General features: G+C 71.1%; 56 protein-coding genes (1 of these 56 cut by a window edge). 19 read left to right on the top strand and 37 right to left on the bottom strand.

The window, feature by feature from the left end; genetic code table 11:
- Positions 1–382: 382 nt before the first annotated feature.
- Positions 383–2614 (top strand): hypothetical protein, encoded by a 2232-nt coding sequence (locus tag CLT71_RS36635; RefSeq protein WP_143743622.1) that lies wholly within the window; start codon positions 383–385, stop codon positions 2612–2614.
- Between the two features lie 171 nt (positions 2615–2785).
- Here CLT71_RS36635 and CLT71_RS25960 read toward each other — a convergent pair whose 3' ends face one another.
- Both CLT71_RS25960 and CLT71_RS25955 read right to left on the bottom strand, forming a co-directional pair.
- Positions 2786–3556, bottom strand: a complete 771-nt coding sequence (locus CLT71_RS25960) for a DUF1963 domain-containing protein (protein ID WP_143743621.1) — start codon at positions 3554–3556, stop codon at positions 2786–2788.
- A 97-nt stretch (positions 3557–3653) separates the two neighbouring features.
- Complete coding sequence (locus CLT71_RS25955) at positions 3654–4574, bottom strand: proline dehydrogenase family protein (protein WP_101369416.1); 921 nt, start codon at positions 4572–4574, stop codon at positions 3654–3656.
- Between the two features lie 331 nt (positions 4575–4905).
- Here CLT71_RS25955 and CLT71_RS25950 point away from each other — a divergent pair, with 331 nt between their 5' ends.
- Positions 4906–5493: a CGNR zinc finger domain-containing protein gene (locus CLT71_RS25950; protein ID WP_101369415.1), complete on the top strand. Its 588-nt coding sequence runs from the start codon at positions 4906–4908 to the stop codon at positions 5491–5493.
- 46 nt (positions 5494–5539) lie between these two features.
- Here CLT71_RS25950 and rpmG read toward each other — a convergent pair whose 3' ends face one another.
- The 9 genes from rpmG to CLT71_RS36630 form a co-directional block, all read right to left on the bottom strand.
- On the bottom strand, positions 5540–5707 hold the full coding sequence (gene rpmG, locus CLT71_RS25945) for a 50S ribosomal protein L33 (RefSeq protein ID WP_101369414.1): 168 nt from the start codon (positions 5705–5707) through the stop codon (positions 5540–5542).
- Between the two features lie 355 nt (positions 5708–6062).
- On the bottom strand, positions 6063–6590 hold the full coding sequence (locus CLT71_RS25940; RefSeq protein WP_486483448.1) for a GNAT family N-acetyltransferase: 528 nt from the start codon (positions 6588–6590) through the stop codon (positions 6063–6065).
- Positions 6591–6626: 36 nt separating this feature from the next.
- Positions 6627–6860: a hypothetical protein gene (locus tag CLT71_RS25935; RefSeq protein WP_101369412.1), complete on the bottom strand. Its 234-nt coding sequence runs from the start codon at positions 6858–6860 to the stop codon at positions 6627–6629.
- A 67-nt stretch (positions 6861–6927) separates the two neighbouring features.
- Positions 6928–8781: a LamG-like jellyroll fold domain-containing protein gene (locus CLT71_RS25930; RefSeq protein ID WP_101369411.1), complete on the bottom strand. Its 1854-nt coding sequence runs from the start codon at positions 8779–8781 to the stop codon at positions 6928–6930.
- Positions 8782–8936: 155 nt separating this feature from the next.
- Positions 8937–9536, bottom strand: coding sequence for a hypothetical protein (locus tag CLT71_RS25925; RefSeq protein ID WP_101369410.1), 600 nt, complete (start codon positions 9534–9536; stop codon positions 8937–8939).
- A gap of 170 nt (positions 9537–9706) precedes the next feature.
- Entirely contained in the window at positions 9707–10165 is a 459-nt protein-coding gene (locus tag CLT71_RS25920; RefSeq protein WP_143743620.1) for a SitI3 family protein, read from the bottom strand.
- A 14-nt stretch (positions 10166–10179) separates the two neighbouring features.
- The gene (locus CLT71_RS25915; RefSeq protein ID WP_101369408.1) at positions 10180–10437 is read right to left on the bottom strand and encodes a hypothetical protein; all 258 of its coding nucleotides are present in this window, start codon (positions 10435–10437) and stop codon (positions 10180–10182) included.
- A gap of 170 nt (positions 10438–10607) precedes the next feature.
- Positions 10608–10868: a hypothetical protein gene (locus tag CLT71_RS25910; protein ID WP_486483447.1), complete on the bottom strand. Its 261-nt coding sequence runs from the start codon at positions 10866–10868 to the stop codon at positions 10608–10610.
- A complete protein-coding gene (locus CLT71_RS36630; protein WP_143743619.1) occupies positions 10865–11212 on the bottom strand; it encodes a DivIVA domain-containing protein in 348 nt (115 codons plus the stop codon). Before CLT71_RS36630 ends, CLT71_RS25910 begins: the two co-directional genes overlap by 4 nt.
- 244 nt (positions 11213–11456) lie before the next feature.
- On the opposite strand from CLT71_RS36630, the gene CLT71_RS25900 reads away from it, so the two are divergent.
- Genes CLT71_RS25900 through CLT71_RS25890 form a run of 3 tightly spaced genes read left to right on the top strand, consistent with a single transcriptional unit; the run spans position 11457 to position 16436 of the window.
- On the top strand, positions 11457–12710 hold the full coding sequence (locus CLT71_RS25900; RefSeq protein WP_158242310.1) for a helix-turn-helix domain-containing protein: 1254 nt from the start codon (positions 11457–11459) through the stop codon (positions 12708–12710).
- The gene (locus tag CLT71_RS25895) at positions 12707–13255 is read left to right on the top strand and encodes a flavoprotein (RefSeq protein WP_101369405.1); all 549 of its coding nucleotides are present in this window, start codon (positions 12707–12709) and stop codon (positions 13253–13255) included. The genes CLT71_RS25900 and CLT71_RS25895 overlap by 4 nt, the downstream gene beginning before the upstream one ends.
- Positions 13256–13310: 55 nt before the next feature.
- Entirely contained in the window at positions 13311–16436 is a 3126-nt protein-coding gene (locus CLT71_RS25890) for a DUF3427 domain-containing protein (protein WP_101369404.1), read from the top strand.
- A 9-nt stretch (positions 16437–16445) separates the two neighbouring features.
- On the opposite strand, the gene CLT71_RS25885 is transcribed toward CLT71_RS25890, so the two are convergent.
- From CLT71_RS25885 to CLT71_RS25870, 4 genes are all read right to left on the bottom strand, one after another.
- Complete coding sequence (locus tag CLT71_RS25885) at positions 16446–17822, bottom strand: AAA domain-containing protein (RefSeq protein ID WP_101369403.1); 1377 nt, start codon at positions 17820–17822, stop codon at positions 16446–16448.
- Entirely contained in the window at positions 17819–19342 is a 1524-nt protein-coding gene (locus tag CLT71_RS25880) for a hypothetical protein (RefSeq protein WP_101369402.1), read from the bottom strand. Before CLT71_RS25880 ends, CLT71_RS25885 begins: the two co-directional genes overlap by 4 nt.
- Positions 19343–19448: 106 nt before the next feature.
- Positions 19449–20615, bottom strand: a complete 1167-nt coding sequence (locus CLT71_RS25875; RefSeq protein WP_486483446.1) for a hypothetical protein — start codon at positions 20613–20615, stop codon at positions 19449–19451.
- Positions 20612–21448, bottom strand: a complete 837-nt coding sequence (locus CLT71_RS25870) for a hypothetical protein (protein ID WP_101369401.1) — start codon at positions 21446–21448, stop codon at positions 20612–20614. Before CLT71_RS25870 ends, CLT71_RS25875 begins: the two co-directional genes overlap by 4 nt.
- A 286-nt stretch (positions 21449–21734) precedes the next feature.
- On the opposite strand from CLT71_RS25870, the gene CLT71_RS25865 reads away from it, so the two are divergent.
- Entirely contained in the window at positions 21735–24356 is a 2622-nt protein-coding gene (locus CLT71_RS25865) for a glycosyl hydrolase family 28 protein (protein WP_158242309.1), read from the top strand.
- A gap of 40 nt (positions 24357–24396) precedes the next feature.
- Here CLT71_RS25865 and CLT71_RS25860 read toward each other — a convergent pair whose 3' ends face one another.
- A complete protein-coding gene (locus tag CLT71_RS25860; RefSeq protein WP_101369399.1) occupies positions 24397–24738 on the bottom strand; it encodes an MmcQ/YjbR family DNA-binding protein in 342 nt (113 codons plus the stop codon).
- A 94-nt stretch (positions 24739–24832) separates the two neighbouring features.
- On the opposite strand from CLT71_RS25860, the gene CLT71_RS25855 reads away from it, so the two are divergent.
- The 3 genes from CLT71_RS25855 (at position 24833) to CLT71_RS25845 (ending at position 26862) form a co-directional block, all read left to right on the top strand.
- Positions 24833–25042, top strand: a complete 210-nt coding sequence (locus CLT71_RS25855; RefSeq protein ID WP_101369398.1) for a hypothetical protein — start codon at positions 24833–24835, stop codon at positions 25040–25042.
- A gap of 114 nt (positions 25043–25156) precedes the next feature.
- Positions 25157–25690, top strand: coding sequence for a SigE family RNA polymerase sigma factor (locus CLT71_RS25850; RefSeq protein WP_101369397.1), 534 nt, complete (start codon positions 25157–25159; stop codon positions 25688–25690).
- Positions 25687–26862 (top strand): hypothetical protein, encoded by a 1176-nt coding sequence (locus CLT71_RS25845; protein WP_101369396.1) that lies wholly within the window; start codon positions 25687–25689, stop codon positions 26860–26862. The genes CLT71_RS25850 and CLT71_RS25845 overlap by 4 nt, the downstream gene beginning before the upstream one ends.
- Positions 26863–26947: 85 nt before the next feature.
- Here the strand turns inward: CLT71_RS25845 and CLT71_RS25840 are convergent, their stop codons facing one another.
- Positions 26948–27685 carry a sugar phosphate isomerase/epimerase family protein gene (locus tag CLT71_RS25840; protein ID WP_101371781.1) on the bottom strand — a complete coding sequence of 246 codons (738 nt, stop codon included), beginning with the start codon at positions 27683–27685 and terminating at the stop codon, positions 26948–26950.
- Between the two features lie 147 nt (positions 27686–27832).
- Entirely contained in the window at positions 27833–28798 is a 966-nt protein-coding gene (locus CLT71_RS25835; protein WP_101369395.1) for a Ppx/GppA phosphatase family protein, read from the bottom strand.
- Positions 28799–28878: 80 nt separating this feature from the next.
- Here CLT71_RS25835 and CLT71_RS25830 point away from each other — a divergent pair, with 80 nt between their 5' ends.
- The gene (locus tag CLT71_RS25830) at positions 28879–29778 is read left to right on the top strand and encodes a DUF3109 family protein (protein ID WP_101371780.1); all 900 of its coding nucleotides are present in this window, start codon (positions 28879–28881) and stop codon (positions 29776–29778) included.
- 35 nt (positions 29779–29813) lie between these two features.
- Here the strand turns inward: CLT71_RS25830 and CLT71_RS25825 are convergent, their stop codons facing one another.
- Complete coding sequence (locus CLT71_RS25825; protein ID WP_101369394.1) at positions 29814–30497, bottom strand: response regulator; 684 nt, start codon at positions 30495–30497, stop codon at positions 29814–29816.
- 34 nt (positions 30498–30531) lie between these two features.
- The gene (locus tag CLT71_RS25820; protein ID WP_101371779.1) at positions 30532–31731 is read right to left on the bottom strand and encodes an ATP-binding protein; all 1200 of its coding nucleotides are present in this window, start codon (positions 31729–31731) and stop codon (positions 30532–30534) included.
- 453 nt (positions 31732–32184) lie between these two features.
- Here CLT71_RS25820 and phoU point away from each other — a divergent pair, with 453 nt between their 5' ends.
- Positions 32185–32829 carry a phosphate signaling complex protein PhoU gene (phoU, locus tag CLT71_RS25815; protein WP_101371778.1) on the top strand — a complete coding sequence of 215 codons (645 nt, stop codon included), beginning with the start codon at positions 32185–32187 and terminating at the stop codon, positions 32827–32829.
- A gap of 53 nt (positions 32830–32882) precedes the next feature.
- Here phoU and CLT71_RS25810 read toward each other — a convergent pair whose 3' ends face one another.
- Complete coding sequence (locus CLT71_RS25810) at positions 32883–33686, bottom strand: phosphoglyceromutase (protein ID WP_101369393.1); 804 nt, start codon at positions 33684–33686, stop codon at positions 32883–32885.
- 178 nt (positions 33687–33864) lie between these two features.
- Here CLT71_RS25810 and CLT71_RS25805 point away from each other — a divergent pair, with 178 nt between their 5' ends.
- The 3 genes from CLT71_RS25805 to CLT71_RS25795 all read left to right on the top strand — a co-directional run bounded on the left by CLT71_RS25805 (position 33865) and on the right by CLT71_RS25795 (position 36759).
- A complete protein-coding gene (locus CLT71_RS25805; RefSeq protein WP_101369392.1) occupies positions 33865–35160 on the top strand; it encodes an MDR family MFS transporter in 1296 nt (431 codons plus the stop codon).
- A gap of 174 nt (positions 35161–35334) precedes the next feature.
- Positions 35335–35919 carry a helix-turn-helix domain-containing protein gene (locus CLT71_RS25800; protein ID WP_101369391.1) on the top strand — a complete coding sequence of 195 codons (585 nt, stop codon included), beginning with the start codon at positions 35335–35337 and terminating at the stop codon, positions 35917–35919.
- Positions 35920–35955: 36 nt separating this feature from the next.
- Positions 35956–36759, top strand: a complete 804-nt coding sequence (locus tag CLT71_RS25795) for a M23 family metallopeptidase (RefSeq protein WP_101369390.1) — start codon at positions 35956–35958, stop codon at positions 36757–36759.
- A gap of 365 nt (positions 36760–37124) precedes the next feature.
- On the opposite strand, the gene CLT71_RS25790 is transcribed toward CLT71_RS25795, so the two are convergent.
- From CLT71_RS25790 to mshA, 3 genes are all read right to left on the bottom strand, one after another.
- The gene (locus CLT71_RS25790) at positions 37125–38321 is read right to left on the bottom strand and encodes a hypothetical protein (protein WP_101369389.1); all 1197 of its coding nucleotides are present in this window, start codon (positions 38319–38321) and stop codon (positions 37125–37127) included.
- A 189-nt stretch (positions 38322–38510) separates the two neighbouring features.
- Positions 38511–39035: a type III secretion system chaperone family protein gene (locus CLT71_RS25785; protein ID WP_101369388.1), complete on the bottom strand. Its 525-nt coding sequence runs from the start codon at positions 39033–39035 to the stop codon at positions 38511–38513.
- A gap of 97 nt (positions 39036–39132) precedes the next feature.
- Positions 39133–40506, bottom strand: a complete 1374-nt coding sequence (mshA, locus tag CLT71_RS25780; RefSeq protein ID WP_101369387.1) for a D-inositol-3-phosphate glycosyltransferase — start codon at positions 40504–40506, stop codon at positions 39133–39135.
- Between the two features lie 184 nt (positions 40507–40690).
- Here mshA and CLT71_RS25775 point away from each other — a divergent pair, with 184 nt between their 5' ends.
- Both CLT71_RS25775 and CLT71_RS25770 read left to right on the top strand, forming a co-directional pair.
- Complete coding sequence (locus CLT71_RS25775) at positions 40691–41470, top strand: SDR family oxidoreductase (RefSeq protein ID WP_101369386.1); 780 nt, start codon at positions 40691–40693, stop codon at positions 41468–41470.
- A gap of 89 nt (positions 41471–41559) precedes the next feature.
- Positions 41560–42348, top strand: coding sequence for an SAM-dependent methyltransferase (locus tag CLT71_RS25770; protein ID WP_101371777.1), 789 nt, complete (start codon positions 41560–41562; stop codon positions 42346–42348).
- Positions 42349–42379: 31 nt separating this feature from the next.
- On the opposite strand, the gene CLT71_RS25765 is transcribed toward CLT71_RS25770, so the two are convergent.
- The 3 genes from CLT71_RS25765 to CLT71_RS25755 all read right to left on the bottom strand — a co-directional run bounded on the left by CLT71_RS25765 (position 42380) and on the right by CLT71_RS25755 (position 44548).
- On the bottom strand, positions 42380–42997 hold the full coding sequence (locus CLT71_RS25765) for an HAAS signaling domain-containing protein (protein WP_101369385.1): 618 nt from the start codon (positions 42995–42997) through the stop codon (positions 42380–42382).
- On the bottom strand, positions 42994–43344 hold the full coding sequence (locus CLT71_RS25760) for a PadR family transcriptional regulator (RefSeq protein ID WP_101369384.1): 351 nt from the start codon (positions 43342–43344) through the stop codon (positions 42994–42996). Before CLT71_RS25760 ends, CLT71_RS25765 begins: the two co-directional genes overlap by 4 nt.
- Before the next feature lie 115 nt (positions 43345–43459).
- A complete protein-coding gene (locus CLT71_RS25755; protein ID WP_101369383.1) occupies positions 43460–44548 on the bottom strand; it encodes a UDP-N-acetylmuramate dehydrogenase in 1089 nt (362 codons plus the stop codon).
- Between the two features lie 64 nt (positions 44549–44612).
- Here CLT71_RS25755 and CLT71_RS25750 point away from each other — a divergent pair, with 64 nt between their 5' ends.
- Positions 44613–45374 (top strand): maleylpyruvate isomerase family mycothiol-dependent enzyme, encoded by a 762-nt coding sequence (locus tag CLT71_RS25750; protein ID WP_101369382.1) that lies wholly within the window; start codon positions 44613–44615, stop codon positions 45372–45374.
- Between the two features lie 116 nt (positions 45375–45490).
- Complete coding sequence (locus CLT71_RS25745; protein ID WP_101369381.1) at positions 45491–46507, top strand: LacI family DNA-binding transcriptional regulator; 1017 nt, start codon at positions 45491–45493, stop codon at positions 46505–46507.
- 18 nt (positions 46508–46525) lie between these two features.
- Here CLT71_RS25745 and CLT71_RS25740 read toward each other — a convergent pair whose 3' ends face one another.
- Positions 46526–47362, bottom strand: a complete 837-nt coding sequence (locus CLT71_RS25740; protein WP_101369380.1) for an EI24 domain-containing protein — start codon at positions 47360–47362, stop codon at positions 46526–46528.
- A 118-nt stretch (positions 47363–47480) separates the two neighbouring features.
- Here CLT71_RS25740 and CLT71_RS25735 point away from each other — a divergent pair, with 118 nt between their 5' ends.
- Positions 47481–48485: a helix-turn-helix transcriptional regulator gene (locus CLT71_RS25735; RefSeq protein WP_101371776.1), complete on the top strand. Its 1005-nt coding sequence runs from the start codon at positions 47481–47483 to the stop codon at positions 48483–48485.
- A gap of 63 nt (positions 48486–48548) precedes the next feature.
- Here CLT71_RS25735 and CLT71_RS25730 read toward each other — a convergent pair whose 3' ends face one another.
- The 9 genes from CLT71_RS25730 to ygfZ all read right to left on the bottom strand — a co-directional run.
- A complete protein-coding gene (locus CLT71_RS25730) occupies positions 48549–49463 on the bottom strand; it encodes an SDR family oxidoreductase (RefSeq protein ID WP_101369379.1) in 915 nt (304 codons plus the stop codon).
- Positions 49464–49523: 60 nt separating this feature from the next.
- Positions 49524–50261, bottom strand: a complete 738-nt coding sequence (locus CLT71_RS25725) for an alanyl-tRNA editing protein (protein WP_101369378.1) — start codon at positions 50259–50261, stop codon at positions 49524–49526.
- A gap of 162 nt (positions 50262–50423) precedes the next feature.
- Positions 50424–51308: an alpha/beta fold hydrolase gene (locus tag CLT71_RS25720; protein WP_101369377.1), complete on the bottom strand. Its 885-nt coding sequence runs from the start codon at positions 51306–51308 to the stop codon at positions 50424–50426.
- Positions 51305–51619, bottom strand: a complete 315-nt coding sequence (locus CLT71_RS25715; protein ID WP_101369376.1) for a DUF2516 family protein — start codon at positions 51617–51619, stop codon at positions 51305–51307. Before CLT71_RS25715 ends, CLT71_RS25720 begins: the two co-directional genes overlap by 4 nt.
- A gap of 101 nt (positions 51620–51720) precedes the next feature.
- A complete protein-coding gene (locus CLT71_RS25710) occupies positions 51721–52398 on the bottom strand; it encodes a hypothetical protein (protein ID WP_101369375.1) in 678 nt (225 codons plus the stop codon).
- Positions 52395–53087, bottom strand: coding sequence for a helix-turn-helix transcriptional regulator (locus CLT71_RS25705; protein ID WP_101369374.1), 693 nt, complete (start codon positions 53085–53087; stop codon positions 52395–52397). Before CLT71_RS25705 ends, CLT71_RS25710 begins: the two co-directional genes overlap by 4 nt.
- A 178-nt stretch (positions 53088–53265) precedes the next feature.
- Positions 53266–54228, bottom strand: coding sequence for an asparaginase (locus CLT71_RS25700; RefSeq protein ID WP_101369373.1), 963 nt, complete (start codon positions 54226–54228; stop codon positions 53266–53268).
- A 46-nt stretch (positions 54229–54274) separates the two neighbouring features.
- Positions 54275–55111: a beta-keto acid cleavage family enzyme gene (locus CLT71_RS25695; RefSeq protein WP_101369372.1), complete on the bottom strand. Its 837-nt coding sequence runs from the start codon at positions 55109–55111 to the stop codon at positions 54275–54277.
- A gap of 117 nt (positions 55112–55228) precedes the next feature.
- On the bottom strand, positions 55229–55413 hold the final stretch of the coding sequence (gene ygfZ / locus CLT71_RS25690) for a CAF17-like 4Fe-4S cluster assembly/insertion protein YgfZ (protein ID WP_101369371.1). Its footprint extends 928 nt past the window's final position; 185 of the gene's 1113 nt are visible here — the last part of the coding sequence; its start codon lies beyond the right edge, outside the window — the gene reads right to left on this strand; its stop codon occupies positions 55229–55231.

Here is a 55413-nt window from a genome sequence, read left to right as displayed (position 1 = left end):
CCGATGAAGTCACTCTCTGCTTTTTCTGCCCGAAATTTGAATGCCAGGATCTGGCCCGCATCTATCCCGATTCGCGCTTTTCGGGCGCTGTGCTGCCTTAATTACACTGGTTCGTGGGTTTTCTTCATATAGGCCCGCGATGGACTGAAGAGAGCCCTACGGTGACCTTAAGTGGCTACAACCTATTTGTGGCCCTCCGCGCCCAGACGGTGCGGCCGTGTCTTGTATTCGAAAGGCAGGGAGCTTGATGTCCGAATTCCAAGGGAGCCACGTGGATCCCCGTCAGCCCACGACTCGGCCGAAAAGGCGTCGGTCCCGGTGGTTCTTAGCCGGGGGCATCGTCGCGGGCAGCCTGGTAGCCGGCGCGGCCGGCCTGGCCGGCGTGGCCACGTTGGCCAGCGACAAGGGCCTGGCAGACGTGGACCTGGGGCAGTTGTCCATCGTCGCCGCCAGCAACAACCAGGATGACGAGGGCAAGGACCGGGGCAGTCACGAAGGTCCCAAGGACGCGAACGGCAAGCACGACGGTGGCCAGGACTCCGAGAGTGGCAACTGGCAGGACTACTGCAAGCCCGGTGGTGGCTGGCAGGGCCACGAGGACAAGAAGGGCGAGGAGTCCGACCAGAAGGGCGAGGAGTCCAAGGCCGCGCCCAGCGACAGCAAGGACTCGAAGGCGAAGCCGGAGGAGTCGAAGGACCCGAAGGCGGGCCCGACGGCGACCAAGGACCCGAAGGCCGGACCGGCCGCCGAGTCCAAGGACGCCAAGGAGAAGCACGAGGGCGCCAAGGACAGCAAGGACGCCACGGCCAAGCCGGAGGAGTCGAAGGACCCGAAGGCCGGACCGACGGCGACCAAGGACCCCAAGGCTGGCCCGACGGCGACCAAGGACCCCAAGGCTGGCCCGACGGCGACCAAGGACCCGAAGGCCGGACCGGCCGCCGAGTCCAAGGACGCCAAGGAGAAGCACGAGGGCGCCAAGGACGGCAAGGACGCCAAGGAGAAGTCCGAGGACGCCAAGGGCTCCGAGGGCTCCCAGGGCTCCCAGGGCTCCGGCTGGCAGGGTGGGTCGCAGGGCGGCTCCGGCTGGCAGGGTGGCTCCCAGGGTGGCTCGCAGGGCGGCTCCGGTTGGCAGGGCGGCTCGCAGGGCGGCTCTGAGGGCAGCTCCGGCTGGCAGGGTGGCTCGCAGGGCGGGTCGCAGGGTGGCGACGAGAAGGCTTCGTCCGGGGAGACCCCCGGCTCCGACAGCTCTCGTTGGCACGGCGGCTCGCAGGGCGGCGACGAGAACGGCTCGGGCTGGAACGGCGGGTCGCAGGAGGGCCGCGAGGGTTGCGGCTCGGACGAGCGCGAGGACGAGAAGGTGACGTCCGTACCGTGTGACCCGGACAGGCTCATCGCCGCGCTGGTGCACGCCAACGCCGAGGGTGGCGGCAGCCTCAAGCTCGCCCCGAAGTGCACCTACGTGCTCAGCGCGTACGACGACAGCGGGGAGAAGCACAACGGCAAGGGCCAGCCGGACTACGGCCAGGCGCCGTCCGACGCCGTCAACGGTCCTTCCGGCGCTCCGGCGGCCGCGGGTGGCCAGAGCGCCCAGAAGGGCGCGAAGAAGAACGAGAAGAAGAACGACCGTTCCGGCCTGCCGGTGATCAAGGCCCCGATCAAGATCAAGGGTGAGGGCGCGACCATCACCCGGGACAGCTACGCCAAGGACTTCCGCTTCTTCACCGTCCGCGACGGTGGGGAGCTGGAGTTGAGCAACGTCTTCCTGGAGAACGGGCGGGCGGACACCGGCGGCGCGATCTCGATCGACCACGGCGCGAGCGCCACGGTCAAGCGGGTCACCATCTCGGACAGCACCGCACTCGCCAAGGACGGCGGCGGCGGCGCGATCTTCAACGACGGCCACCTGGCGGTCAAGGAGAGCAAGTTCGAGGAGAACAACTCCGCCGGCAACGGTGGCGGGATCCTCAACGGTGGTGTCCTCACCGTCGAGAAGTCCGAGTTCTTCAGCAACAGCGCCGACAAGGCCGGCGGCGGGCTCGCCAACCACCAGGGGGCGGCCGACATCACCAAGAGCGCCTTCGAGTACAACAACGCCGAAGAGGGCGGCGGCATCGCCAGCGTCTCGGCCCGGACCAAGGTCTGGGACGGCGAGGTCAACGGCAACACCGCCAAGGTCGGCGGCGGCCTCTTCAACAAGGACGCCACCCTCACGGTCCGGGGGCTGCACGTCAGCAAGAACCTCGGCACCAAGGACGGCGGCGGCATCGCCACCATCAAGGGCCTGCTCACGGTGGACGACAGCAAGATCACCAAGAACACCACGCGGGGCGACGGCGGCGGCATCTTCGCCGAGAAGTCCGAGGTGATCGTGCGGAACACCGAGGTCAGCAAGAACAGCGCCGTAGGTGCTCGTTCGGTCGGTGGCGGTATCGCGATCGAGGGCGGTTCGCTCGATCTGAAGAAGAGCAAGATCGTCGAAAACGACGCGACCAAGAAGGGCGGCGGGCTCTTCGCCGAGCACGCCAAGGTCAAGGTGGACGACGAGACCGTGATCAGCCGGAACCGGCCTGACAACTGCGCCGGCAAGTCAACGGTCGACAACTGCTTCGCCTGATCCTCGACACTTGAGGCGCAGGTGACCGGGAACGGTAGCCGGTAACGGAGACCAGGACCGGTGACGGGGCGGACGCATCCGGTCCGTCGGGGGCAACGATCAGCAGATCGGAACCCTCGGCGGGCCGGATGCGCCTCTTCGCGTACCGGGGAGGAGGGGTGGTCGGGTGGATCAGGCCACGTCGAGGACCCGGCGTACCCGGGAGAACCGGCCGGCCGCCAGGTCGGCGCCGTCGATCCAGAACGAGACACCGACCAGCTCGCCCCAGGCGGTCCCCTGCTCGGCCTGGAGCGCGAGCAGCGGCCGGTGACCGGGCAGTTCCGGCACCGGGCTGTCCGGCCAGCCCAGCAGCCGGTGCCGCACCGTGGGCAGCCGGTCGCGGATCTCGGTGACCAGGCCCATCACCCGGGGCGGGTCGCTCCGGAAGACTGCCGTGAGTTCCGGCTCGGCGTAGTCGGGTGCGGCCGGGACCGGAGCGCCGACCAGCGGCAGCGCCGGGATCACCACCGCGTCCGGCGGGGCGGCCCGCTCCGGCAGCCCGACGGGTACGTGCAGCACGGCGCAACCGTCGTCGGCCGGGCCCGCCCCGAAGTCGGCGTGGTGCCACTCGTCGGCGAAGAAGAGCAGCGTCCCGCCCCGGGGCAGTGTCCACTCCGGACCGAGCAGCGGCGCCAGCCCGGCACAGTCGAGCTGGGCCAGCAGCGTCATCGATCGACCCTGGTGCTCCGGCCAGGGCACGCCGTCCGGCAGGCCGGGCAGTCCGCCGTACCAGCCGGCGACCGGGCCGGGGTTCCCCCCGTTGCGGCACCGGGCCGGTACCACGAGGCCGACCGAGGGGCGGAGCAGGCCGAGGATCTGTTCGACCAGCTCGGGATCGGCAGATGCCCGGGGCGAGTCGGCGAGGGCGGCACGCAACGCCGCCACCGCGCGAGGGAAGTCCATGGGATCCGAGGATGCCAGACCGGGCGGGTCGACCCCGGTCAGGTCGAGGACCACAGGGGGAGGACCGCAGGGGGAGGACCGCAGGGGTGGCCCGGCGCTACCTCCGGGTCGCCACGGCGCGGGCGAAGAACGCCAGGTTGGCGGGACGCTCGGCCAGGCGGCGCATCAGGTAGCCGTACCAGTCGGTGCCGTACGGCAGGTAGACCCGTACGGTGTGGCCGGCCTCGACCAGCCGGGTCTGCTCGTCCGGGCGTACCCCGTAGAGGAGCTGGAACTCGAACTCCTCGGGCGTACGGTCGAACCACCGGGACCGGTCCTCGGCGATGGCGATCAGTCGCGGGTCGTGGGTGGCGATCATCGGGTACCCCTGACCGGCGAGCAGGACGTTCAGGCACCGGACGTACGATTTGTCCACTTCCCGCGCGGACTGGTACGCCACCGACTCCGGCTCCTTGTAGGCCCCCTTGCAGAGTCGCACCCGCGAGCCCGGGGTGGCCAGCTCCCGACAGTCCGCCTCGGTACGCCGCAGGTACGCCTGGAGCACCGCCCCCGTACCCGGAAAGTCCTTGCGCAGCTCGGCCAGGATGTCGAGGGTCGAGTCGGTGGTGGTGTGGTCCTCCATGTCCAGGGTGACAGTGGTGCCGGCCGACGCGGCGGCGGCGCAGATCGCGTGCGCGTGCTCCCGGGCCAGCCGCTCGTCGAACTTCTGCCCGAGCGCGGAGAGCTTGACGCTGACCTCGGCCGGCGGGGTGAGCCCGGCCCCGGCGAGTCCACCGAGCAGCGCCAGGTACTCGTCCCGGACGGCGATCGCCTGGTCAGCACTGACGGTGTCCTCGCCCAGGTGGTCGATGGAGACCGCGAGACCGTCCGCGACGAGCTGGCGGGTGGCGCGCAGCGCGTCGTCGGTGGTGGTTCCGGCGACGAACCGGCGTACGACGTCCCGGGTGAACGGGGCCGTCTCGACGAGCCGCTCGATCCGGGTTGACCGGGAGGCGGCGAGGATGACCGATCGGAGCATGAGCCGAGCGTAACGCCAGCCGCTTGCCCGTACGCGGGGACCGCTGGCCGGGATCCCGGCCAGCCACTCACCCTCACCCGCCCTCCACCGCCACCCTCGCCCGCCCGCTCCCTCGCTGCACCGCCCACCCTCGCCCGCCGCCCTTCCGCTCGCGGCACCGCCGGGCGCCCGCCCCGCTCAGCGGGGATTTACGTGACGAAGGATGGTGTTGGTAGTCATTCCGGCTGCTACCGTCGTTTTCGGCACGCGCCGGAGCGTCGACGGCTACGCGCGGTTCCTTCCCCGCTACATGGGCGCGCCACCGGAGCCTCAAGTCGTCTACGGTTGTCGGGTGAACTTCGACGCGTACGCCCGGACCGGGGTCGATCTCGTCAACGCGCGACTCGACGACCTCGACGGCCTGCGGGCCGTTTTCACCGACGAGCACGGCTGGATGCGCGACGAGGTGACCGAACGGGACGTCGCCGTCTTCCGCCGCGCGCAGAAGCGCCTCCGGGACGTCTTCGAATTCGGCTCCTCGGGGCGGGACGCCGACGCGGTGACCGAACTGAATTCGCTTCTGGAGAGTTATCCCGTCCAACCACGCATCTCCGGGCACGACGCCAAGGACTGGCACATGCACGTGACCAGCCGGGGCGCCTCGGTCAGCGCCGAGTTCCTCGCCGGCGCGGTCTGGGGCCTCTCGGTCTGGCTGTGCGAGTACGGCAGTTCCCGGTTCGGCGTCTGCGCCGACGACCGGTGCGGCAACGTCTATCTGGACACCTCGTCCAACTGCTGCCGCCGGTTCTGCTCGGAACGCTGTGCCACCCGGTCGCACGTGGCGGCGCACCGGGCCCGGAAGCGGGCCGCGGTGGAGGCGGAGGCGCAGGCACCTGTCACGACCGGGGCCGAGGAGAAGACGCCGACTCCGGTCGGCTGACCGTCTGACGGCGGTGCCGCCCCTGCCCGGGTGCAGGGGCGGGCCGTCAACGCTCCTCGCGGAAATCCACGTGCCGGCGGAGCACCGGGTCGTACTTGCGCACCACCAGCCGCTCCGGGTCGTTGCGGCGGTTCTTCCTGGTCACGTACGTGTAGCCGCTGCCACCGGTGCTGCGCAGCTTGACGATCGGGCGTACGTCGTTGCGTCGGGCCATCAGCGCGCCACCTCCCGCCGCACCGGAACCCGCTCGATGCCGTCGCTCGGTTGGGCGGCGGTGCGGGCGATTCGTCTGGACATCTGGTTCCTCCTCGACCGCGAAGTACCGCGGTGACCGGTTTCGTCCCGGCCGGGACCGTCCCCGGCCCTGCCCGCCGAGTTCCACCGGGCGGGCGACTCTAACCTCGCCGACCCGGCCCCGTTCCCCCGACCGCTCCCCCGCGCCCGCCGCCCCCGCTACCTGTCCGCCCGCCGCCGCCCCTGCTCACGCAGTGACCACGGCTGCGGCTGCGGCCTCGACGCGTCCACTTCGGACTCGGGCCCGGCCAGGTGCGGGCTCGTGGCACCGAGACTCAGTCCGGGCCGGCGGCGGTCAGGTCGAGCCGCCAGTCGTTGGAGCGCATCGGCCGCCCCTTCGGGTACTCGAACTCGGTCTCGCCGCGCAGCTCGAACCCGGCCTTGCGGCAGACCGCGTTGGAGGCGGCGTTGTCGACCGAGGGATAGGCGTGCGCGTACCGGTGGGTCCGCTGTGCCCGGGCCTCGTCGACGGCGGCCAGCAGCGCGGCGGTGGCCAGCCCTCTGCCCTGGTACTCCGGGAGGATGCTCCAGCCCATCTCGTAGACCGCCTCGCCGTGCCAGTCCCGTCCCCAGTAACCGACGGTGCCGACCGGTACCCCGTCCGGCAGGGCGACCACCCGGAACATGCACCCCTGCCCGCCACCGCCGAACCGGACGTAACGCTCGTGCCGGGCAAGGAGCTGCTCCTCGGTCTCCGGACCGCCCAGGTGCCGCTTCATCTCCGGAATGTTGATCCGGCGGAGCAGGTCGAGGTCGCCCTCGCTCCACGGCTCGATCCGGACCCGATCCGCCGATCCGGCCACGCACCCCACCCCCTCCGGTTCACCACTGCACGTCATTCAAGCCGATCGGGCCGACATTCGCGTCGGTTCACCGGCCGGGGCCCGGGCCAGGTGCGGCGCGTCGAGGGTCGAGATGCGGTGCCGATCCAGCGGAGCGCCCAGTCCAGCGGCTCCCTGGACCAGCGACATGCCGAGGCCGGTACCCCGGATCGACCACTCGCCGGGCAGCTCGGGCCGCAACTCGAAGAGGATCTCCCGCCACCGTCGGGCCCGCTGGGCAGGCAACGTCACGCGAACCTTCCAGCAGGTACGAGAGGTGGGTCGACGGGCCACTCTACCCAGCGCACCCGCGCGCTGATCAGGTGCGGAGGAACCGGTCGACCGGCAGCGGGCGGTCGGCGATCCTGATGTCGCCGATCCATCCGTAGAAGCCGGGTCGCGGGACACGATCGTGGTGGTACACCCCGACCAGCCATGGCTCGCCCGTGGTGGCCAGCCCGGACGCCGCGACCGAGGGGTTGCGGAGCAGCCGTGCGCCGTCGACGTAGAGGGTGCTGAGCCGGCCGTCGTTCACCACCGCGACGTGGAACCACTCCCCGGCCGCCAGCTCGTGCCCCCAGTTGGCGACGATGCCGTCGAGTTCGACCGGGAAGACGGCCCACTTCAGCGCCATCCCGGGGGAGAGTCCCAACAGCGCGGTCGGCTCCGCCGGGTCGGAACCGGTCTTGCCGGCGTCCCGGCCGGTGCCGTACCGGCTCAGGATGCCCATCCCGCCCGAGCCGATCTCCCGGACGTCGGCCGGCAGCTTCACGAACGCCTCGACCGTGTAGCCGTGCCGCAACGTCGCCGCGTTCAGCGGCGCACCGTCGACAGTACGCAGGTAGCCGCCCGGTGCCGCCGGCCCGCCGCCGGAGAAGAAGAGGCTGGCGTGCGCCGGCTGGTCGTCGTGGTGCTCGGTCGACCAGCGCAACGTCTCCGGCCGGGCACCTGGCAGGCTGAGCCGGGTCAGGTGGTTGCCCCGGCCGGAGAGATCCTCGACCCGGAAGCCGTCCGGTACCGCCTCGCCGTCCCGCCCCCGGTCGAACCGCCAGTACGCCACGACGCCGTCACCGACCACGGCCGTCGATCCGCGCGGCGCTCGGCGGGCGGCCGGGGCGAAGCCGGCGAACCGGTCGGCGAAGTCGATCGCCAGGCTGAACCGGTTGGCCGGGTCGGTCAGCTCGACCTCCCGCCGGGCCAGCGCGTTGCGCCGCTGCGCCGGCTGGCCGAGAATCCACGGCGAGAGCGTCTCGACGTCGATGGTGTTCCGGGCCAGGTCGAACGAGTAGAGCCGGAGCATCCCGCCACCGCCGTAGTAGCGGTCCTGGTAGTTGGTGATGTGCACCTGCACGTCCCGGCCGGTGTCGTTGCGCAACACGGTGCGTCCGGGCGGCCAGTAGTGCCCGTTGAGGGTGAGGAAGATCTGGTCGCTGTCCCTGACGAGCCGGTCCCAGAGCCGCTGGCCGTGCCCGGAGAGCCAGGTGGCACCGGCGTGGTCGGCGTCGGCCAGGTCGTGGGTGGTCAGGATGGCCGGGCTGGTCGGATGCGCCGCCAGCACCGACCTCGCCCAGTCGAGGGTGCCGTCCGAGGGCCGCCAGTCCAGCGCCAGCAGCAGCCACTTGCGCCCAGCGGCGGAGAAGACGTGGTACGAGTTGTAGCCGTCCGGCGTGGCGCCGCCGTACGTCGGCTGCCGGCGCAGCCGGTGCGGACCGAAGACCTCCAGGTACGCGCTCGGTCCACGCTGGTCGGTGGTGGAGGCGTCGATGTCGTGGTTGCCGGCCAGCACGCTGTACGGCATCAGGTGCCGGTCGAGGATCTCGAAGACCCGGCCCGCCTCGGCCAGCTCGGCGGGGGCACCGTTCTCGACGACGTCCCCGAGGTGGGCGGTGTGCACGATGTTCCGCTCCGAGCGGTGCGCCACGATCCAGCGCAGTGTCGCGGCCAGCGGCGCGCTGTCGCCCCGCTCACCGTCGAAGAGATACTGGGTGTCCGGGACGACGGCGAGGGTGAACCGGGGCGAGGCGGTGTCCGGGGCGTAGCCGTCGGCGCCGGCCCGCTGCCAGGCGAGCGTGGCGGCCGGCAGCCCCGCACCGGCGGTGACACCGCTCACCAGCCCGGCCCCGACCAGCCCGGCGCCCTGGAGGAACCCGCGTCGGCTCGGGTTCTGTCCCATCTCGTGCTCCTCTGATCGCCGTTCCGCCGCTCGGCATGCGGATGGTGCCGATTCTGTCGAGGTTGGGGCAGGTTCGTGGGCGGACGGGTTCGTGGCTGGGACGGTTTCGTGGTGGGGTCGTTCGCTGGGTGGCTGCGGTGCTGGCCGCTACCGGGTCAGGTCGACCCTGACCCGGTGGGACGCTCGTCGGTGTGCTGGTGGTGGATCGAGGAGCTGGCCCGGCCGGTGCGGGCCAGCGGCTTGCTGCCGAGGTGCGGGTCGAACATCGCCAGGTGGGAGCCGCCCGGTACCGGCCCGCCACGCCACATCCGGGGCGACCGGACGCCGTACTCGAACATGGCGGCGTAGCCGAGGAATCCGAGGGCGAGCACGATCAGGGCGATCTCGGCTCCGGCAAGGAGCAGCGGCCAGAGCGGGCCGGTGGCGACGACCACGGCGTCGATGCCGATCCCGTAGACCACGGCGGCGACGGCCAGCAGGGCGGTGCCGATGCCGTAGGCGAAGAAGCGGTGCCGCCGGGTCAGGGTGGCGGAGAAGACGGTGAAGACAACCGTCTGTCCACAGTGTCCGCACTGGATCCGCTGCTCGGCCTTGCCGTACGCCGGGCGTTTGGCGGTGCGGGCCGTCTCGCAGTACTGGATGCCGAAGCCGCCACCGTCCGAGGCCAGATCCAGGACATGCCCCGCTTCGAGGCGTATCCGATCTCGGACGTGCCAGAACGCCACCCGATCCTCCCGCCGAAGCCAGACATCCATGTACGGCTATCCTGACACATTTCGGCATGGATGCCCTGTGGCGTCTGACACGGGCGAATTGGCGGCATGTGGTAGGCCTCGGTCGGTTCGATGTGGTGAGGCGAGCCCTCAGCACCCCTTCCAGCTCAGCCGGCCTGCTCGACCGGCCCGTGACCGGTTACCGCGCGGAGCTACAGCAAGGGCTGCGGCAGGTGGCGACTATCGAGACCCGCCACCAACTGCCGCATGCCTGGCACCTCCGCCCAGTCCTCCCAGGAACTGTCGATCACGACCGGCCCGTTGACCCGCTGCAGGATGACGCGTTCGCCGTTGAACAGCAGCACCCCGTACGCCGGATAGTCGTTGAAGAACGCCAGTACCACTCGGATCATCGTCCGGGTGGCCTCGTCGCGCGCCTCTTCGGTTGCCCGGTTCGACAGCCGAAACGTCGCGGTCACCCGATGGTCGAAGCCGAGGATGCCGGCGATCGGCGACACCTCGTCCGGATCTTCCTCGCGGGCGGTCACGTCAAGCGCGTCACATCGGACGAAGTTGCCCAGCACCTCGCCGCCGGTGGCATTCGCGACGAAGGTGCTGAACTTTTCGGTCGTCAGGTCGGCGGAGGCGTAGAGCACGTATTCCATTGCCATGAGCAGTGCCTATCTCACGAGGTGAACGGATAGAAGGGGATGACCTGGCCGTCCTTGACAATCTTGATTTCCTGCAGCGCATCAATCGGTTTGCGGCGCAGGATCTCGGTGACGGCAACCTCCACCAGGCCGTCACTGCTGCGCCCCGTCGCGGTCAACTCCGAGACCCGTTGCGACAGCTCACGGGCCTGCCGAAGCCGTTCCTCGATCTGCGTCTCCCACGAATCGACCCACCGCTCGGTCTCATCGAGGTACCGCTCGTCACCCAGCATGCGTTGCTCCCCTCCCCGGACCAACTGAGGCCGGCAACCCGTCGAATTCATCGACACGTGCAGCAACGCTGATGCTATTTATCGGACACGCCCACCCATCTCCCATTTGGCCGAGCCATGTGCGCCGACGACCCGACTGCCGCAGCCGGCGCAGCGGCCGTCGCTCGCCGTCAGTCGGCGCAGGATCCGGGGTGGTTGACGAACCGGTTGCAGCGTCGGCTGCCGGGGCCAGCGCGGCGTCCGCCGATCGCGGCGTCACACCATATTCGGGTACGCGTCGACTGCTCGTCCTCTTCCGAGATGCTCGCCTCACCAAAGTCGAGTACGGGTACGTGCGCGAGCGAGGTACGCAGCGTGGTGACCAGGTCGACGGCCGCCTCCTGGCTCGTAAGGGTGGTGGGCAGATGGATCACCCAGTGTGGGGCGCTCACCATTGACCCCGGTTGCGGGGCTGCTGGTCCTGGTCGGTGCCGTTGACCGCTCGGCGGCCGGTGACCGGTCGGGGATCTGCTCCGGCTGGGGAGGCGGGGTCAGCGGGCGGGTCGGCGAACTTGCAGCCGATGTGTCGGGCCTGCCACTGGCGTAGGCCCTGGCGAACGCGTTCAAGCTGGCTGCGGGCGGTAGTGGCGTCGCGTTCGAGGCGTTCGACCTCGGCGGCGACCAGGCGGAGGAACTCGTAGACCTCATCGGGGTCGAGGCCACGCCATCGGCGGCGCATCACCGCGGACGCGACGCGGATGACGGCGGGGCGCAGACGCTCACCGGCCTGGCTCATGTCCCTCCTCGGTTCGTTCGGTTGACGGGTCGGCGCCGAGGCGGGCGGGGACGACCGGTACGACCGCGCGTGCCCGTACCGACCGGAGCCCAGCACCCGCCCCGGGCCACCACTTCACCTTCTCGATGCGCGTGAGCAGGGACTACAGCGATTCGGGAGCCTGATAGGCGCAAAACTGAGGCATCTGAGTGTCCAGTGAGTCGACGGAGTGTCATTACAGTTGCGGCATGAGAAGGGAGTTGCCGTGCCCTTGAAACGACAGCGGCTCTGCCAGCGCCGCAAGGCGCTCGGGTACAGCCAGGAGCGGTTGGCCGAGCTCCTCGGGGTGGAGCGGTCGACCGTCGTACGGTGGGAAAGCGCCGAGACCGACCCACAGCCCTGGCACCGGCGGCGGATTGCCGAGGTGCTACAGGTCACGCTGGACCAGCTCGACGACATGCTCTGCGATGTGACCGCACCGATTCGACGGGGGCAGACCATGGGAGACGACTCGCGTCACGCCTCCTCGGCGGCTGTCCGAGCCGAGTTGCTCAGTGGCCTTCGCACCTTCCTCACCGACTACCTGCCCGAGTCGGAGCCGGATCGGCCCACTCGCACCCTCACCGAAATACGACGTGACGTGACCCGCGTGCACGCCCTCTATCACCGGGCGAGCTACAGCAGCGTTGCCCGCCTTCTGCCTGAACTGCTCCGACATTCCACCGAGCTGACAAACAAGGGCTCGTGGCCGCACCGCAGCAGCGCGTTTCGGCTGCTGGCTGCCGCCTATCTCGCGGCCTCGAAGGTCGCCGTGAAGATTGGCGATGGGGACACTGCGCTGATGGCGGCTGACCGAGCAGCCACCGCCGCAAGAGTCGCGGACGACCTGGGGCTGATGTCGATCGCCGCATATCAGGCCGCTTGCGCGCTTCTTCGGCTACCCGGCCGACTGGACGAGGCGGAGCGGGTGACACACGCCAGCATCGAGCAGTTGGCGCGGAACAGGCCCACCACCGACCTCAACCTGCTCTCCGCGTACGGTGCCCTGCTGCTTCTGGCCGCACTCATCGCCGCACATCAAGGGCAGACACCGGTAGCAAACGCTCGGTTGGCCGAGGGCCAGAGCCTGGCCGCAGGACTCAGGACGGACCAGAACCGGCTGTGGACCGGCTTCGGTCCGACCAACGTCGTCATCCACGGTGTTTCGGCTGCGGTGCAGGCCGGCAACGGCAGCCGAGCCATCGATATCGGCGCAAGGCTCGACGCCTCACGTCTGCCACCCGCGCTGGTCGGTCGACGGGCGCAGGTACATCTCGACCTGGCGACGGCCACCGCCATGGCGTCCGACGGCGGCTCGCTCGCGGTACTGCACCTGCTGGAGGCGGAACGAGTCGCCCCCGAGTCCGTACGTGTCAACGTGCAGGCCCGGGCACTACTGCTCGATCTGATGTCGAAGGAACGCCGGTCGGCCACTCCCGGTCTTCGCCCACTGGCTGAGCGAGCAGGCTTGCTGACGTGAGCAAGCGACCTGTCCTGTACCTCGTGGTCTGCGCCGCGCCGCCGGTACTCCAGATCGGCGAACTCATCGAGCTGCTGATGGAGGACGGCTGGGCGGTTTGGGTGATCGCAACACCAACGGCGGCGAGCTGGATCGACCTGGAGACACTGGCGCAGCAGACGGGCAACCGCGTCCGCCACGAGCGCCGCAAGCCTGACGAGCCCGACCAACTGCCGAAGGCGGACGCCGTGCTGGTCGCTCCCGCCACCTTCAACACGATCAACAAGTGGGCCCTCGGCATCAACGACACCCTCGCCCTGGGCATCCTCAACGAGGTACTCGGCCTCGGCCTACCCATCCTCGTCTCCCCGTACGCCAAGAAGGCCCTGACCACCCACCCGGCGTACCAGCCTCATGTGCGGATGCTCAATGACTCTGGGGTCACCTTCACCGAACCGGATTCCATCCGGCCATCGACGCCAGGTAACCCGTTCGAGTGGTCACGGTTGGCGGCTGAGTTGGCAAAGCTAGCCAGAAGCTCGGCAACTCGACTAGACAGGTCATGAGCCTCCGGACCCAGACCTGGTTCGAAGCAGCCGACGAGCCGCTAGCCTCTCCGGGGTGACGGAGCTGGCACGGGGCATCTACGAACACCTCATCACCAACGAGATTGCCGGCAAGCTCGAACGCCTCGATCCCGAACTGATCGAACGAGCCGCCCTTGACCCGGCTGATGCCCACGTCGTGCTGGCACGGCATATCACCGGGCTGGCTCAACGGGCACTGCGCTCCATCGGCGGCAACGACAACGAGCGACTCGCTCGACAGATCGCGATGGCCAACAGCATCGCGCAGCGCATCGCGGACATTGAGCCACGTGCAGTCGGCGATGAGGACCAACTAGCCGAGGCGCACAGGCAGCTCCTCACCGCCATCGCTCACCCACCGATGCCACCGGCCGCCCCGCACTTTCCGGTCCGGCCCAGCACTCCGCTGTCTACCGGTGCCCTCCTGGTCAACGGGCGACACCAGCCCCGCATCGGGCACGAGGTCAACACCGAGATGGCCTCGGCGGATCGAGTCGATCTGCTCTGCGCCTTCATCACCTGGTACGGCGTGCGCATGCTGGAGGGTTCCATCCAAGAGCTGATTGCTCGCGGTGGCCGCCTCCGAGTCATCACCACGACCTACCTTGGCGCGACGGACCACCGTGCCGTGAATCGGCTCGCCGAGCTGGGGGCCGAGATCAGGATTTCCTATGAAACCAAGACCACTCGGCTGCATGCCAAGGCTTGGCGCTTTTACCGGAACAGCGGGGTCGTCACCGCCTACGTCGGCTCCTCGAACCTGTCCCGGGCAGCCCTGGTCGACGGCCTGGAGTGGAACGTCCGGGTCTCCAACCTGGAGCAGCCTCACGTACTAGACACCTTCGATGCAACGTTTACCGACTACTGGAACGATCCGGCCTTTGAATCGTACGACCCAGCCCTGCACGGCGATCGCCTCCGGCGAGCTCTTCAGCACGAGCGCCGGTCGCGGCTCCCGCGTGGTCAACGCCTGGTGGAGCCCACCGAGACCGACATCGAGATCACTAACATCGATGTCCGCCCCTACGGCTATCAGCGGGAAATCCTCTCCGACCTCGAGGCCGAACGCCTGGTGCACGGTCGCCACCGCAACCTGGTGGTGATGGCGACCGGCACCGGCAAGACGGTGGTCGCTGCCCTCGATTACCGTCGCCTCTGGAACGACCGCAAGGTCGATAGCCTGCTCTTCATCGCGCATCAGGAGCAGATCCTTCGGCAGAGCCGCTCGGTCTTTCGGCAAGTGCTGCATCAGGGCAGCTTCGGCGAAGTCCTGGTCGGCGGCGAAAAGCCACGCGACTGGCGGTACGTCTTCGCCTCGATTCAATCCCTGCATCGGCTCGGCGAGGAGGATCTACCGCCCGACCGATTCGACATGGTGATCGTTGACGAATTCCATCACGCCGAGGCGCCCACGTATGCACGCGTGCTGACGCGACTCAAACCCCGCGTACTCCTCGGCTTGACCGCGACTCCGGATCGGACGGACGGCGGCGACGTGCGCCGCTGGTTCGACGGACGGGCAGCAGTCGAACTGCACCTGTGGGAAGCGCTCGAACGACAACTTCTCGCGCCGTTCCAATACTTCGGCCTACACGACGACGTCGATCTGTCGACGCTGCGCTGGCGGCGCAGCCAGGGCTACGACCCGAGCGAGTTGAGCAAGCTCTACACCGGCAACCGGGCGCGCGTCTCGAAAATCTTGCGAGCGGTACGTGACAAGGTCGATGTCGCGCAAATGCGGGCGCTGGGCTTCTGTGTGAGTGTCGATCATGCCAAGTACATGGCGGAGTCGTTCAGTTGGTCAGGGGTGCCGTCCGCAGCCGTGACCTCGCGCCTTGACGCCGATCAGCGCAGGCGGTTACTCGACAGCTTTCGACGTGGCGAGTTGCGGGTCCTCTTCACCGTGGACCTGTTCAACGAGGGCGTCGACCTGCCGATGGTCGACACGATCCTGATGCTTCGTCCCACCGAGAGCGCCACGGTCTTCCTTCAGCAGCTCGGCCGGGGACTGCGCCTTGACGAGGGCAAAGCCTGCTTGACTGTGCTCGATTTCATCGGTGGCCAACACGCCAACTTCCGTTTCGACCTTCGATGGCGAGCGCTGACCGGAGTCAGCCGCCGAGCGCTGACTAACGCTGTCGCTGACGATTTTCCGCACCTGCCCAGCGGCTGTCACATTGAGCTCGATCGGGTAGCGAAGGACATCGTCCTGGCCAACCTCAAGGCAGCGCTGCCCAACTCGACGGCCAACCTCACCGCTGAGTTACGAGAGCTCGGAGACGTCAGCCTCGCCGATTTCCTCCGTGAAACCGGCCTGGAGCTGGACGACATCTACCGTCGCAAGAGCCTCGGCGGCTGGACCGGGCTCCGCCGTCGAGCCGGCCTGAGCCAGGGTCCTATCGGGCCGGATGACGCCACACTTGGCGCCGCCATCGGTCGGATGCTGCACCTGGACGACCCGGACCGGCTCGCTCTGCTTCGCCAGGTCGCCGCCGAGCGGCGCCCCGGCGCTGACCGACTCGCAGACCTCCTACACATCGTGCTCTGGGGTAACAGAATTCCGCTTGACCGCAAGGAGGAAGGACTACGGCGGCTCTGGGGTCATCCAGACCGGTGCGATGAACTCGTCCAGCTTGCTGGGGTGCTGGAGGACCGCATCCACCGGATCACAACCGGACCGGTCTCGGCAACCGTCCCACTACGGGTGCACGCCCGGTACAGCCGCGATGAGGCCTGTGCCGGCTTCGGCGTGTCGGATCCAACGCAGCTTCGTGAAGGCGTGAAGTGGGTGCCGGAAGAGCAAGCCGACCTCTTCTTCGTCACGCTACTCAAGAGTGAGCGCCACTACTCCCCCACCACCATGTACGCCGACCGCGCCATCACCGACGAGCTCTTCCAATGGGAGTCGCAGAGTACTACCTCGGCAGCTTCACCGACCGGGCAGCGCTACATCCGCCATGCCAAGGGCGGATCGACTGTGCATCTCTTCGTCCGTGAGGCCAAAATCCGTGATGGAGACCTCGGCGCTCCGCCGTATCTGTATGCCGGCCCGATGACCTATGACTCGCACACCGGCAGCCGGCCAATGCGAGTACTGTGGCGGCTCGACAAACCTCTCCCACCCGACGTCTATTCAGCTGCCCGGAACATCGCAGCCTGAGGACGCCCCTCAGCCGTGCTGGAGTCGAGCGAGTGCTCGGTGGCTCGCGACATGTGCCATCACCGCCTGGTTCGCTTCCCAGCCGTCCGGGAACTTGACCGGTACGTTCAGGTGCACCGGCTCGGTCGACGGATGGGCGTCCAACAACTCCCCGATTCCGGCCCGGGCCACCACCACACAGGCGTGCCGATGCCGTGATACCAGTACGCACAACCGTCCCGCCTCCAGGTGGAACGCGGTCGCGTCGCGTCGCCCCGACAACGGGTGCAGCACGATCACCACGTCGTACTCGCGCCCCTGCAACCGGTTCGCCGTGTCGACGGTGATTCCCGCCCCGGCCGCCCCGAGTCGTGCCCGGATCGCCGTCACCTGGTCCCGGTGCGCCGCCCCGACCGCGATCCGGTCGGCGGTCACGGGCGCGCCCTCGGGGAAGCGTTCCGACACCGCCACCGCGCCCCGCTCCAGCACCCGCAACGCCAAGCGCGCACAGGCCGCCGCCGCCTCCGAATCGGTCCGCAACGTGTGCCGGGCCGGCAGCTCATACAGCGCCCATCCGGTGGACGCCGCCATCTCCAGCGCCTCGTCCACCGCCCCACCACCGAGCCCGGCGGTGGTGAACGAAAGCGCCCGCTGGTCAGCCGTGGTCCCCGCCGAAAACCCGGTGAACGGATAGAACGCCTCCGCCACCACCGGAGCCGCCGACGCCGGCAGGCGCCACGACACCGGCAACCGGTGTACCGGCAGATCCGGGTTGTGCCGCAGCAGCGCCGCCACCGCCGACTGCATCGGATCCCAGGTCAGCCCGGTCCAGCGTTCCGTCTCCACGGTCGAGAACGGATCCAACTGTCCCGGATCACCCACGAACAACGCCCGGTCGAACCGTCCCGCCACCCTCAGCAGCGCATCCGAGCGCATCTGGTACGCCTCGTCCACGATCGCCCACGGCCAGCGCCCCTCCGGAACCAGCGCCCACTTGGCGGCCGTACCAATGATCACGGACGACGTTTCCAGATCCGCGACCTTCGCCGCGACCCGGACCGTCGAATAGTTCTTGATCCGGTCCGTCGCCGTGTAGTCGTTCGCCGACAGCCGCCCGATCGCCAGCTCCGGCCGCGCCTGCGCCAACCGGTCGATCAGGTCGTCGACCTGCTCGTTCGTCTGGGCGATCACGATCAGCGGCTCGCCCGCCTCGGCCAGTTCCCCCGCCGCCCGCACCACGAGCGTCGACTTCCCCGCGCCCGGCGGCGAGTCGACCACCACCCCACGGTGGTCCCCGCCGCGCAGGTCGGCCAGCACCTCCCCGACCACCCGCCGCGCCGCCTCACCCGGCGGCAACACCGGCCGCCCGGACCCGCCGGCTGGCCTCAGCAGACCGGAAGAGGTCATGACCACTCCTCCCGAGCGTCGTCGACACTCGGCTCCACCGGTTCCTCGTACGCCTGCGGCGGCCCGCCGTGCGTCCACGGCGTCTCCTCCCGGCTCGGGAACTCACCCGGCGGCATGAACGAGTCGGACAGCGTCGTGTAGCAGAGCCGGTCCCCCACCTCCGGCACACTCCCTGGCGCCGGGCTCAGCGACCGCCCCAACCCGCCCGACAGCTCCAACACCACGTCCGTCCGGCCCGTCGCCCGGTCCGGCGTAACGAAAACCACCCGCGCCTTCTGCCCCGGCCGGCTCGGCGAGTGCAGCACCGCCCCGACAGGTACGAGCACCGGATCTCCAGTCGTCACCTGGATCCGGGGCCGCAGCACCCGCCGCTTGCCGCTGTCGTCGATCCGGTTCGCGTCCGCCAACGTCACCTCGCCGACGAAAGCCTCCCCGGTCAGCCGGTGGTCGGCCATCACCAGCGGGTCGTCGTAGGCGCGCTGGACGGCGTACGACTGCAACGCCCGTTCGAGCCGGTGCAGCCGTTGCGCCGCGTTGACCGCCCCGTCCCGGCGCGGCTGCGGATAACCGCCCCCGTCGACATAGAGGACGAAGTTGCTGAACACGTCCCGGTCCTCGGCCCAGCGCTGGGCCACCCGCGACCCGACCGGCAGTTCCCGGAGCAGCGTCACGCCCCGCCACATCAGCTCCCAGGTCGGCGTGAGCTGCGACCGCACGGCTTCTTCGAGTACGCCCCGAGCCCGCCCCCGCCGCACCTCGTCGCCGCTCGCCACCGCCTCCTCGTACGCGACCATCGCCGGTGCCAGTACCTCGTTGTCGAAGGTCGGATCCGTTGCCGGTCCGGCCGGCGGCCAGCGCAGCGGGTCCTCGGCCAGCACCGCCGCGTCGGCACCGGTCAGCCCTTCCGTCGGCTCGATCCAGGCCAGCAGCGCCGCCAGGTGGGCGTCCTCCAGCGCGGACTGCCCGGTCGCCCAGTGCAACCCGAGCGCCTCGGTCATCGCCAGCAGCATCCCGGAGCCGGGATGTTCGGCCCGGTCCGCCAGGAACGTCAACCACTGCCCGAGCAGCGGCACCGACGGGTGCACCGGATAGTCTCCGTCGGTACGCCGGAACCGCGTCGACCGCCCGAACAGCCGCACGAACCCGATCCCCGCGGAGTTGGGTACGAGCATCTGCGGCGCGTCCACGAACCGGTAACGAATCTCCTTGCCCCGGTTCACCGGTACCGGCTCCGCGACACCTCGGAAGCTGTCCAGGTAGCGCAGCAGTATCTCGGCCAGTTCGGCGGCGAAGTCGAAACGCTGGTCCCGGTTGCGTGGCTGCGGCACCACCAGCAGCCTCGGCTCGGCCGGGTCGGTGCCGACCAGCGCGGCCAGTGGCGCGTTCGCCTCGCCGGCCATGCTCAGCGGGATGAAGACCAGCGGCCGGTCCGCGACGTGCAGGTGGCGTACCGTCGTGATCCGCTGGGCGCGCCCGGCCGCCACCGCCTCGGCCCGGGCCAGCGCGGTCAGGGTGCTCACGCCACCGTCCCGGCTCCCGGCACGCCACCGGCACCCGCCCCGACCGCCACCAGCACCAGCACCGGCACCGGTTCGGGCACGGGCACGGAAACCGGCTCGGGCAGGATCATCCCGCCGTCCCGGCCGTCGCCAGCAGTTCGGCGCGGAGCCGGGCCGCGTTCCGGAGCAGCGCCGCCGCCTCCTCCTGCTCCTCGGCGGGCGTCAGCTCGCCCTTCGCCAGCCCGAGCGCGGTCTCGACCCGTTCGATCCCACCCAGCTCCTCCCGGGCCGAGGTGCCGAGCGCGGCGGTGCAGCCACGCGCCTCCGCCCGGCAGAAGTAGGCCAGCTCGCAGACCGACAGGCAGTCCGGGGCGTACCGCGCATCGACCGTCCGCAACGCCTCGACAAGTGCCTCCGGCGCCCGGGTCGGCACCCCGTCGGCGTCCGGTGCCAGGTCGAAGCTGAGGTCCGGCGGCAGGGCGGCAAGCATCGCCTCGATCCTCGTCATCCGGCCGAGCTGCCGCCGCAACACGGCCAACTGCCGGCGTACGTCGACGAGTACCGCCGTCGGCTGGTTGGAGAAGTCACGCGGGCAGACGAGTACCACGTCGTGCGCCACGATCTCCGGGTCGTACCCGGCCTCGGCCAGCATCTGGCGCATCGCCAGCACGTAGACGGCCGCCTGGATCGCCGCCGCCGACACCTTGCCCGGGTCGGCCTGCCCGTCTACCACCGCGAACGACTTGATCTCGACGACGTGGAACCGTCCCTGGTGCTGGAAGGCGATCAGGTCCGGTTCGAGGTAGACCCGCTGGCCGGCCACCTCCAGCCCGAGCAGCGGGTGGTCGAAGAGCGTGCCGGCGTCCTCCTCCCCGGCGGCGGCCCGCAGCAGCAGGGTTCGGGAGCGGGCGTACCGGACCTCGGGGGTTTCCTTCTCCCGCCCGGTCACCGTCTCCAGGTCGTCGTAGGCCACCTCGGGGATCGGCAGTCCGAGCCGTTCCCGGAGCAGTTTCACCAGTTCGGCGGCGCCGCTCGCCTTCACCTGCGCCTCGAACGCGTTGCCCCGGGCGATGGCGAACCCCGACTGGCCGAACCGGGCCGGAAAGTCGACGTACGCCGCCAGCCGCTGCTTGTCCACCCCGGCCGTGTCGAGTACGGCCCGCCGGGCGCAGCCCGGGTTCCGGGTCAGCGCGGCGATCGTGCGCGCGTTGTGCCGTTTCGGCTTCACCCCGCCCCGGATCGCGGCCAGCCGCTCGGCGGTACTCCTGCTGGTGCCCATGCTGATGCTCGTCATGCCGTCTTCCCCTGGAGCGTCCGCAGCGAACTGCCGAAGAGTTGTTGCACGTCGTCGAGCTGCCGGCGGGCCCGCTCGGCCGCCGCCTTCCGCTGTGCCCGGTCGGCCTCGGCGTGCACCGCGTGCTCGGCCTCGGCCGCCCGGATCACCGTCTGCGGATCCACTGTGTCATGGCGATCAAGTGGCTCCGGTGATCCGCCCGCCCCGGGAACGTTCGTGGCGCCGGGGATGTTCGTGGCGAATCGCCACAGCAGCTTGTGCACCGACGCCCTGCCCTCCGGAACGGTGCCGGCCCGCTGCGCCACCCGGACGGCGGCGGTCAGGAAGTCGACCCGAGGGCTGAGCGGGCCGACGATCCGCCGCTCCAGCGACCAGGTGGAGACCGCGATCAGGCCGCGCGCCGGTGCCAGGTGTGCGGCGGTCAGCGCCGCGCAGAGATGGTACGGCCGGGCGTACGGCGCGGTTTCGAACGAGCGCTTCTCGTCCCGCCGCAGGTGGGTGAGCCGGTTCGCGGCCAGGCTCGGTGCCGACGGGCCGAAGAACGCCGCGTGCACCTCGGCGATCAGTCTCGGCGCCGCCGGTACGGAGAGCAGGGTCAGCGCGTGGTGCACCTGCTCACGTACCGGCACCAGCGCCCCGCCCGACCCGGTGAGGTCGGCGAGATCGGCGACATCAGCGAGGTCGGCGACCGCCTGCTCCCAGTCACGTTCGGCGGCTCGCAGCTCGGCCCGGAGTGCCCGGGTCCGGCTGGCGTCCCGGATCGCCACCGCGCGCCGGATCTCCGCACGCAGGGCGTCGATCCGGTGCTCGATCGCGTCCACCGACTCGGCCACGCTGGCAGAGTACGAGTTCCACTCTTTTCCAGCAATTACCAGCGTCGCGGCGCGCCGGGCTTGGTGGCGATCTCGGTGCTCCAGACGGCCATCCTCCCCCGGCCGCCGCTAGGCTTTCCTGGCCGTGGCAGGGACACCACGGCGAAACGGGGGTCGGACAGTGTCGTGGTCGTCGTCCGGGTGGCGTAGCCGGCTGCCCCGGCCAGCCCGCTCTGCCAGCTCGCCCACCCGCTCCACCAGCCGGCCCACCCGCTCCGCCAGGTCGCTCCTGGTCGCGGCGTGCTGCGTGGCCACCAGCCTCCCCCTCGCCGTCGCCACCCCCGCCCCCGGCGCAACAGCCGGCCACATCCAGGCCGGCACCAGCACCCAGGCCGGCAGCAGCGCCGAGGCCGCTCGGCCGGCGGTGGGCGCGGCGGTCAGCGAGCACTTCAACAACACCGCCGCCGGTGCCGTACCGGCCGGCTGGGGCACCGACACCTCCGGCGGCAGCGTCGGTGTCGCCGCGCTGCCCGACGCCGTGGACCGCAGCCTGCGGATAGCCAAAACGGGTACGCCGTCGAGCGCGCTCGCCGAACGCACCGCCCCGCAGCCGCTCACCGGTACCGTGCACGCCGAGGCACGGATCCGGGTCGACCGGACCACCGGTTGGTTCAACGTGCTCTACGTCGCCGGCTCCACCGGAGTTCCGACCGCCAGTGTCGCCGTCCGGGACGGCCGGTTCCATCTCGCCGGCCCCGGCACGGTCCTCACCCCGGCCACGGCCCAGCGCTGGTACGTGCTCCGCGTGGTGCTGCGTACCGGGACGCAGCGGTTCGACCTGTTCGTGGACGGGCAGCGGGTGATCGGTGACGTGCCGTTCCGGCAGGCCGCCACCGATGTCGGCCGACTCACCTTCGGTATCGGCGCCGGCTACTCCGGCACCCTGCACGTCGACAACGTCTCGCTGCGCCGGGTGCCTGAGCCGACCGTGCACTACCAGGCGTTCGACCTCTTCGACGAGGTGCCGGTCGGGTCACCGGCACCCGGTTACGCACCGACCGGCACCGGCGGCACCCCGACCGTCGCCGCCGTTCCCAGTGCGGAGGACCGCAGCCTACGGCTGGCCAAGGACACCACCAGCGGCGAGAACGGCACGGTCCGGAGTTTCCCGGGCCAGGGTGGCACGGTCAACGTACTGGCGAACCTGCGTACCGAGGAAACCACCGGGGTCAAGGTCGCGCTCTACGCACAGAGCACGAGTGGGCGTACGGCGGCGGCGCTCCAGTTCAGTGACGGGCATCTGCAACTCGCCACCGGCGGGGTCAGCCACGTGCTGGTCTCCGGCGTCCGGCCGGGCGAGTGGTACACGGTGCGGCTGGTGCTGGACGTGCCGGCCCGACAGTTCACCGTGTACGTCGACGGCCGCCGCCATCCCGCCGTCGGCCCGGCGGCCGCACCCACCCGGTACCCGTTCCGCGACCCGGCCGCCACCGACATCGGCCGGCTGTGGTTCGCCGTTGGTGAGGGACAGCGCGGCACCCTGCTCGTCGACCGGGTACTCGTGCACCGCAACCCGGCCCCGGCCCCGCCCGGCACCGTCGTGGACGTACGCGACCACGGCGCCGTCGGGGACGGCGTCACCGACGACGGCCCGGCGATCCGGCGGGCGGTCGAGGCCGTACCGGCCGGCGGCACGGTACTGCTGGCCGGCGGCGTCTTCCGGTCCGGCACCATCCGGCTGAAGTCCGACCTGACGTTCTTCGTCGCCCCGGACGCGATGCTGCTCGGCAGTCGCACCGAGAGCGCCTATCCGCCGCTGCGGGGCGGCACCGACAATCCACCGTTCGTCGGCGGGCTGGTGCAGCGGGCACTGCTCTACGCGCACCGGGCCGACAACCTGGTGATCACCGGCGGCGGGGTGATCGACGGCGACGGCCGGAACCCGCCGTGGACCGGCCTGCAACCCGAACGGCCCGGCCCGGCCGCCGTCTACCTGGCCCGTGGCCGGAACGTCACGATCCGCGACATCCACCTCAAGGACTCCGGCGCCTGGGGGCTGGTGCCGACCGAGATCGACGGACTGACCATCTCGGACGTCGACATCGACAGCAGCATCGTCGGCGGCCGGGACGGCATCGACATCGTCGACAGCCACGACGTACTCGTCGAGCGGGTGGCGGTCTTCGCCGACGACGACGCGATCTGCTTCAAGACCCACCCGACGAACAGCTCCCAGGTGGAGCCGGGCTCGCCGAGTCACGGGGTGCGGGGTGCCGTCGTCCGGCTTTCCACGGTCGGCGCCTCCACCCGGGCCAACGGGATCAAGCTCGGTACCGCCAGCCACGGCACCTTCCAGGACATCGTGGTCGAGGACGTACTGGTCAAGAACATCAGCATCGGAGCGCTGGTGATCACCGCCGTGGACGGTGGCGCGGTGCAGAACGTCACCTTCCGGCGGATCACCGTGGACCGGACCCGCCGGGCGGTGTTCGTGCTGATCGGCCGTCGGGTCTGGGTCGACGGTTCCGGGGTGCCGCGTCCGGCGCTCGACCCGACCTGGGTCAGTGGGCTGCGCTTCGAGGACATCGTCGCCACCCGGGTCGCCGACGGCCGCCCGGCCAACCACCTCGGCAACGCCGCACTGATCACCGGTACCCGCGAGTCCACCGGCACCGCCAAGATCTACGACGTGCTGCTGGACGACATCCGGTTCGACCTGGTCTCCGGCGGCAGCGCCGGCCCGGTGGAGCCGGACGAGTATGACGGGCGCTACCCGGAAGCCTGGCACTGGACCGCTCCCCCGGCGTACGGGACGTATCTGCGGCACGTCGACGGAGTCACCCTGCGGGCTGTGACCGCCACCGTGCCTGACCCGAACGGGCGCCCCGGCACCCTCCTCCGGGACGTGCTGAACGCCTCCGACCGGTAGCGCAGGCCGGTAACCCTGGCCAGCAGCGGCGGTCAGGCGGTCAGGCGCGCAGCCGCTGCCGGGCCAGGAACTTCGGCACCACCATCCGCCACGCCTCGCTGACCAGCTCGGTCATCTGGGCGTGGTCGAGTCGGCCGAGACGGCAGCAGACCCAGTTGAACCGCAGGTCGGACTGGCCGGGCAGGAAGAACAGCTCGGGGTCGGCGGCGATCAGGGCGTCGCGTTCGTCCCTGGGGAAGGCGAAGCCCATCGTCGTCTCGTCCCGGGAGAACGCGACGTAGACGATGGCGCCGACCCGGAACTTCACCCGGTCGCGGATCAGGTGCTCGCTGCTGCGCGGCAGCGTCCGGGCCAGGGCCCGTACGTCGGCTACGGTCACCATCCGCGGATGGTACTGACCAGCTACGACACTCCACACGCAACCGATCCACCGCTCCGCACCGATAACGGGGTAGCCGAGTGCAAGGGGAGATCGCGTGGTGGTGGCGGAAGAGGAGTACGTCGGGTACCTCCCGACCTGGGGTGAAGTGACTGTGACCAACAACCGCGACACAGGCCCGTTCTGCGAGTGCAGCCGACTTGACCAGCCGCACCCGTACTGCGTACACACCGACGAGGGCTGCACCGAGTACGACCCGTACGGGCTGCCGTGTGCCTGCACCGGCTTCACGCCGTTCAGGGGCTGACCAGCCCGGACCGGACCGGACCGGACCGGACCGGACCGGAAAATCCTCCGGGCAACCTACAACCGATCCACCGTCGCACTCCGATAAGGAGTAGACGCATGGAGAGGAGTCTGGGTGACGACGAGGAAAGAGGACGAGGACTACGTCGAGTACGTCTCGACGTCACTGGACCGATTACGGCGTACCGCGTACCTGCTCTGCGGCGACGCCAGCCGGGCCGACGACATCGTGCAGTCGACACTCGTCTCGGTCTACCTGCGCTGGTCGAAGATCCGCGATGTCGAGAACCTCGACGGCTACGTGCACCGCATCCTGGTACGCCGCTACGTCGACGAGAGCCGCCGCTCCTGGGCTCGGGTACTGCTCTCCTGGCGGTTACCGGACCAGGCGGCGAAGCCCGCCGCGAGCAGCGAGGACGCCGACGCCGTACAGGCCGCGCTCGGCAAGCTGACCCGCAACCAGCGCAGCGTACTGGTGCTGCGGTTCTTCTGCGACATGTCGGTGGCCGAGACGGCGGCCGTCCTGAACTGCTCCACCGGCAACGTCAAGAGCCAGACCTCCCGGGGCCTCGCCGCGATGCGCACGCTGCTGCGTGACCAGTGGCCGGCGAGCGCGACGGGCCAACTACAGGAAGTGGGAACGAAGTGACAGCTAACGATGACGACGCGGTCGCCCTGCTGCACGACCGGATGTCCGTCGTGCCACTTCCACCGAGCCGGCTCACCGCGACCGGCCTGGTCACGGAGGGCAGGCGGGTTCGGCGTCGCAGGCGGTCGATCGGGGTTTCCGCCGGCGCGCTGGGGGTGTCCGCGCTGCTCGCCCTGGGAGTAGCCGGATATCTGCCCGTCCCGGACACCGACCTCGCCGCCGACACCGCCGGGACACCGAACGGCACCGCGAACGCGGCCGCCGAGTGCGTCGCCAAGCGCCTGCCGCTGCCGTCCGGAGTGAACTCGGCCGGGGTCAGCGCGGGTTCGCCGAACGGCCGTTACCTGGCCGGCTACCGCAACGCCGATGGCCAGCCGTTCGTGGCGCTCAGCTGGGACGGTGAGAAGGTCCGGCAGATCCCGGTCCGCGGCGAAGCCACCGCCAACGGTGTCAACGACAGCGGCATGGTGGTGGGTGACGCTTTCAACGGGGATGTCAGATCCGCCTGGGCCTTGGTCGACGGCAAGGTGATCACGCTACCGACTCCAGCGGGTTACAGCGCCGCCTCCGCGCTCGCGGTGAACAAGCGTGGCGACGTCGCCGGGCTGGTGTGGCGTGGCAAGATGCAGTTTCCCGCCGTCTGGCGCGGCGCCGGGGCCTCGGTCAAGGCCGACGTACTGTCGACACCGAACGGCGCCGGGGGGAGTGCCCGAAGCATCTCCGACTCCGGTGTGGTGGTCGGCGACTACCACCCCGAAAGCCAGCGCCTCCCCTACCGGTGGGACGCGGCTGGCCGGGGCAGCGCACTGCCGATGCCGGCCGAGATGAGCAACGGCGCTGCCCTGCAGATCCGGGGTGACTGGGTCCTCGGCATGGGTGTGGTGGCCGCCCCGAGCCGCAGCAACGCGGTCCTCTGGAACCTCCGCACCGGTGCGGCCACCTACCTGGGCGACAACACGTCGACAGGCGCGGTGAACAGCCGAGGCCAGGTGGTGCTGGTCGAGCGGGCGGGCCCGGCGCTGCTCCGCGACCCGGACGGTTCGCAGCGACAGGTGGCGCCCAAGAGCCCGTCGAAGCGGATCGTGGCGCTCAGCGAGGACGGTACCCGGATCGCCGGCGACCAGGAGGAGCAGGCCATCTCCACGCCGACCTGGTGGACCTGCAAGCGCTGAGCTGCCGGAACTGAGCCGACCGGGCCGGCGGGTCCGGCGGCCCGGCACTGATCCCGGCCTGGACCCACCTCGGGACGGGCCGGGATCAGCGGGCGTCGACCGGGGCCTGCGCCGCCAGGTGCTGGCGGGCGAACTCCAGCGCCGCCCGCAGGTCGCTCTCCCGGTCGGCGCGGCTGCGTGCCCGCCGGGTGGAGACCTCCACCGCGACCGAGCCGGTGAAGCCACGCCCGGCCAGCGAGGTCAGCAGCTCCGCGCAGGGCTGGGTGCCCCGGCCGGGCACCAGGTGCTCGTCCCGGCCCTCGCCGGTGCCGTCCCCGAGGTGTACGTGCGCCAGCCCGGCGCCCATCCGGTCGGCGATCTCCAGCGCGTCGATGTGCGAGGCGGCACAGTGCGACACGTCCAGGGTGTAGGCGGCATAGCCGGTGTCGGTCGGGTTCCACCCCGGCGTGTAGGGCACGAACTCCCGGCCGGCCATCCGGACCGGGAACATGTTCTCCACGGCGAACCGGATCCCCGAGTGCTGGGCGCCGAGCTTGTCGAGGCCGTCGACGAAGGTGCGGGAGTATTCCCGTTGCCAACTGAACGGCGGGTGCACCACGACAGTTGGCGCCTCCAGGGTCTCGGCCAGTTCCGCCGAACGACGCAGCCGCTCCCACGGGTCCGAACTCCAGACCCGCTGGGTGACCAGCAGGCAGGGCGAGTGCACCGAGAGCACCGGTACGCCGTAGTGCCGGGCCAGCCCCTGTAGCGCTCCGGCGTCCTGGCTGACCGCATCGGTCCAGACCATCACCTCGACGCCGTCGTAGCCGAGGGCCGCCGCCATCTCGAAGGCAGCCGCGGTCGGCTCGGGGAAGACCGAGGAACTGGACAGCAGTACGCGGGTGGTCACCGTCTCAGGGTAGCCCGATCCGGCACGTCCCACCCGTTCGCGGATCGGGCGCAAAGCCGCAGAGACGGACGAAAAGCCAGGTCAGACCGGCTCTCGGAGCCCCTGTGCCGGCTCCAGTAGATCGAGTCGGCGCAGAATCACTCCCTCTCGGAGCGCCCACGGGCAGATGTTCAGGCGCTCCACTCCGAGCCGGCGCATCACCGCCTCGGCCACGATCGCCCCGGCCAGCAACTGGTGGGCCCGGCGGGCGCTGACCCCTTCGAGTTCGGCGAGCTTGCTCGGCGGGATGTGCCGGATGAAGCCGATCACCTGCCGCAGCCCGGTCCGGGAGAGGCTGCGCGGCGCCCAGAGCCCGGCCGAGGAAGGCGCCGCCCCGGCCAGCCGGGCCAGGCTCCGGAACGTCTTGCTGGTGGCGGCGACCCGGTCCCAGCCGACCTCGACGGTGCCGTCGACCACGGTGTCGAGCATCTCCTCGACGTACGCCTCCAGCCTGGTCACCGCCGCCGCCGACGGGGAGTGGCTGCTCTCCGGCCCCACCTCCAGCCACTCCCGGGTGAGCCGACCGGCGCCGAGCGGCAGCGACTGGGCGAACTCGGGCTCCTCGTCGATCCCGGCCGCCACCTCCAGCGAACCACCACCGATGTCCAGTACCAGCAGCCGGCCGGCGGACCAGCCGAACCAGCGGCGTACGGCGAGGAAGGTCATCCGGGCCTCGTCGGCACCGGAGAGCACCTGGAGGAGTACCCCGGTCTCGCTCCTGACCCGGGCCAGCACCTCCGGCGCGTTCGTGGCGTCCCGAACGGCGGAGGTCGCGAAGGCCAGCAGGTCGTCGGCGGTCAGCCGTGCCGCGGCCATCTTCGCCTCGTTCACCGCCGTGACCAGGGCGTCCGCGCCCGCGACAGTCAACTCGCCGTCCCGGCCGATCTGCTCGGCGAGCCGGATCATCGCCTTCTCGGAGTGCGCCGGCCAGGGATGGGCGCCGTGGTGCGCGTCCACGACCAGAAGGTGCACGGTGTTCGAACCGACATCAAGCACGCCGAGCCGCATGGCAAAGACACTAGACGCAGGTCGCGGGCGGATAGCGGGCGTAGGCTGACCGGGTGGCAGCAGCACGCGACCAACTCCGGATCCTGGTGGACGACCCCGCCGACCCGCGCGCCCGGGAGGTCCCGCTCGACTTCCCCCGGGAGTGGCTCGAATTCACCGACCCGGCCGACCCCGAACACCTGATCCGGGCCGACCTGACCTGGCTGCTCTCCCGCTGGACCTGCGTCTTCGGCCAGACCTGCCACGGCATCATCGCCGGCCGGGCCGCCGACGGCTGCTGCTCGCACGGCGCGTTCTTCACCGACGCCGACGACGAGAAGCGGGTCCGGTCGGCTGTCAAGCGGCTCACCCCGCAGACCTGGCAGCACTACCGGCGGGGCTTCAAGAACTACACCGAACTGGATTCGGTGGACGGCGAGACCCCGGCCCGGCGTACGGCGACCCGGAGCGAGGAGGCGCCCTGCGTCTTCCTCAACGACGCCGACTTTCCCGGCGGGGGCGGCTGTGCGCTGCACGCCCAGGCGCTGCGCGACGGCGTACATCCGCTGGAATACAAGCCGGACGTCTGCTGGCAACTGCCGGTGCGCCGCGACCAGGACTGGGTCAAGCGGCCGGACGAGACAAAGGTGCTGGTCAGCACGCTGGGCGAGTTCGACCGGCGGGGCTGGGGCGCGGGCGGGCACGACCTCGACTGGTGGTGCACCTCGTCGCCGGAGGCACACGTCGGCACCGAGGCGATGTACCTGTCGTACTCCCCGGAGCTGATCGCGCTGATCGGCAAGCCGGCGTACGCGAAACTGGCCGAGCTCTGCGCGGAGCGGGAGCGGCGCGGACTGGTGGCGACGCATCCGGCGACCGCCGGGGCCGACCCGGTGCTCGACCGTGCCGAGGAGGCCGGCCGGGAGCCGGCCAGCCCGAAGGCCGCCGCCGCGGGCCGGCGTCCGGCGGCGCAGCGCAGGCCGCGCGGCCCGGTCCGCTGACCCGGCAGAGCCGCTGACCCGAGGGAGCCGCCGGCCTACGGCTCGAACTTGTAGCCGAGGCCCCGGACGGTGACGATGAAGCGCGGCGCGGAGGGCTCCGGCTCGACCTTCGACCGCAGCCGCTTCACGTGTACGTCGAGGGTCTTGGTGTCGCCCACGTAGTCCGCGCCCCAGACCCGGTCGATCAACTGTCCCCGGGTGAGCACCCGCCCGGCGTTGCGGAGCAGCAGCTCCAGCAGCTCGAACTCCTTGAGCGGAAGCTGCACCGGGGAGCCGTCGACGGTGACCACGTGCCGCTCGATGTCCATCCGGACCGGTCCGGCGGTGAGCGTCGGGGTGCCCGGTTCGACTGTCTCGTTGCCGCGCCGCCGCAGTACCGCCCGGACCCGGGCGACCAGCTCGCGGGGTGAGTACGGCTTGGTCACGTAGTCGTCGGCGCCGATCTCCAGCCCGACCACCTTGTCGATCTCGCTGTCCCGGGCGGTGACCATGATGATCGGCACCTGGGAGCGTTGCCGGAGCTGCCGGCACACCTCGGTACCGGACATCTCCGGCAGCATCAGGTCGAGCAGCACGATGTCCGCGCCGGTACGGTCGAACTCGGTCAGCGCCGCCGTGCCGGTCGCCGCGGCCGAGACCTCGAATCCTTCCTTGCGCAGCAGGTAGGAGAGGGCGTCGGAGAACGACTCCTCATCCTCGACCACGAGTACGCGGGCCACGGACTTTCCTCTCTGGTCTCGGTCTCGCTCGGAACTATCCGAGCGAACCGGTCTCGATCTCAACTGACGGGGCTGGCGGCAGGAAGGCGTCCGGAGGACGCGCGGGAAGCCTGAGGGTGAACGTCGAGCCGCCGCCAAGGGTGCTCGACACCTCGACCCGACCGCCGTGGTTGGTGGCGATGTGCTTGACGATCGCCAGGCCGAGGCCGGTTCCGCCGGTCTGCCGGGACCGGGCCTGGTCCGCCCGGTAGAAGCGTTCGAAGATCCGGCCCACGTCGTCCGGGGCGATCCCGATGCCCTGGTCGGTGACGGCGATCTCGATGTGTTCGCCGGTACTCCGGATCGCCACCGTCACCTCGGTCCGCTCCGCCGAGTACGCGATCGCGTTCTCCACCAGGTTGCTGACCGCCGTGGCGATCTGGCTGTCGCTGCCGTAGACGGTCAGGTCCCGTTGGCCCTCGATCACGACGGTGATCTGCCGGGCGGTGGCGGCGGTGCGGGTCCGGTCGACCACCTCGGCGGTGACCCAGTCCAGGGCGACCGGTTCCGGCGCGGGCAGCGGCTCCGCGCCCTGCAACCGGGTGAGTTCGAGCAGTTCGTTGACGAGCTTGCCGAGCCGGGTGGACTCGTGCTGGATCCGCTCGGCGAACCGGCGGGCCGCCGCCATGTCCTCACCCGGGTCCAGCGTCCCGTTTCCGGTGGTCTGGTCGGTGGCGTCCAGCAGTGCCTCGGCGAGCAGTTGCAGCGCGCCGATCGGGGTCTTCAGCTCGTGGCTGACGTTCGCCACGAAGTCCCGGCGGACCCGCGCGACCCGGTGTGCCTCGGTCACGTCGGCCGCCTCGACGGCGACGTGCCCGGAGCCGAGCCCCATCGCCCGCAGGTGCACGCCGAGCGGGTCGGAGATGCCGCCCTCGCGGCCCCGGGGCAGGTCGAGCTCGACCTCGCGGCGCACTCCGGTGCGCCGCACCTGGCCGGCCAGGGTACGGATGATCGGGTGCGCGGCGACCGTGCCCGGGGTACTGCCGACCCGGAGCAGCCCCATCGCCCTGGCTGCCGGGTTCACCAGCACCGGTACGTCGTGCGCGTCCAGGACGACCACCCCGACCCGGAGCGAGTCGAGGCTCTTGCGGCCGAGTCCCGGCAGCCCGCCGGCCCGTTCGTCACTGCCTATCGCCGGCCTCCTGTTGCCGCGTGTCCCGGCTGCCCCGGTCACTGTCCCGGCTCGCCCGGTCACTGTGCGCCCGGCCGAGGGCCGTCCGGCAGCCGCGAGCCGTCCGACGACCGGGAGCCATCCGACGACCGGGAGCCGTCCGAGGGCCGGGAGCCATCGGGCGACCGGGAGCCATCGGGTGACCCGGTGGCGGAGCGGACCGAGGGACAGGCCGAGGCCCAGCCCGACGAGCACACCAGCGACCACCCCCCACTCCACGCGGCGATCGTAGGGTCATCGTTAACCTGTCGACCAGGCAAAATCGGGCGAATCACGTGCGCATCCGAGAATGTTCACCCGCCGGCCCGGTGCCGTTCACCGATGTTCACCTCAGCGCCGCCGGATCCCCCTACCGTTGTCCGGACCGACACCTCATCGCCGGCCGCGAATCCCGACACGGCCGGCGAAACCGTCACCTCGAACCGCCATTTCGAAACCGCCACCTTGAAACCGCCCACCTCCGAGCAGGACGTGATCATGCGCGACGAATTCCGGATCGACCTGAACATCGTGAGCCAGTTGCTCGTCGACATGGCCGAGGCGATCCGGGTCGCCATGCGGCAGGCCACCCGGGCACTGCTCACCGCCGACCGGACCGCCGCCGAGGGCGTGATCGAGCGGGACGCGGAGATCGACTCCCTCTACCGGCAGGTCGAGGAGCGGGTCTGCGACCTGCTGGCCCGGCAGGCACCTGTCGCCTCCGACCTGCGGGCCCTGATCACCGCCCTGCACGTCGCCGCCGACCTGGAGCGGATGGGCGACCTCGCCGACCACGTGGCCAAGACGGCCGTACGCCGACACCCGTCTCCGGCCGTACCCGCCGAACTGCGCCCGGTCTTCACCGAGATGGCCGGGGTGGCGGACCGGATTGCCGACAAGATCGCGAACGTCCTCTCCAAGCCCGACGCCACCGTCGCCGCCGAACTGGACTCCGACGACGACGCCATGGACGAGCTGCACCGGCAACTCTTCGCGGTGCTGCTCGCCGACGACTGGCCGTACGGGGTGGAGACCGCGATCGATGCCACCCTGCTCGGCCGCTTCTACGAGCGGTACGCCGACCACGCGGTGAACGCCGGCCGCCGCGTCATCTACCTCGTCACCGGCGAAACCCAGGTGTAAGGAAGGGCCCCTTCTTATACAAAAAACGATAAGAAGGGGCCCTTCCTTACACCTCAGCGGCCCTGGTTGGCGACTGCGGCGGCGGCTTCCTTGGCTGCCTCGGGGTCGAGGTAGGCCCCGCCGGTCACCAGCGGGCGCATCGACCGGTCGAGGTCGTAGCGCAGCGGGATTCCGGTCGGGATGTTGAGTTTGGCGATCGCCTCGTCGGAGATGCCGTCCAGGTGCTTGACCAGGCCTCGCAGCGAGTTGCCGTGCGCGGCGACCAGCACCGTACGGCCGGCGAGGATGTCCGGCACGATCGAGTCGAACCAGTACGGCAGCATCCGGTCGACGACGTCCTTCAGGCACTCCGTCTTCGGCATCAGCTCGGGCGGCAGCAGGGCGTAGCGCGGGTCGCCGGCCTGGGACCACTCGTCGCCGTCGGCGATCGGCGGCGGCGGGGTGTCGTACGACCGGCGCCAGAGCATGAACTGCTCCTCGCCGTACTCGGCCAGGGTCTGCTTCTTGTCCTTGCCCTGGAGTGCCCCGTAGTGCCGCTCGTTGAGCCGCCACGAGCGGCGTACCGCGATCCACTGCCGGTCGGCGGCGTTCAGCGCCAGCTCGGCGGTGCGGATCGCCCGACGGAGCACGCTGGTGTGCAGCACGTCGGGCAGCAGGTTGTGCTCGCGCAGCAGCTCGCCGCCGCGCCGGGCCTGGCTCTCACCCTTGGCCGTGAGGTCCACGTCGACCCAGCCGGTGAAGAGGTTCTTGGCGTTCCAGTCGCTTTCGCCGTGCCGGAGCAGTACCAACGTGCCCACCGCGGCGCCCTCGCCCGCCACCGTGGCTCCCTCCGGCCGATCACTCGTGCTCGCAGTCATGAAACTCATCCTGCCGGACCCGCCGCGCAGGCACGCGGCGACCCGGGGTGACGACCGACACGTGGAAAACGGGGTGACCAGCCCGGACCCGCCGCACTAGCTTCGTAAGGCGTTTCAGGATGGGCGGTCATTACACGGTGTGCCGCGATGCGCGACGAACACAAAACGGGGGCGGCGGATGCGGACGGTCGGGAAATGGTTCCAGGACACCACCGGCGGCTTACCCCGAACCTTCTGGTACCTCTGGGCCGGAACGCTGATCAACCGGCTCGGTTCCTTCGTCCTGGTCTTCCTCGCCATCTACCTCACCACCGAGCGGGGCTTCTCCGAGTTCCAGGCCGGGATCGTGCTCGGCCTCTGGGGTGCCGGCGGCGCGGTCGGCACGCTCACCGGCGGGGTCCTCGCCGACCGCTGGGGTCGACGGCCCACCCTGCTCACCGCGCACCTGGGCGCGGCGGCGATGATGCTGGCGCTCGGCTTCGCCCGGGAACTGTGGCTGGTCGCGCTCGGCGCGCTGCTGCTCGGGATGTTCGCCGAGTCGGCCCGGCCGGCGTTCGGTGCGATGATGGTCGACGTCGTACCGGAACGGGACCGGCTGCGCGCCTTCACCCTGAACTACTGGGCGATCAACCTCGGCTTCGCCTCTGCCGCGATCCTGGCCGGGCTCGCCGCCGAGGCGAGCTACCTGCTGCTCTTCGTGGTCGACGCGGCGGCCACGGTGATCACCGCGCTGATCATCTTCCTGCGGGTCAGTGAGACCCGGCGGGTCCGCCTCGACGCGGCCGGGCTGGTCGCACCGCACCGGGGCGGGCTGGGCACCGCGCTGCGCGACCGGGTCTTCGTCGGTTTCGTCGCCCTGAACATCCTGCTGGCGCTGGTCTTCATGCAGCACATCTCGATGCTGCCGATCGCGATGGGCCAGGACGGGCTGTCGCCGTCGACGTACGGGTCGGTGATCGCGGTCAACGGGGTGCTGATCGTGGCCGGGCAGCTCTTCGTACCGCGACTGATCCGGGGGCGGGGCCGGTCCCGGGTACTCGCCCTGGCCGCCCTGATCACCGGGGTCGGCTTCGGGCTGACCGCATTCGCGGACGCCGCCTGGTTCTACGTGCTGACCGTGCTGATCTGGACCTTCGGCGAGATGCTCAACTCGCCCTCGAACTCCACGCTGATCGCCGAGTTGTCACCGGCGGCGCTGCGCGGTCGTTACCAGGGACTCTTCTCGCTCTCCTGGTCGGTGGCGGCCTTCGCCGCACCGATCACCGGTGGCTTCGTAGGGGAACAGTTCGGCAACTCGGCGCTCTGGCTGGGCTGCGCGGTGCTCGGTGTCGTGGTGGCCGGCGCACACCTGCTCTCCGGACCGGCCCGCGAACGGCGGGTCAGCCAACTGCGTACGACCGAGTCCGGCCCGGTGGGACCGGCGGTGACCGGCAGAGCGGGTTCGGGCCGACCGGCGGCCACCGCCAAGGTCTGAGTTTCCGAACTTCCCGACGGCGCCACGGATGAGTTCCGGCGGCGGCGTGCCGACCGAATTCCCGACGCCGAGGCCGACGCCGACGCCCCACGTCGACGCCCACGCCGATGCCGAAGGCTGCGACGGATCGACCCCGCCTTGCACGTAGTTACGTAATTACGTAAGCTCGCGACTATGACGCTGGAGGAACGGGTCGCCGAGCTGGAACGCCGGCTGGCGGTCCTGGAGGACCGGGCGACCGCCCCCACACCCCGCCCGGAGCCACCGGGCGAAAGCAAGGGCGAAGGCGGCGGCGAAAGCGAAGGCGGCGGAGGCAAAGACGAAGGCGACGGCGAGGGCGCCTTCTGGGCCCTGGACGGCCTGAAGGCCCGGCTCGCCGCGCTCGGTGCCGCACAGGGCGGCGTGCTCTACACCGGTTCGGTCCGGCTGCCGAGCCACGAGCGCTACGACTGGCAGTACGGCCTGCCGACCGAGGCACTGCTCGACGGCGAGGCGGGCGACTGGACCGAGCTGGCCGACTCCTTCGCCGCACTCGGGCACCCGGTCCGGCTACGACTGCTCCGCGAGATCCTCGGCGGCCGGCGTACCGTCGCCGAACTCACCTCGCTCGACGGCCTCGGCACGACCGGACAGGCCTACCACCACCTGCGGCAACTGGCCGCCGCGGGTTGGCTGCACAGCCCGGGCCGGGGGCGCTACGAGGTGCCCCCCGGACGCGTCGTGCCCCTGCTGGTGGCGATCGCGATCGCCCGGACCTGACTCAGTGCGGCACGTGCCGCCGGAGGGGAGACTCCCATGTTCAAGGCACTGATGATCCTGCACCGCTGCTGCTGGCTGGCGTTCCTGGTGATCCTGGTGGCCGGCTTCTTCCTCGACTTCACGTCGCTGTGGGGCTGGCTGGCGATCGCGCTCGCCATCGCGCTACGGGTGGTGATGGGGCGGATGCTCGCCAGGGCGCAGGCACAGGTCCCCGACTCGCCGGTCCAGGTCGACCCGCCGGTGGCGGGCCGCTGGTCGGCACTGAACAGCCCGGCGAGCAAGGTACCCAGCCACGGGGTGCGCGCCTACGGTCAGGCGTACGCGATCGACCTGGTCGCGGAGCCGGCGGACCGCCCGCGTCCGAAGTTCGGCTGGTGGCCGCCGGTACGGCGCAACCGGGACTTCCCCGGCTTCGGGACACCGCTGCTGGCGGTCGCCGACGGCACTGTGGTGCGGGCGGTCGACCGCAACCGGGACCACCTGAGCCGCAACTCGTACCCGGCCCTGCTGTACCTCGTCGTCGAGGGGCTCTTCCGGGAGATCGCCGGCCCCGGACAGATCCTCGGCAACCACCTGATCCTGGACCTCGGCGACGGCCGGTACGCCGCGTACGCGCACCTGCGGCGGGGTTCGCTGCTCGTCCGGGCGGGAGATCGGGTACGAACCGGTCAGCCGGTCGCGGAGTGCGGGAATTCCGGCAACTCGACCGAACCACATGTCCACTTCCAGTTGATGGACAATCCGGATCTGAACATCGCCCGGGGAATTCCGTTCACGTGGCGGGAAATCGGCGTACCAGCCAACGGGGAGGTCTTCTCGGTCGAGGCCGCGACCCGCTGAACAACCGACCGGGCTACAACACCGGCGCGCCAGACACGATGGACCGGCGGCGGCGGGCGACGTTCACCCCCGTAAACGTCGCCCGCGCGCACCGCCGGTTACAGGTGGCTGCGCCGTCCCCCAACGGCTTAACTACTACCACCCGTCCCCCAGCGCCGCCGCCCGGTGCACAGATCTGCGCGATCTGTCGTTCCCCCGAACGTTTCCGAGCGTGGCGCGTGCAATAACGTTAGTTGTCGCCGGATGACCGGCACAAGCCGGCAACTCTGTCTCGCCCATCACACCGAAGGGCGATCGATATCCCGGCGCCGTCTGGTGCAACACTCCGGGCAACCCGCGACATTCCCGGTCGCCCGCCGGGAATGTCAGCCGTCTTCGCGCATCGGCGATTCGGTACGGAAGAAGTTGCTCTGCCGCCCGTCGGAGAGTTGCTCCTGGTAAATGAAATTCAGTTGTCGTAGGTCGAACGTGTGGAACCAGTCTTCCCAACTAACCGGCTTCAGTCGTCCGCCTTCCCGCCAACCGGGGAAGTCAAACGTCAGTACGCCGAGCCGGCCCTCGCGTTCGGTGCCCTCGATCGTCGCCGGTTGGGCGTTCCGGCCCTCCGCCCAGCGCCGGATCACGTCGTGGTCCCGGGTCACCAGGCTCCGTCCGGGGCGCTCCGGGGTGTCCTGCGGCGAGGAGATCGGCTGGGCGTACTTCAGCGATTTGGACTGACCACCGCCGTTGGAGGTGGCTTTCCGAGCCCCGCCCGCCCTGCTGGCCCGCGCGGCGGTCGACTTCCGGGTTCCGGTCGTCTTGCGCGCCGCCGTGGTGCTCTTCCCGGCGGTCGTACCCTTCCGGGCTCCGGTCGCCTTCGCCGCCCCCGTCGCACGGGAGCCGGTCGCCTTGCCCGGACCGGTCGCCTTGGCCCGCCCGGTCGTCTTCGCTGGACCGGTCGCCTTGGCTCGCCCGGTCGTCTTGGCCGGACCTGTCGTCTTGGCTGGACCGGTCGCGCGGGCGCTGGTCCGCTTGGTGCCGGTCGACGTCGTCCGGGCGGAGGTCACGGCCTTGCGGGCCGGGGTCTGCCGAGCGGCGGCCACCGTCTTGCGGGCCGGAGCCTTCTTCGCGGTCGCCCGGCCGGTGGTCGCCTTCCGAGCCGGCGCCTTCTTCGCGGTCGTCCGCTTGGCCGGGGCCTTCTTCGCGGTGGCCCGCTTGGCCGGGGCCCGCTTCGCCGTCGTCTTCCGGGCCGGCGCCCGCTTGGCGGTCGCCCGGGCGGTGGTGGTCTTGCGGGCCGGAGCCCGCTTCGCCGCGACCGTACGGGACGACGGCGCCTTCTTCGCCGCCGCCCGCTTGGCCGGCGCCTTCTTCGCGGTCGCCCGGGCGGTGGTGGTCTTGCGGGCCGGTGCCTTCTTCGCGGTGGTCCGCTTGGCCGGCGCCGTGGCCTTCCGTCCGGTCGTCCCGCCCCGGCTCTCCGCTTTCAGCGTCCGGACCAGGCTCTTCACCAGGTCCATCTTGCGCAGGGCAGATATGCCCGAAATACCGCGTTTCTTCAGTTGCCCCCGGATGTCGTCGACCTTCATCGACCTGATCTTCTGCTCGTTGATGTCGCCCGTGCTGCTGCTGGATCGGCGCTTCGTCGCGGTCGCGGTTGCGCCGCGACCGGAACTGTTCCGCTGAGCCATGAGATCCTCACGCTCCCTCTGACAGTCTGACCTCGGCAGGCGGCGCGGCCATCGCCACATCCTGGTGCCGCCGCCGGGGCATACCCGTCAGGGGCGGTCCAAACCCGAGTTATCCGTAGCCGAATGCTCGAAGAGGTGCGCGAACGCTCGCAGGTTCGCCAACGACTCACCCCGGCTGACCCGCCACTCCCACTCCCGGCGGATCGCCGAACCGAATCCGATCTCCAGCATGGTGTCGAACGACTCGTCCGCGTACGTCAGCACCGAGCCGAAGAGCCGGTCCAGCTCCTCCTCGTTCACCCCGGCCAGGCCGACCCGGCCGGTCAGGTAGACGTCACCGACCGCGTCGACGGAGAACGCCACCCCGTACATCCGGGCGTTGCGCTGCAACAGCCAGGTGAAGAGTTCCTCCCGCCGCTCGTCCGGCTGGCGCATCACGAACGCCTCGATCCGCAGCGCGTGCTCCCCGACGATCAGGTTGCAGACCGTCTTGAGCTTGTGCGTGCCCGGCAGGGTGACCGCGTAGGAGTGTTCACCCGTCGACTCACAGGCCAGCTCCCGATCGGCACAGACCGCCTCGATCAGCCGACCGATCTCCGCCCGAGACTGCATCTCCGCCCCTTCCCGTCCGACTTCCGGCACGCGCGGTCGGCAGATCGCCGACACCGCTCGTCACGACATACGGTTCAGCTCGTCACGACATCACGGTTCAGCAGGTCGCCAGCGGGAGCGCCGCGGTACCGTCCGCCAGCTCCGAGGCGAGCCGGTCCCGGTACTCCGCCACCGCCTCACGGTAGACCGCGAGCAGGCCACTGGCGGTACGAGCCCAGGAGAAGGCGCGGGCGTGCTCGACCGCGCCCCGGGACAGCTCGGCCCGGCGCCGTGGCGCCGCCAGCAGCCCGCCGAGCACCCGGGCCCAGTCGCGCGGGTCGTGCCCGTCGACGAGTACCCCGCTGCTGCCGTCCCGGACGGCGGTGACCAGGCCGCCCACCGCGGCGGCGACCACCGGGGTACCGCAGGCCTGTGCCTCCAGCGCGACCAGGCCGAACGACTCGTTGTGCGACGGCACTGCCACCAGGTCGGCGGCCCGGTACAGGGCCGGCAGGTCGTCGCCGGTCTGCGGCGGCAGGAACCGCACCGCGTCGCCGACACCGAGCTTGGCGGCGAGTTCGATGAGCGAGGTCGGCTGGTCCAGCCCGCTGCCGCTCGGCCCACCCGCGATGACCACGGTGACCGTCCGGGCGGTCCAGGGCTGTGACTCGCGCAGCTCGGCGAGGGCGTGCAGCAGCACGTCCGGCGCCTTCAGCGGCTGGATCCGGCCGACGAAGGCGACGATCGTGCCCCACTCGGGCAGCCCCAACCGACGTCGGGCGGCGAGCCGGGCCGCCTCCTCCCGACCGGCCGCCGACGGGGTGAACCGGTCCAGGTCGACGCCGGGGCGGACCACCTCGACCCGTTCCGGGTCGGCGTCGTACCGGGAGATCAGGTCCCGGGCCTCGACCGTGGTGTTCGCGACCAGCCGGTCGGCCTCGGCCACCACCTGCTCCTCGCCGATCACCCGCGCCTTCGGCTCCGGCCGGTCCCCCTCGGCGAGCCTGGCGTTCTTCACCTTGGCCAGGGTGTGCGCGGTGTGCACCAGCGGCACGCCCCAACGCTCCTTGGCGAGCCAGCCCACCTGACCGGAGAGCCAGTAGTGCGAGTGGATCAGGTCGTAGAAGCCGGGCGGCCGGGCGGCCTCGGCCCGCAGTACCCCGGCGGTGAAGGCGCAGAGCTGGCCGGGCAGTTCCTCCTTGGCCAGCCCCTCGAACGGCCCGGAGGTGACGTGCCGGACCGTCACGCCGGGGGCCATCTCGACCACCGGTGGCAGCTCGCTGGAGGTGGCCCGGGTGAAGATCTCGACCTCGACACCGGCCTCGGCCAGTCGCCGGGAGACCTCGACGATGTAGACGTTCATCCCACCGGCGTCCCCGGTGCCGGGTTGATGCAACGGTGAGGTGTGCACGGAGAGGGTCGCGATGCGTCGTGGCGTGGGCCACGGCTGGATACCTCGTTGCCGGGCTACGCCGGTGTGCAGTTCCGCCACGTCCGCTCCTTCTGTCAACGTGTTGCGCCGTCCCGCACGACCGGGTCACCTCACAGAGCAACCACCGTGATGGGTGTCATCTTCCCGATCGGGCCACAGCCAATCGTCCGGGCGTCCGGCGAGGTGACCGACCTCATTCGGGTCCAGGCCACGGCATCGGGAGGGCTTGGGCCAGAATGTCCCGATGACCCCTGTCGCGATCGTCACCGGAGCGTCCAGCGGGATCGGCGCCGCCACGGCCCGCCGGCTGGCCGCCGAGGGCTTTTCCGTGCTCGCCGCCGCCCGCCGGACCGACCGGCTGGACGCCCTGGTCGACGAGATCCGCCGGGCCGGCGGTACGGCGACCGCGCAGCCCTGCGACGTCACCTCCGACGAGTCGGTCGCGGAGCTGGCCACCGCCGCCGGGAAGCTGGGTGGGCCGATCACCCTGCTGGTGAACAACGCCGGTGGCGCGCGCGGGCTGGATCCGATCGAGTCGGGCTCGGTCGCCGACTGGCAGTGGATGTACGACGTGAACGTGCTCGGCACGCTCCGGGTCACCCAGGCGCTGCTGCCCGCCCTGGAGTCCTCGGGCGCCGGGACCGTGGTGGTGCTCAGCTCCACCGCCGGCCTGATCGTCTACGAGGGCGGCGGCGGTTACGCGGCGGCGAAGCACGCCCAGACGGCGCTGGCCGAGACGCTGCGGCTGGAACTCTGTGGACGGCCGGTCCGGGTCATCGAGATCGACCCGGGTCTGGTCCGGACCGACGAGTTCGCGCTGGTCCGGTTCGACGGCGACGCCGAGCGGGCCTCGGCGGTCTACGCGGGAGTCGCCGAGCCGCTGGTCGCCGACGACATCGCCGACTGCATCGCCTGGTGTGCCACCCGGCCGCAACACGTCAACGTGGACCGGCTGGTGGTCCGGCCGCTGGCCCAGGCGGCCCAGCACAAGGTGCACCGGGTCGGGACCGACAGCGGGCGGTGAGCCAGGTGCCGCCACGGCGGCCGAACGCCGCCGCCGGAAACCCGGACGCCGCCGCCGGCCCGGGCGGTGCCGGGCGCCCGGTCGGTGCGGTGACCCGGGGCACCACCAACCCCAACCGGCTGCGCCGGGTGGACAACTGGATCGCCGCGACCTGCGCCGACCTGCTCCGGGACGCCGCCGATCCGCTGGTGGTGGATCTCGGCTACGGCGCCAGTCCGGTCACCGTGGTGGAGCTGCGGGACCGGTTGGCCACCGCCGTCCGGCCGGACGTCCGGGTGGTCGGGCTGGAGATCGATCCGGTACGCGTCGAAGCCGCCGCCCCCGCCGCCGATCCGCCGGGACTGGCCTTCGGCCGGGGCGGCTTCGAGCTGGCCGGGCTCCGCCCGGTGCTGGTCCGGGCGTTCAACGTGCTCCGGCAGTACGCCGAACCGGAGGTCGTCCCGGCGTGGCGGAGGATGACCGGTGCGCTGCAACCGGGCGGTGTACTGGTCGAGGGGACATGTGACGAGCTGGGTCGGCTGGCCGGCTGGCTGCTCGTCGACGCCACCGGCCCCCGGTCGCTGACCCTGGCCGCCCGGCTTTCCACACTGGACAGTCCAGCCTCACTGGCCGAGCGGCTGCCCAAGGCGCTGATCCACCACAACGTGCCGGGTACCGGCGTACACGCACTGCTCCGGGCGCTTGAGGAGGGTTGGCGGGACGCGGCCCCGTACGCCACCTTCGGTCCTCGGCAGCGCTGGCGGCGTACTGTCGAAGCGGTCCGCGCGGCCGGCTGGCCCGTACTCGACCGGCCGGCGCGGTGGCGGCTCGGCGAGGTGACAGTGCCCTGGTCGGCGGTGGCGCCACCCGACGCCCTCGGACCGGAGACGGCACGCTAGCCCGTCCACGCTGCACGGGCTACCGCCCGGCTCAGTGGGTGCCGAGCCGGGCCGGCGGGGCGGCTGCGCCGAGCCGGGCCGTCCGGATCGCCAGATAGCAGGTGGCGGCGCCGAAGGGCACGAAGAGCGCCACCAACAGCAGGGCCAGCGAGCCGAGCCCGGTGTCCTGGAAACCGGCCAGGTCGAGCAGGACGAAGACGGCGGCGCAGCCGAGCAGCATCGCGGTGGCGGTGAGCTTGTCCCGGACCGGCCAGAACCGGGAGAGCCAGAGCAGCGCGGCGACGGCGACCGGGACGACGTGCCACGGCCGGACCGGCCCGGAGGGCAGGGCGACGGCAGGGAGCAGCACCAGGAACGGGCCGATGCCGCAGCAGAGCAGCACCAGCGTCTCCAGCGGACCCCGGCGGCGGGGCGGCACGCCGAACCGCTCCCGGGCGTCGGCGCCGAGACTCGCCGGATCGCCGAGCCGGTCGAGCATCGCGCGCACCTCGGCCAGGCTCTGCCCGTCCGGCTCCGCCCGGCGTACGGCGATGTGCTCGGCGATCTGGTCGAGCACCTCCTGCCGGCGGTCGGCGGGCAGTGCTGCCAGTTCGGCGCGTAACCGGCGCAGGTAGCGGCGGACGAGCGCGTCGGGGGTGGTCGGGCTCATGCGGTCTCCTTCGGGATGACGAGGGAATCCACCGCGTCGCGGAACCGGATCCACTCACCGACGAACTGGTCGAGCCGCTCCCGCCCGGCGGCGGTGAGCCGGTAGTAGCGGCGGGGCGGCCCGCTGGGCGACTCCTGCCAGGCGGTCTCCACCAGCCCGTCCCGGCGCAGCCGCGACAGCAGCGGGTAGATGGTGCCCTCGCTGGTCACCATGCCGTCGACCGCGCCCAGTTCGCGGACGAGGTCGAGGGCGTAACGCTCGCCTGGTCGCAGCAGCGCGAGCACGCAGTATTCCAACGTGCCGCGGCGGAGTTGGCCGGGCAGCGCCTCGGGTCCGGCCGCCGCCATCTAGCGTCGCCCGGCACGAACGGTGACCATGCGCCACATGGTACCTTGCACCGCAAGGAACCATGCCGCCAGAGGGCCCCAGGTCGGGCGGGCCGGTCGGGCAGGCTGTGGAACCTCAGAGGGTGCAGTTCACGAGCACCGGCTCCGGGTGCAGGGTGGCACCGAACCGGTCGTACACGCCGTCGCGGATCTCCCGGGCCAACGCCAGCAGGGCGTCGGTCGAGCCACCGTCCCGGTTGGTGAGCGCCAGCGTGTGCTTCGAGGAGATCGCCACCCCGCCCGGCCCCCGGTAGCCCTTCGGGTAACCGGCCTTGTCGATCAACCAGGCGGCGCTGACCTTCACCGTGCCGCCCGCGCCCGGCCAGGACGGCGGCTCGCCGAGCCCGGCGGCCCGCTCCCGCAGCGCCTGGTACGCCCCGGCGTCCAGCACCGGGTTGGTGAAGAACGACCCGACCGAACGGGTGTCCGGGTCGGCCGGATCCAGCACCATGCCCTTGCCGGCGCGCAGCGCGCGTACGGCGGTTCGGGCGTCAGCCAGCGGCACCCGGTCGCCGACCTCGACCCCGAGCGCCCGGGCCAGCTCGGCGTAGCGCACCGGGGCGGAGAGCGTCGAGCGGAGCAGCTGGAAGTCGACGGTGAGCACAGTCCACCTGTCGTTGTACTTGAAGACGCTCGACCGGTACCCGAAGGCGCACTCGGCGGCGCTCATCCGGACCACCTCGCCGGTGTGCCTGTCGTACGCCTCGACCCCGGCGACCGTCTCCGCCACCTCCTGCCCGTACGCCCCGACGTTCTGGATCGGAGTGGCGCCGGCCGACCCGGGGATGCCGGAGAGGCACTCCACCCCCGACCAGCCGGCCTCGACTGTCGCCGCCACCAGGTCGTCCCACGGCTCGCCGGCCGCCACCCGGATGGTGACCGACGCCTCGTCCTCGGCGACCACCTCGAAGCCGCGCGACCGGACCAGCAGCACCGTGCCGGGGAAGCCCTCGTCCGCGACGACCACGTTGCTGCCGCCCGCCAGCACCAGGACCGGTTCGGCCCGCAGCTCGGCCTCGCGCAGTTTCGCCGGAATCTCATCCGTTCGGGTGGCGGTGTCGAGTCGCCGGGGCGCGCCGCCGAGCCGCAGGGTCGTATAACCGGCCAATCGTGCGGGATCGGCGGGGTCGGCGGCGGTTATCGGGCGGGCGTTAACGTCTGGCACAGCATTCACCCTAGGCTGAGAGACAGCCCGGCCGGTGGCGGCCCGGTGGCACGGGAGGATCGTCATGAGCAGACTGCACGGCACGAAGGACTTCTGGATCGGTGCGCTCCGCGCCGAGGGGCCGACCTTCGGCGCCACGGTCGCCGAAGCGCCGCTCGACATCCGGGTGCCGTCCTGTCCCGAGTGGAGCATGACCGATCTGGTGCACCATCTCGGGTCGGTCTACGCCCGGGCCCGGGGCATCGTGAGCCGGGGCAGCACCGAGCGGGCCGATCCGCTCACCGTCCCGGACGGCCTGCCGACCGGACCGGCGGTCCTGGAGTGGTGGCGGCAGGAGTTCGACCAGCTCATGGCCGTGCTGGACCGGGTCGACCCGGAGGCGCCGGCCTGGAACTACGCGCCGCAGCCGAAGAAGGCCGGGTTCTGGCACCGCCGGATGGCGCTGGAGACCGCCGTACACCGCTGGGACGCGCAGATGGCGGTCGCCGCCGGGGAGCCGATCGAGGCGAAGCTCGCGGCGGACGGGGTCGGCGAGGTGCTCGACACCCACCTGCCGGCCGGCCGGCGCGCCACCGAGCAGCAGTTCCACGGGGTGGTCCACCTGGTCGCGACCGACGCCGGGCAGGAGTGGTACCTGCGGCTGCGCGGTGCCGGCGTCGCCCTGCTGGACACCGACACGATCCTGGACAGCGACGACCACCACGCCCGGGCACAGATCTCGGGTACCGCCAGTGACCTGCTGCTCGCCCTCTGGGGGCGGCTCGGCTTCGACGCCCTCGACGTGGCCGGCGACGCCGGACTGCTCCAGGGGCTGCGGATCGGCTGACCGGCACCCGGCCCGGCAATCGCTGACCGGCCCCGGCCCGGCACCCCGGCGACGGGGTTGTTGACCTTCAGGCGCGCGTGGAACCATTTCCCCGGCGGCTGAGCTGAGGAGCGGAGATGGCGGTGACCCGCGCGCGGCCCACGCTGGAGGCGGTGGCTCAACGGGCCGGGGTGTCCCGGGCCACCGTGTCCCGGGTGGTGAACGGCTCGACCACTGTCGCCGAGCCGATCCAACAGGCGGTCCGGCGGGCGGTGCGGGAGCTGGGCTACGTCCCCAACCTCGCGGCGCGCAGCCTGGTGACCCAGCAGACCGACTCGGTGGCGTTGATCCTGCCGGAGGCGTCCACCCGGGTCTTCTCCGACGACCAGGTCTTCCCCGGGATCATCCTCGGGGTCAGCCGGGAGCTCGAGGCCGCCGGCAAGCAGCTCGTGCTGACCCTGGCCGAGTCGGCTGCCAGCCACGAGCGGGTCGAGCGCTACGCGATGGGCGGGCACGTCGACGGCGTACTCTTCGCCTCGCTGCACGGTGCCGACCCGCTGCCCGGAGCACTCGCCCAGGCGGGACTGCCGGTGGTGTGCAGCGGCCGCCCGCTCGGCCAGCCCCCCGGACTGGTGCCCTACGTCGACGTCGACCACGTCGCCGGGGTACGCGGTGCGGTCCGGCACCTGCTCGACTCCGGCCGGCAGCGGATCGCCACCATCGCCGGCCCACAGGACATGGTGGCCGGGATCGACCGGCTCGCCGGCTACCGCGCCGAACTCCGGGAGGCCGGACGGCGGCCGGTCGAGGCGGTCGGCGACTTCACCCGGGAGTCCGGGGCGGTGGCGATGCGGCAGCTCCTGGCCCAGGACCCGACCCTGGACGCCGTCTTCGTCGCCTCCGACCTGATGGCGCACGGCGCACTCCGTACGCTGCGCGAGGCGGGTCGCCGGGTGCCGGAGGACGTGGCGGTGATCGGCTTCGACGACATCGAACTGGCCGGCTACACCGACCCGCCGCTGAGCACCGTACGGCAGCCGATCCAGGATCTGGGCCGGACGATGACCCGGCAACTGCTCCGGCTCGCCGCCGGTGAGCGGATCGAGCCGACAGTCCTGCTCCCCACCGAACTCGTGTTGCGCGCCTCCGCCTGACCGGTTCCGGGCGTCGGGTCAGCCGACCTCGGCAGCTGTCACACCCGTCCGGTCGCGCCGGTCGATCGACTCACCGAGGGATCGGCGGGCCAGCAGGGTGGCTCCGGCGACGGCGGCCGGGGTGAGCAGCACCGCGCCGAGCGGGATCAGGAAGCAGAGGAACACCGCCACCCCGAAGCCCAGGGTCATCGGCCGGTTCGCACCCAGCGCCCGCCGCCGGTCCGGCACCCGGAGACCGCGCCGCTGGAACGGCACCCCGACCAGGCCCATCGCGAGGAACCAGCCGGCGACCAGCGCGGCGATCACGGGTACGACGAACTGCCCGAAGATCGGCACGAACCCGGCGACGAAGAGCGGTACCCCGAACAGCACCGACCGGACGAGCAGCCGCAGCGCGTCGGCGATGCTGCGCCGCAGCGAGCGCCAGAACGGCAGCTCGACCTCGCCCGGCACTCCGCCGTAGCGCTCCTCCACCCGTTCGGAGATCTTCTCGTAGAACGGGTCACCGATCACCAGCGTGATCGCGGTGAAGGTGAGTACCCCGAGCAGGCCACCCAGGCCGAACAGGGCGAGCCCGGCGACCAGCCGGAGAGCCTGGCGCGCCCCGTCCGACCAGTCGTCGGCGAACGGGGTGATCAGCGCCGCGAGGTCGTCGGAGAAGTAGATCAGCGTGCCGAGGCCGGCCAGGTAGAGCGCCCCGGAGATCACCGCGGGCACGATGCCGAGCAGCACCAGCCCTGGGCTGCGACCGTAGACGGCGAGTCCCCGGAACAGCAGCCCGACGCCGGAACCGAACGCGGAGAGGAACGAGCCGGCCCGCCGGGGGCGCGGCTCGGCGGGGGTGGGGGTCTGCACGACCGGAGAGCCTATCGGCCGCTCCGCCTTTCCGGCACGACGACGCGGTACCCGCCGGTCCGGCAACGTGGTGCCACCGGCGGAACGGGTCTCGGCGCGGCCGGGCAGGATGGGACGCGTGCGCGCCGCCCGGTTGATCTCCCTGGTCCTGCTGTTGCAGAACCGTGAGTCGATGACCGGCGCCGAACTCGCCCGGGAACTGGAGGTCTCGGAACGGACGATCTACCGGGACATACTGGCGCTGAGTGCCGCCGGCATCCCGATCTACGCCGACCGGGGACGGGCCGGCGGCTACCGGCTGCTCGGCGGCTACCGGACCCGGCTGACCGGGCTGAGCCGGACCGAGGCCGACGCGCTCTTCCTCTCCGGGTTGCCCGGCCCGGTCGGCGAGATGGGTCTCGCCGACGTGGTGGCGACCGCCCAACTGAAGGTGCTCGCCGCGCTGCCGAGCGGGCTGCGGGACGCGTCGACCCGGGTGGCGCAGCGGTTCCACCTCGACGTGCCGGGGTGGTTCCGGACGGCGGATCCGCCGCCCTGGCTCAGCGAACTGGCCGAGGCGGTGTGGCAGGACCGGACGGTCGAGTTCCGCTACCGCCGGGGCGAGCGGGAGGTGACCCGGACCGTCGAGCCGTACGGGTTGGTGTGCAAGGGCGGCGCCTGGTATCTGGTGGCCCGGGTCGGCACGGCGCACCGCACCTACCGGGTGGACAGGATGACCGGGGTGACCGTCGGCGCGGAGACGTTCACCCGGGACGACTCGTTCGAGCTGGCCGGGTACTGGGCCGAGCAGGCGGAACGGTTCGTCCGGCAGATGCTGCGCGAGGAGATCACGGTCCGGCTCAGCCCCGCCGGCCGGTACGCCCTGCGGTTCGTCACCGAGCCGCCGGCCGTACTCGAGGCCGAGGCGAACGCCGGGGAGCCCGACGAGCAGGGTTGGGTGGTGACCCGGCTGCCCGTCGAGTCCCCCGACGTCGCGTACGGCCAACTGCTCAGCCTCGGCCCGGAGGTCGAGGTACTGGAGCCGGCCGAGTTACGCGCCCGGCTCGCCTCGGCAGCCCGACGGCTGGCCCGCCTCTACGACGGCGCCCCCCATAACCCGCGCCAAGCCGCCGCTGACGTGTAAGGAAGGGCCCCCGCATATCGTTTTCTGTTGTAGCGGGGGCCCTTCCTTACACCCCCGAGGGTGTCAGCGGTAGCCGGTGGCGTCGGCGGGCTTGCCGGTGGCCTCCACCTCCACCATGTAGCGCCAGGCGTCCGGCTGGCTGCCGTCGAGGTCGGTGAAGCCGTACACCTTGGCGAGTTGGCCGCTGGAGAGCGACTGACCCGACCAGCGGGCCTTGTCCGGGTCGGCGGCGAGCGCGGCGACCGCCCGCCCGACGTACGCCGGGCTCTCCGAGATGACGAAGTGCGGCTGCTTCTCGATGGCGTCCCGCCAGTTCTCCTCGGTGACACCGAACTCGTCGAGCATGAACTCCGAGCGCAGCCAGCCCGGGGTGAGCGCGACAGCCGTGCCGCCGTACTCCTTCAGCTCGTGCGCCCAGAGGTAGGCGAGCCGGTTCACCGAGGTCTTCGCCAGGTCGAAGAAGGCCGAGAGCCGGTAGTTCTGGTCGTTGTACTCCTTCGTACCGTCGCCGACCTCCACCACCAGACCGCCGGGGTTGCGGATCAGCAGCGGCAGTGCGAAGTGACTCGTGATCATGTGTGTCTCGACGGCGAGCCGCAGCGTGCGGAAGCCGTCGTCCAGGTCCTGCTCCCAGATCGGCTTGTGCCAGCCGATCAGCCGGTCCGCCCCCCAGATGTCGTTGACGAGTACGTCCAGCCGGCCCTGTTCCCGGTCGATCCGCGTCACAAGTGCGCGTACCTGGTCGGGGACGAGGTGGTCGACCTGTACCGCGATCCCGACGCCACCGGCCGCGGTGACCAGCTCGGCGGTCTCCTCGATGGTCTCCGGCCGGTCCACCTCCGAGCGTTTCTCCCGGGTGCTCCGCCCGGTGGCGTAGACGGTGGCGCCGGCCGCGCCGAGCTGGACGGCGATCTGCCGGCCGGCTCCCCGGGTGGCCCCGGCGACGAGCGCGACCTTTCCAGTGAGTTCTGCTGTCATGAGGACGACCTTGACAGCCAATCCTGACAGCCCGCGTCAGGATTTACGGGTTTCCTCGGCTCAGTTGGCCAACCGGAGCCGCACCCGCCGGTTGGCCCGGCCCTTGCTCTCCACCTTGACCACCTGGACCTTGCCGATCTGGGCGGTCGAGCCGACGTGGGTACCGCCGTCGGCCTGCACGTCCAGCCCGACGATGTCGACGATCCGGATCTCCTGCTCGTCGGCGGGAATCAGGTTGGACTGGGTACGGATGATGTCCGGCAGGGCCAGCGCCTCGTCCCGGGGCAGCACCTTCACCGCCACCGCCCGGTCGGCGGCGACCTCGGTGTTGACCAGCTCCTCCAGCCGGGCCTTGAAGTCGGTCGGCACCTCGGGCAGGTTGAAGTCCATCCGGGCCTCGCCCGGTTCCATGTTGCCGCCGGTGACGAGCGCTCCGAAGTCCCGGAACACCACGCCGCAGAGCACGTGCAGCCCGGAGTGGGTACGCATCAGCAGGCTGCGCCGCTCGTCCTCCACCGCACCGGTCACCGCCGTACCGGGCGGCGGCAGCGGGTCACCCTCGGCCGGGATCAGGTAGAGGTCGTCGCCCTTGCGGGTGCCGACGATCCGGGTCTGCACACCCTGCCAGAGCAGCACCCCGTGGTCCGGCGGCTGCCCGCCACCGCCCGGATAGAAGGCCGACCGGTCCAGGACGATCCCCTGATCGGGATCGGCGGAGAGCACAGTGCACTCCCACTCTCGCAGGGTCGGGTCGGCAAGGTCGAGCCGGTGCGTCCGGCCATGCTGGGAAACGCCCATGGCTCGCCACGTTACCCCGGCCGGCCCGACCTCGGTGGCACCGGCGGGCCGCTCGATCGAGGAACCCGGGCTCCTCGGTCCAGGAACCCGGGCTGCGCAGTCGAGGGACCCGGGCTGCGCAGTCGAGGAAACCGGGCCGCTCCGTCGAGGGACCCGGCTTGCTCAGTTGAGGAAGCCGGAGATCCGCTCGCGCAGGTCGGCGCGGTGCGTCCAGAGCAGGCCGGGCTTGTCGTAGACGTGCAGCGTCGCCGCCGGCAACGCCTCGGCGAGCTGCTCGGCGACCGCGACCGGATGCAGCTCGTCGCCGACACAGCCGATCACCAGGGTACGGGCGGTGACCGCTGCCAGGGCCGAGCGCTGCCGTACGGCGACCTGCCCGGGCAGCTCGGCCAGCCCGGCGGCCAGACCGTCCCGGGTCAACTGGTCCACCCGCTGCCGAAGGTAGGCCCAACCGGCCGGGGTGTTGCGGATAGCCGGTGGCACCTCGAAGGCGACCGCCTCGGCCACCTCGGCCGGGTCGCCGCTGCGTACGGCGCCGAGCAGCTCGGTGAGGCGCCGCCGGGCCACCTCCGGACGCGGTTCGTCGAGTACGGCCGGCAGCACGAAGACCGCCCGCTCGAAGCGGGCCGGACTCTCCCAGAGGAGTCGGCAGAGCGCACCCGCACCGAGGCTGATCCCGAGTGCCCGGCTGGCGCCACCGAGATCGGCGATCGCCCGCAGGTCACGGGCGAGATCGGCGTAGCTCCAGTCGCCTTCCGGAGCCTCCGATCGGCCGTGTCCCCGGAACTGGAAGAAGATCTTGCGTCCGTTTACCGCGCTGCCCAGCGGTCGGGTGGTGGAGATGCCGGTACCGAGCCCGTGCGCGAAGACGGTGACCGGGTCACCGTCGCCGGTGACCAGCCGCTCCAGCCGTACACCGTGCGGGGTGGCGACCAGCTCGGTCTCCGGATCGGGCAGTGCCGGCCGACCGCTGCGCGGCGCGGTCGGCCCCGGGCCGTACGTCCGTGGCCCGCCGTCGGGCGGCGGTGGCCAGCGGAAATCTCTCACCAGAAGCCTTTGCCGTCGGTCAGGTCGCGCAGTCCGACCCGGACGTCGAGCAGGTAGATCAACGCTGCCGCGATGCCGATGAGCGCGAAGATGCTGATCGGCTGGTAGAGCAGCAGGGTGAGCACCAGGCAGACAGCCAGGATGGCGACCCAGGCTCCCTTGGGGAGGGTGCCGATCGCCGGGAACGCGTCGGAGCGCTGCGTGACGCAGTGCACGAGCGCGACGCCCTGCGTCACGAGGGCGAAAACGATCAGCACCAGGTTGATGATGAAGACGACGTCGGTGTAGAAGATCGGCGCGGCTGTGCCCATGCCGGAAAGCTTATGCCGGTGACCCCGGGTACGTGCCACTTGGCGCACCCACCCGAGGTCACCGGCGGTCGCCGGATGCCTGGCCTGTCGGTCGCGGGCGACTACTTGTCGGCAGCCGGGCGGGTGCGCTTGGCAGCCGGGCGGGTCGACTTCGCCGCCGGGCGGCGCTTCGTGACCGCCTTGGCCGAGGTGGTACCGGCGGTCTCGTCGGCCGTACCAGCGGCCTCGGTCGCGGCGGCGACCTCCTTGACCTGCTCGACGACCTCGGGCGGAGTGCTGCTCAGCGCCGGCTGCCCCGCGGCGGTCACCGCCGGAGTCCCGGTGGCGACCATGTCCGCGTTGACGGTGTCGGCGGCCTGCACCACGCCGGTACCGACCACCCGCTCGCCCCGGGCGACGAGTTCGCCGTAGACGGCGACGGCCCGCTCCTGCGCCGCCTGGGCCCCGGCCACCACCACCGCCGCGTTGCGGATGGTCGCCTCGCGCAGCCCGTCGAGGTCCAGTTCGCGGTTGACGGCGCGGTGCCGCAGGTTCGCCGCGTTGGCGTTGCGCAGGGTCACCGCGGCCTTCTCCCGCAGCTCGGCGGTGGTGGCCGCGGCCTTCTCCCGCAGCTCGGCGGTGGTGGCTACTGCCTTCTCCCGCAGTTCGGAGCGGGTGGCCTCGTCGCCGAGACCGCTGACCACGGCGGGCAGTCGGCGCAGTTGCTGGTATGCGAGATCGCCGGCACCGGCCACCGCGTAGAGCGGGGCGGGGATCCGGGCGGTTCGGGGCTGGGTCATGACTGTTCCTCCTCGTCAGAGGCCGAGCTGACCATCGGGGTCGACGGCGCGGCCTTCTTGGCCGCCCTCCGGGCGGTCCTTCTGGTAGGTGCGACCGGCGGCGTGGCGCCCGCGCCGGGCCGGGCTTCGGTCGGTGGTGCGGCGGCGGCGCCCGCCTCGGTCACCGCCACAGATTCGAGTACGGCGTCCGCCGGGTTCCGCTCGCTGGCACCCGGACCCGTGACGCCACCCGCGACGTCCCCGGTGCCGGACTCGACCACGACAGCGGTGCCTGGCTCGACCAGAACAGCCGTGTCGGGCTCGGCCGGAGCGGCGGTGCCGGGCTCGGCCGGTACGTCCTCGTGCCGGAGGTTCTCCCGGCGGAACGTCTCGTAGATCTGGCTCAGCGACTGCTTCTGCGGCATCGTCAGATCCGGGTCGGCCGCGATGGCGGCGAGCACGCCCTGCCCCTCGCGGTCGTCGAGCAGCCCGGCCCGGAGGTACATCGCCGGGGTGGAGACCCGCAGGGCGCTCGCCAACTGCTGGAGCACCTCGGCGCTCGGCTTGCGTAGTCCACGCTCGATCTGGCTCAGGTAGGGGTTGCTCACCCCCGCCTGTTCGGCGAGTTGCCGCAACGAGATCTTCGCGTTGCGGCGCAGGTCACGGATGAAGCCGCCGATGTCCCGCGGAAGGTCCTTCGGAGTGGCCATGCCTCGACGGTAGCCAGCGGCGCTTGCTCCTGCAAGCAGAATGCTTGCGAAAGTTAGCAATAGTTAGCGACGTCTCAGTCGACGGCGACGCGTCAGCGGTGCGTGTCAGTCGACGGCGGCATGCCAGCGGTGCGTGACCGTCACCGCGCCGGTCACCAGCGGGCACGTACCACGCCGGTCACCAGCGGGCGCGTACCGCGCCGACCACCTCGCCACCGCCGTGCAGCGGCAGCTCGGCCAACTCGTCGAGGATCGGGGCCTCCACCGACAGCCGACGCAACGCCGAGACCAGCACCGGCATCCGGCCACGCGAGGCGCCGTCGTCGATCTTGGCTGCCACCGCGCCGACCCCGGGCACCGCCACCGCGAGCACCCCCTCGGCACCGCTCTTGGCGAGCAGCCCGGGGATCGCGGCCATCAGCCGGGTGTCGTACGCCTCGTCGTCGGTGCCGGCGACCATCTCCGGGTACGCCCGCATCGCGTCCACGACCGTCCGGGCCGCCGAACCCGGCTCCGCCGAGACCAGCCGCAGGTACGCCCGGGCGAGCCCGGTCAGCGAGCCGGCGAGCAGTGGCGCCCCGCAACCGTCGACACCGATCGCCGCCGCCGGCTCGCCGGTGAACTCCTCGATCGCGGCGGTGATCGCCTGCTGGAGCGGGTGCTCCGGACGCCAGTACTCCGCCACCGGCCAGCCGGCCGCCTGACAGGTGAGCAGCATCCCGACATGCTTACCGGAGCAGTTCATCCGCAGCCGGGACGGACCACCACCGGCGCGCAGCAGGGCGACCTTCGCCGGCTCCGAGAGTGGCAGGTCCGGCGGGCAGCGCAACGCCGACTCCTCCAGTCCGGTACGCCGCAGCAGCGCACCGACCCGCTCGACGTGCACGTCCTCGCCGTGGTGGCTGGCACAGGCGACGGCCAGGTCGGCACCGGTCAGCGGCAACCCGGCCCGGAGCATCGCGACCGCCTGGAGCGGCTTGTTCGACGACCTCGGAAACACCGGCCCCCGGATGTCGCCCGCCTCGGCCCGGACAGCACCGGCCGCGTCGAGCACCACCACGGAACCCCGGTGCACGGACTCCACGAAGCCCGACCGGACCGCCTCCACCAGCGGTACGCCGCCGTCGTAGATCTCGCCCATGGTCGCGGACGGTACCCACCGGGCCGGCGTACCGGCCCGGCACCCCTCACCGCTGTGCCGCGAGTCCCAACAGCTCCCGGGCCTGCGCCGGAGTCAGCGGCGGACGCTGGGCGAGCTGGGCCAACCCGACCGCCCGGGCCACCAGCTGCATGTTGGACTCCACCGGACGCCCCTTGGCATAGCTGGTCGTGTCCTCCATGCCGACCCGCAGGTGCCCGCCGGCCGAGACCGAGGCGAGCATCACCGGGATGGTGCTCCGGCCGATGCCGGTCGCCGAGAACGTCGTCCCCTCCGGCAGGTCCCGCAGGGCCTGGGCGCAGGCGACCAGCGCCTCGGTGCTGCCCGGCATGCCGCCCGGCACCCCCATCACGAAGTCGACGTGCACGTGCCCACCGGCCGGCAGGCCGTACCTGTCGAGCAGCCGGCGCAGCGCGGCCAGGTGGCCGAGGTCGAAGATCTCGTACTCCGGCACGACGCCCCGGTCCTGCATCCGGGTGTGCAGGTCGACGATGAACCCCCAGCGGTTGAGGAAGACGTCGTCGCCGAAGTTGACCGTACCCATGGTGCAGGAGGCCATCTCCGGATCGGCGTCGAGCACGGCGAGCCGGTCCGCCTCCGGATCGGTGACCGCACCCCCGGTGGAGAGCTGCACGATCAGCTCGGTGCTCTCCCGCAGCGCGGCCACGGTCTCCCGCAGCCGGCCCAGGTCGAGGGTGGGCCGGGCCTCGTCGTCCCGGATGTGCACGTGGATCACCGCCGCGCCGATCGCCTCGCACTCCTTGGCGGTGACCACCAGCTCGTCGAGGGTGACCGGCAGCGCCGGAACCTCCGCCTTCGCCGACTCCGCCCCGGTCGGCGCGACCGTGATCAAGGTGCCCGTCATGCCGGGATCCTAGCCGGTACCCGGCACGCCGCCATCCCGGCCGAGACGGTGACCAGCTGTTCCGGGTCGATCGCCGCGGAGCCGGCTGCTCGGCCGGGTCGATCGCGGCGGAGCCGGTTACTCCGGGTCGATCGCGGCGGCCTGGCCCTCGACCAGCAGTGCGGCGTCGTCCGGTACCGACCGCTTCAGCACCGCGAGCGCGACCGGGCCGAGTTCGAAGTGCCGGACCGCCGTACCCACGAAGCCGACCGCGCGCCCGTCGAGGGTCACCGGGGCACCGGCCGCCGGAAGCTGGTCGGTGC

Source organism: Plantactinospora sp. CNZ320 (assembly GCF_002846275.1).
This window is presented reverse-complemented; position numbering and strand designations above follow the sequence as displayed.

Excerpts from the sequence above, each read along its gene's own strand:
- CLT71_RS25960 (WP_143743621.1), bottom strand. The coding sequence starts at position 3,556 with ATGGACTTCCCTCGCGCGGTGGCGGCGTTGCGTGCCGCCCTCGCCGAC.
- CLT71_RS25955 (WP_101369416.1), bottom strand. The coding sequence starts at position 4,574 with ATGCTCCGATCGGTCATCCTCGCCGCCTCCCGGTCAACCCGGATCGAG.
- rpmG (WP_101369414.1), bottom strand. The coding sequence starts at position 5,707 with ATGGCCCGACGCAACGACGTACGCCCGATCGTCAAGCTGCGCAGCACC.
- CLT71_RS25930 (WP_101369411.1), bottom strand. The coding sequence starts at position 8,781 with ATGGGACAGAACCCGAGCCGACGCGGGTTCCTCCAGGGCGCCGGGCTG.
- CLT71_RS25925 (WP_101369410.1), bottom strand. The coding sequence starts at position 9,536 with ATGGATGTCTGGCTTCGGCGGGAGGATCGGGTGGCGTTCTGGCACGTC.
- CLT71_RS25920 (WP_143743620.1), bottom strand. The coding sequence starts at position 10,165 with ATGGCAATGGAATACGTGCTCTACGCCTCCGCCGACCTGACGACCGAA.
- CLT71_RS25915 (WP_101369408.1), bottom strand. The coding sequence starts at position 10,437 with ATGCTGGGTGACGAGCGGTACCTCGATGAGACCGAGCGGTGGGTCGAT.
- CLT71_RS36630 (WP_143743619.1), bottom strand. The coding sequence starts at position 11,212 with ATGAGCCAGGCCGGTGAGCGTCTGCGCCCCGCCGTCATCCGCGTCGCG.
- CLT71_RS25885 (WP_101369403.1), bottom strand. The coding sequence starts at position 17,822 with ATGACCTCTTCCGGTCTGCTGAGGCCAGCCGGCGGGTCCGGGCGGCCG.
- CLT71_RS25875 (WP_486483446.1), bottom strand. The coding sequence starts at position 20,615 with ATGACGAGCATCAGCATGGGCACCAGCAGGAGTACCGCCGAGCGGCTG.
- CLT71_RS25860 (WP_101369399.1), bottom strand. The coding sequence starts at position 24,738 with ATGGTGACCGTAGCCGACGTACGGGCCCTGGCCCGGACGCTGCCGCGC.
- CLT71_RS25840 (WP_101371781.1), bottom strand. The coding sequence starts at position 27,685 with ATGGCGGCGGCCCTCGGCTACGACGGCGTCGAGGTGATGGTCTGGACC.
- CLT71_RS25835 (WP_101369395.1), bottom strand. The coding sequence starts at position 28,798 with ATGCGGCTCGGCGTGCTTGATGTCGGTTCGAACACCGTGCACCTTCTG.
- phoU (WP_101371778.1), top strand. The coding sequence starts at position 32,185 with ATGCGCGACGAATTCCGGATCGACCTGAACATCGTGAGCCAGTTGCTC.
- CLT71_RS25810 (WP_101369393.1), bottom strand. The coding sequence starts at position 33,686 with ATGACTGCGAGCACGAGTGATCGGCCGGAGGGAGCCACGGTGGCGGGC.
- CLT71_RS25805 (WP_101369392.1), top strand. The coding sequence starts at position 33,865 with ATGCGGACGGTCGGGAAATGGTTCCAGGACACCACCGGCGGCTTACCC.
- CLT71_RS25800 (WP_101369391.1), top strand. The coding sequence starts at position 35,335 with ATGACGCTGGAGGAACGGGTCGCCGAGCTGGAACGCCGGCTGGCGGTC.
- CLT71_RS25795 (WP_101369390.1), top strand. The coding sequence starts at position 35,956 with ATGTTCAAGGCACTGATGATCCTGCACCGCTGCTGCTGGCTGGCGTTC.
- CLT71_RS25790 (WP_101369389.1), bottom strand. The coding sequence starts at position 38,321 with ATGAAGGTCGACGACATCCGGGGGCAACTGAAGAAACGCGGTATTTCG.
- CLT71_RS25785 (WP_101369388.1), bottom strand. The coding sequence starts at position 39,035 with ATGCAGTCTCGGGCGGAGATCGGTCGGCTGATCGAGGCGGTCTGTGCC.
- CLT71_RS25775 (WP_101369386.1), top strand. The coding sequence starts at position 40,691 with ATGACCCCTGTCGCGATCGTCACCGGAGCGTCCAGCGGGATCGGCGCC.
- CLT71_RS25765 (WP_101369385.1), bottom strand. The coding sequence starts at position 42,997 with ATGAGCCCGACCACCCCCGACGCGCTCGTCCGCCGCTACCTGCGCCGG.
- CLT71_RS25760 (WP_101369384.1), bottom strand. The coding sequence starts at position 43,344 with ATGGCGGCGGCCGGACCCGAGGCGCTGCCCGGCCAACTCCGCCGCGGC.
- CLT71_RS25750 (WP_101369382.1), top strand. The coding sequence starts at position 44,613 with ATGAGCAGACTGCACGGCACGAAGGACTTCTGGATCGGTGCGCTCCGC.
- CLT71_RS25745 (WP_101369381.1), top strand. The coding sequence starts at position 45,491 with ATGGCGGTGACCCGCGCGCGGCCCACGCTGGAGGCGGTGGCTCAACGG.
- CLT71_RS25730 (WP_101369379.1), bottom strand. The coding sequence starts at position 49,463 with ATGACAGCAGAACTCACTGGAAAGGTCGCGCTCGTCGCCGGGGCCACC.
- CLT71_RS25725 (WP_101369378.1), bottom strand. The coding sequence starts at position 50,261 with ATGGGCGTTTCCCAGCATGGCCGGACGCACCGGCTCGACCTTGCCGAC.
- CLT71_RS25715 (WP_101369376.1), bottom strand. The coding sequence starts at position 51,619 with ATGGGCACAGCCGCGCCGATCTTCTACACCGACGTCGTCTTCATCATC.
- CLT71_RS25710 (WP_101369375.1), bottom strand. The coding sequence starts at position 52,398 with ATGACCCAGCCCCGAACCGCCCGGATCCCCGCCCCGCTCTACGCGGTG.
- CLT71_RS25705 (WP_101369374.1), bottom strand. The coding sequence starts at position 53,087 with ATGGCCACTCCGAAGGACCTTCCGCGGGACATCGGCGGCTTCATCCGT.
- CLT71_RS25700 (WP_101369373.1), bottom strand. The coding sequence starts at position 54,228 with ATGGGCGAGATCTACGACGGCGGCGTACCGCTGGTGGAGGCGGTCCGG.
- CLT71_RS25695 (WP_101369372.1), bottom strand. The coding sequence starts at position 55,111 with ATGACGGGCACCTTGATCACGGTCGCGCCGACCGGGGCGGAGTCGGCG.